This is a genomic window from Roseburia sp. OM02-15 (assembly GCF_003481835.1).
GTDB lineage: Bacteria > Bacillota > Clostridia > Lachnospirales > Lachnospiraceae > Eubacterium_I > Eubacterium_I ramulus_A.
In genome coordinates, this window is the sequence record NZ_QULX01000020.1 from 1 (window position 1) to 44,567 (window position 44,567).

Sequence of the window (44,567 nt, forward strand, 5' to 3'; positions counted from 1 at the left end):
TTTTAAAAGAAAAATGGTGCTGGATATAACACCCAACACCAAGTTTGTCTACAGTCTGACGCTGCTCCCTTAGAAGCAGCGCTTTTCTTCATATGGCTTAACTTTTTCGATTCCCAAATTGTCGAAAGTAACTTCTGGGATTATGCCAACTGTGGTGCAACGGTAAGGATGACTGCACACAGAATGGTTCCAACTAATGTCATAATAACGGTCTGTAAGAACATCGGTAAGTATGCATCTTTGATCTTAACCTGAGCCAGACCAGTTGTGATCAGGATCAGTCCGTTAACCGGCAGTGTCTCAAATGTGGAAACTGCGATAGCAGCACAACGAGCCAGTGCGTTCGGATTCAGAGCCGGGTTAGCAGTCCAGATATAAGCTGCAGCAACCATTGGAAGTGCAATACCTAAAGCTGCTGGCGGTGAAGATGTAAATGCTACAACGATGATCGCAAGTACGATACCAATTACTAACGGAGAAGCTTTCATGCCAAACAGAATACCAACGAAACCGTTGAATGCTGCTGTATGCTGTACAACTGCTGCGAAACCAGCTGCAGCTGTCAGAGTCATGATAGCGCTTGCACCATTTGCTGCACCGATATTTAAAGAGTTGAGAACGTTGCCTGCCCATGCCGGGAAGCCTTTTTTCTCATTGTCTTTGAAGTGCGGAGCCATCAGAATGATTACTGCTGCGATACCGCAAACCAGAGCCAGAGAAGCAATCTGTACGATAGCGAAAAGCAGGAATACAACGATTAACGGGATGATAGCAATTGCGAAATGCGGAAGTTTTTTCGCATCATCTGCCGGGATCGGTTCGCAGTTACCATAATCGAAAGTCTCACCTTTTCTCATCTCTCTTACGATGAATGTAGAGCAGATGAAGTATACACCGATCTCAATTACGATGAAGGAAATGAATCCCGGGATTGGAGCAGCACCCGGACTTGTCTGCAGGATGCTCATACAGATGATGTTATTGATACTTAATACGAATGGAGCAGAGTTTGCACCACAGCTTAATGCCAGCATTGCCGGAACCATACGTCTTGGAATACCGATGCGGCTTGCCATGTACATTGCGATCGGGAATGTAGCGAAGATTGCTACGAATCCGTCTACACCACCGTATGTAAGGATACATTCAATAAGTAACATAATTAAAACGGCACGTTTTGCCTGTTTTTCTTTGTTGTTTACCGGCATAACGAATTTGTTTACCAGTGTGGAAGAAATAGACTGAGCAGCACCACTGTCTGCCAGAACTTTTCCAAATAAACCGCCTAAGAATACGGTTGGGAAAATTGCTGTGATCATTCCGCAGACACCGCCGATTTCCCATGCGCCGGTTGCTGCATTTTGTTCAACGGCACCAACATACAGAGATGTGAAAGCGTCGTTTGCATTCAATCCGTTTGTTACTGCTACGATAACGCCGCAGAGCGGAGCCAGGTAGAGTACGGATACGTTTTTGTAGGCGCCGTACAGGAAAATTGCCAGCGCGACTACGATACCAATAATACCTAAAGCCATAAAAAACCCTCCTAAATATAAAAAATTAAGCAAATATGAAAATTATAAAGAAAATATAAACTTCATATTTGCATTATATATAACTGGTAAGACCATGTCAATAAAAATATGCAAAGTGTACAAAAAAAGAAACAAAGCGCATTTTGTTTTGTGTAAAACACCTGTAACTAACCAAATGGATACTGATAAAAATAGAAAAATAGAAATAAGGAAGACCTGTGAATTACAGATTTATTGACATGATTTACAGGCCGGAATACATAGTGGAATAGGGCAATGCGGTACGCAGTGCCGTTGTGGTGCAAAATATATGGAGGTGTATAAATAGGATAAAGAAATTTGCTAAATACATGAGAAAAGATATGCATAAAAATCTAGGTAATATATACGTAAATAGCGGGCTCAGAGCAAATTTATCCTGGTGAGCGATTGGTAGCTGCCAGGATAAATTTGTCTGAGTCCGCTTTCATAATCTTAAAGTATAGCCATATATCCACCAAACAAGAATTACTGATTCTGATTCAGGAAAAATACCGACGAATCACGGTTGTTCCGGTCAATCAGGGAATTATATACCAGACAATGATACTGGTAGAGTAAATCGTCATATTTACTGCTCTCAGAATGTGTATAGTAGTTATTATCTGAATCTACATATCCTACCGTGTTGATGATCGGCAGTTTCTGATACAGAGAAGCCAGATATTTATTATACTGGGTGAGCGGCAGTTTTGCCGTCTGCAATACCAGTGTGGACAGATAGTTTGCACTGATCTGATTCAAAGTGGTTTCTGGAATATCGTAATTTGCCCAGATGACAAATGGTGTCATATAACGAAGCTGTTGCTGTTCAGTGGTCAGATTATCCAGACTGGTGCCGAATAATTCCTCATAAAATTCATCTTCAATGGATGGCAGATGATCACCAAACATGCAGATGATCGTCGGCTCTGTTACCTGACTGAAATACTCGGTCAGTTCGCGGAAAGCGTCATCAGAGCGTTTTACCAGAGACAGATAACGGTTGGCTTTGGGGTAAACCGTTGACATGTTGGTTACATAAATCTCCTGTGCAAAGTTTGTGTAGGACATTGCGTATCCGCCATGGTTCTGCATGGTGACGTTGAACAGAAAGAACGGTTTGGATGTATCCCGGTTTTCAAACATATTTTCCACCATGGAATAATCATAACTGTCGCTGACAAAACGGCGCAGCAACATGTCGCGGTCCGGATAACGTTCCTTTAACAGTGTCTCATACTGGGTTACATCGTTGTTCTGTTTATAGGTATCCAAAATATCCTGATCAACAAAATCTTCGATGCTGATATAGTTGTCAAAACCAAGCAGCGGATATACGTTGCGTCGGTTCCAGCCATCCCCGTAATACGGATGGAACGCCGTTTTGGAATACCCAAGAGAGCCAAGGGTGGATACCAGGGACGGAATCGAATCTTTGACGTAGGACTGATATACGTTACAGCCTGTTGGCAGGAAGGAGATAGAATCTCCGGACAGGAATTCAAATTCGCTGTTACTTGTTCCTGCGCCGAATACCGGCATAGACAGATAACCTTTGATGGTATTTTCTGTCAGACTGTGAATAAATGGCATATAATCTTCGTTTGTCTCCAGATTACCAAGGGCACCCAGATCCGACAGGGATTCATTCATGATGCAGATAATATTTGGCATCGTGCCGTCGGTAGACGGTGTGTAGTCATTCTGACCGGTCAACAGGTTGGTACTTGTATCGCTGTCCGGATCAACACCTGAATCCTTCAGGGTATCAGCAACATAGGTGCTGACATTATCCGGAGCATAATCGGACGGTTTACGCACGATCAGATACTTTGTGTTCAGACAGAAGTTAAAGAAAGAACCGGTGCGGTGATAACCTCTTGCCTGATCCCAGAAATCCGGTTTATATCCAAGGTTTGCGGCGTGGTCGGTGAAAAATAAGGAGATCGCAACCACAGCGATATAAGCTGCCGGAGCAAGTTTTGCCAGCAGTTTAAATTTTAATTTTTTCGGTTTGATATTGACACTTTTTTTGTTTACCAGATAAATCAGGAAAAACATGATGGAGCCGCAGATAAGCTGCCAGCTCAGTTCGTAAGTGTAGCCGTCGGATACCGTAAGACCGGTTTTGAAGGTCAGTATATCCAGCGGAACAAATGGTGATCCACGAAACAGTTCAATAAAATAGTTTAGCAGCGACCAGACGTAAAGGGAAATATTTACGATCAGTCCCACCATATGATAGCGCCCTGTGATCAGGTAAAAAACCAGATAAAATACAAGGTAGATCATGTAGTTTGCCAGAAACGTAGGTACAGAAAACCACCAGATGAAGTTTTCATTAAATGCCTCTACCATCTGAATGGTCAGGATCGGCATGATAAAAAATAATGCCGTATTGGCAAATGCCTGATATTTCTGATCTACCGATGGCTTAAAAATGATCAGAAATCCGGCAGTCGGACCGGCAAGAAGCGACAGAACAAACAAAAGGGTTCCGCCTTGCAGATTCAGATCCGGATCTAAGTACAGCTTCCAGTTAGCCGATACAAAAATAATCATAAAAATACAGACCGCCAGTGCCAGAAGGCGGACTTTTTTTCCTGCGAATGAAATATGCATTTTTTCTCTCTCATTTCCGTAAGTACAAGTTGATAAGTTACTATATAAAAAGTTATTTTCGGTAAAAAATCACTAACATATATTAAATATCAGACTGCAAAATCTGTCAACATCAAAAAATGTGAAGAAATCGTGAAGATTGCATTAATATGGGAATGTGCGCTGAGAATAAGCGGTGAAAAGGAGTTGCCATTTCCGGATGTGGAGTATAGTATTAATAAAAAAGATGGAAAATAAAATATCAGGAAAGGGAGCGCAGAATTATGACAGGGACAGAACAGTTAAAACAGTGGATCGAAGCATCGGACAATATTGTGTTTTTTGGCGGAGCCGGTGTGTCAACGGAAAGCGGAATTCCGGATTTTCGAAGTGTGGACGGGTTATATCATCAGAAATATGATTATCCGCCGGAGACGATTCTCAGTCACACCTTCTATATGGAAAAGACAGAAGAATTTTATAAATTTTACCGGGATAAAATGCTGGCTTTGGATGCAAAACCGAATGCAGCACATCTGAAACTGGCAGAACTGGAAGCAAAGGGCAAGTTAAAAGCGGTGGTGACACAGAATATTGATGGTCTGCATCAGGCGGCAGGCAGCAAAAATGTACTGGAACTGCACGGAAGCGTACATCGAAACTATTGCAGAAAATGTGGAAGACTGTACGACGCTTCTTATATTAAGGAATCAACGGGAGTTCCAAAATGTGCCTGCGGTGGTCAGATCAAGCCGGATGTTGTGTTGTATGAGGAAGGTCTGGACGATGTTACCATGCAGTCAGCAATCCATTTTATCAGTCAGGCAGAGATCCTGATCATTGGTGGAACAAGTCTTGCGGTCTATCCGGCAGCGGGACTGATCGATTTTTACAAAGGAAACAAGCTGGTTCTGATCAATAAATCAGCGACACCGTTAGACCGTCGGGCGGATCTGGTCATTCAGGCACCGATCGGCGAAGTATTTCAGCAGGTCTGCTAAAAACTATGGGACCTGTGAAGTAGATGCTTCATCTCAGTCTGAGTTGAGACTCCCACTTCTGCAAGTGGTGAGTAGTAACAAGTATTTCTCAGTGGGAGTTCAATCTCCGACTGAGATAAATGCTCCGCGAGGGCGCACATTGTCTGGAAGACAATGGTTTTGCGCCGACCGGAACGGAGTGTAGAGCGCAGTGATTCTGAAAAGAAGATGTCAGCTTGCGCTGACCAGAATCACGCACCAAGTCTCACGTGCGTTCGACTTGAAAAAGGAGCGTGTACTCACGAAATGCATAAATGATGATGAAAGAAAATATAAGCGGGAAAATGAATGAGGTGGATAAATGGCATATCAATATGAAGTGGGAGATATCGTAAAATTAAAAAAGAAGCATCCCTGTGGCAGTTTTGAGTGGGAGATTCTTCGTGTAGGCGCAGATTTTCGGTTAAAATGTACGGGCTGTGGGCATCAAATTATGGTTTCACGAAAGATCGTAGAAAAAAACACAAAAGATTTGAAAAAACACTTGCCCGATGATTAAAAATATGGTAACATAGGCAATCGTGATATACAATATCCTTGCTCTCTACAAGATGAGCAGAGGGCCAAAAGACCACAAGGAGGTAAGAAAGCATGAACAAGTATGAATTAGCATTAATTGTTAGTGCCAAGATCGAAGATGACGCCAGAGCAGCAGTTGTTGAGAAAGCAAAAGAGTACATTACTCGTTTTGGCGGTACAGTAACAGAAGTTGAGGATTGGGGTAAGAAAAAATTAGCTTACGACATCCAGAAAATGAGCGAAGGCTTCTATTACTTCATTCAGTTCGACGCTGCAGCAGAAGTACCTGCTGAGTTAGAGCAGAGTGTTCGTATCATGGACAACGTGCTGAGATTTTTATGCGTTAGAAAAGACGAGGCATAATTTCACAGTAGAAAAGGAGTTATCCTTATGAATAAAGTAATTTTGATGGGACGTTTGACCCGTGATCCTGAGGTTCGTTATTCTCAGGGTGAACAGGCAACCGCAATCGCAAGATATACAGTTGCAGTAGATCGTAGATTCCGTCGTGACGGCGACAGCCAGTCAGCAGATTTTATCGGCTGTGTAGCATTCGGACGTCAGGCAGAGTTCGCAGAGAAATATCTGCGCAAAGGAATTAAGATTGCCCTTACAGGCCGTATCCAGACCGGAAGTTATACAAACCGCGATGGACAGAAGGTTTACACAACAGATGTTGTTGTTGAGGAGCAGGAGTTTGCAGAGAGCAAAGCCGCAAGTGCTGAGCATACAGGAGGTTTTGCGCCGGCAGACAGACCGTCACCAAGCAATGCAGTGAGTGATGGTTTTATGAATATTCCGGACGGAATTGATGAAGAATTACCATTTAACTAAACAGGAGGTAAACTATCATGGCTTATAATAAAGATGAAAAAAGCAATTCTCCGATGAAGAGAAGAGGCGGCCGCAGAAGAAAAAAAGTTTGTGTATTCTGTGGAAAAGACAATGTAATCGATTACAAGGATACAAATAAATTAAAAAGATACATCTCTGAGAGAGGAAAAATCCTTCCGAGAAGAATCACAGGAAACTGTGCAAAACATCAGAGAGCTATCACTGTAGCAATCAAAAGAGCACGTCACGTTGCTTTAATGCCGTACGTACAGGATTAATTTTGACAACAGACTCCCCGGAATTTTTCCGGGGAGCTTTTTGCATTCTTTAGAGCAGATAGAAGTTCGATGAAAAGAGTGAATTATGTCTGCAGGAAAGAATACATTGTGAATTGATCGGGCAAATGAATTAGTTTTGAAAAATAACAGAATACAATAGAATAATCATATGAAGAAAATTATACGTTATCTGCGTTATGCATTTAGATTACTGAAATTGAATATTGGTACACTTTTAGTGTTTGAACTTTTATATAAATTTGTTTCCATGGCAGTATTTAAGCCGCTGCTCAGTGGTCTGATGAAACTGGCATTGAAGGCACAGGGGTTAAGTTACCTGTCTGATGAAACCATGGGAACGTTTTTGAAAGCCCCGCTGACTTGGGTGTTTTTAGTATTGATTGTATTTGGTATGGCATTTTTTACGATGTTTGATATCTGCTGTATCATTTGCTGCATCCATGCGTCTTTCCGAAAGCAGGAAATGCCGTTGCTGGCATTGATCCGGCAGGGATTTAAGACGTCGTTGCGAGTTATCTATCCGCGAAATATCATTATGATGCTGTATTTGCTCATCATCATACCGATGACACATGCACTGGTGATTTCCGGTTATATTACAAAATTTACGGTGCCGCAGTTTATTGTGGATTACATTATGTCCCATACGTGGCTGGCAATTCTGTATGTTGGATTCTGGGTTTTTATCGGACTGCGGTCTTTCCATTGGATTTACAGTCTGCACTATTTCTGCCTGGAAAACTGCAATTTCAAGCAGGCGCGTAAAAGAAGTTTTCATCTGCAGGGAAAACACTACTGGCGGGATATGGCAGTTGTCGTTGGCTGGAGTCTGGCTTGCATTGGAATCTATTACGGAATCATTCTGTTTGGTTCCTGGCTGGTTTCCAAGGTAAATCTGGCATTGCCGACACATGACCTGTTCAGTAGTCTGACACTTTCCGGTATTTCCCTGTTGATGGATGTGTGCGGAGCAATATTTTTCTGCTTTGATCTGCCACTGTTTTTCCTTTGTGTCAGCTTGTTATTTTACTATTATAAAGCTGCATCCGGAGAGAAGATTCCGGGACAGTTTAAAAATCTGGATAATGCCTATCGTCTTACCAAAACCGGTTGGGCGAAAAAACTGTATCTGTATCGGAAACGGATCATTGCCATCAGCATTGTGGTGGCGATTGGAGTAAACTTTGCGTATACTTTTGCGGATAAACGGGGCGTGTTACATATGGGGCTGGATAATCCGGTGGAGGTAACTGCGCACAGAGGCTATTCTACTGAGTATCCGGAAAATACGATTCCGGCATTTAAGGGTGCCATCACAGTTGGTGCAGACTGGGCGGAGCTGGATGTTCAGCAGACAGCAGACGGGGAAGTGATCGTGATGCACGATTCCAGTCTGAAACGTACCACAGGGCTGGATAAAGAGGTATGGCAGGTAACCTGGGATGAAATTAAGAATCTGGACAACGGAAGCTGGTTTAATAAGAAGTTCCAGACGGTCCGCATTCCGACGCTGGAAGAAGTTTTGAAAGTATGCCGTGGAAAAATCCGGTTAAATATTGAGATCAAACCAAGCGGACATGACAAAGATCTGGAAGAACAGGTGGCAAAATTATTGAAAGAATACCATATGCGGGATACCTGCGTGGTGTCTTCCCTGAAATACGAGTCCCTGCAAAAAGTGAAAGAGGCAGATTCGAGTATTGAGACCGTATATATTACGTCCGTTTCCTATGGAAACTTTACGGATCTGGAATATGCGGATGGCTACAGTGTGGAATCCACGATGCTGAGCCAGAGTTTTGTAAACCGTGCCCAGAAAGCAGGAAAACAGATTTATGTATGGACGGTTAATTCTGAGGATCAGCTGGAAAAGGTGGTCGGCATGGGGATCGACAACGTGATCACAGATGATCCGGTTATGGCAAAAGAGCTGATCTATAAGCAGGATCACAGCACATTCTGGGATCGGTATGTCAATCAGCTGCTTTCTATTGAAAACTAGGAAAATAAGCGAATAAACTCAAGTTAGCAACATAAAACAAAAAGCTTCCTAATCGCGTCAAAGTGTGGTATACTTACTAGATAGTATCGGTCTGTATAGAATCTGAGAGGAGTTTTTAGCAAAAGGAGTTATCATGCGACAGGATATTAAGTTGAAGGGAAAATTAAAAGGATATACGCAGACACCGCTGATGTTGACCCTGTTATTTGCGGCAATGGATGTGTGGATGTATGTTCTGAATGTAAAGGCGGGGATCCTTGGAACAATTTTCGTGGCAATTTACTTTTTTGTCATGTTGTTTGTTTACTGGAGAAATCAACCGATTCTGCTCAATGAACTGATTGATTTTGCTACACAGTATGGCACCGTGCAGAAGCGTCTTTTAAATGAATTTGAGGTTCCATATGCTGTTATGGATTCTGCGGGCAAGTTACTGTGGATGAACCACCAGTTTGAGCTGCTTTCCGAAAAAGATAAAGGATATCACAAATCTATCACTACGATTTTTCCGCAGGTTACGCGGGAACTGATGGAGAAAGAGGACGAGCTGGAGCTGATGGTACAGCGGGAAGAAAAAGTGTACCGGGCTTCTGTGCATAAGATCCATTTTGCGGATATTCTGCATGAGAGCAGCAGTATAGAATTGGCAGAGAAGAAGCAGTATCTGCAGGTGATCTATCTGTTTGATGAGACACTGCTGACACAGTACCGCATTGAAAATCAGGAAATGCAGATGGTTTCTGCCCTTGTCTATATCGACAACTATGATGAGGTTCTGGATACGGTCGAGGAAGTAAAACAGTCGCTTCTGGTAGCACTGGTCGACCGTAAAGTGAATAAATTTTTTGCATCCATCGACGGTCTGGTGAAAAAGACCGAGAAGGATAAATATTTTGTCGTATTCCAGCATAAATATCTGGAAAAAATGGAGGCAGAGAAATTCAGTCTCTTAGAAGATGTCAAAAGTATCAAAGTCGGAAATGAGATGTCTGTCACCCTCAGTATGGGTATTGGATATGTGGGAAATGATTACACGAAAAACTATGAACATTCCCGTATGGCCATCGATCTGGCTCTTGGCCGTGGCGGAGATCAGGTCGTTGTAAAGACCAGAGACAAGATTTCTTATTTTGGCGGAAATAACCGTCAGGTGGATAAGACTACCCGTGTCAAAGCGCGTGTAAAGGCGCTGGCGTTGCGTGAGATCATGATCAGCAGGGATAAGTTCTTTATCATGGGACATAAGATCGCAGATATCGATTCTTTTGGCGCAGCCATTGGAATTTACTGTGCTGCCCGTCAGCTTGGCAAAAAGGCGCAGATCGTAATTGATGGAGTCAATACGACATTGCGGCCGCTGAAAGAGTGTTTTACCTCAGAAAACGGTTATCCGGATGATATGTTTATCCCGAGCCAGCTGGCAATCGACGAGCTGGATTCTCATACTGCCCTGATCGTTGTGGATACGAACCGTCCGAGCTACACCGAGTGTCCGACGCTGTTAAACCGTGCAAGAACCATCGTTGTATTTGACCATCATCGTCAGTGTGAGGATGTGATCAAAAATACGGTGTTATCTTATACCGAACCGTATGCTTCTTCGACCTGCGAGATGATCGCGGAAGTATTGCAGTATTTTGATGAGGATATTAAGCTTTCCGCGCAGGAAGCGGATGCGATCTATGCTGGTATCCTGATCGATACCAACAACTTTGTATCCAAGACGGGTGTCCGTACGTTTGAGGCAGCTGCTTATCTGCGCCGCTGTGGTGCGGAAGTTACCAGGGTACGAAAAATGCTCAGAAATGATATGTCTGCATACAAGGCGAGAGCGGAAGCCGTGCGCCATGCAGAAGTTTACAGAAATATGTTTGCAATCAGTGTGTGTCCGGCGGATAATATTGAGAGTCCGACGGTGGCATGTGCACAGGCAGCCAATGAGCTGCTCAATATCATCGGAATCAAAGCTTCATTTGTGCTGACAGAGTATCATGAACAGATCTATGTCAGTGCCCGTTCCATTGATGAGATCAACGTACAGTTGATTATGGAGCGCTTAGGCGGCGGTGGCCATATGAATTCTGCGGGAGCGCAGTTGACCGACTGTACGCTGGATGAGGCAAAACGTACCATCGAAAATACACTGGATGAGATGATAAAGGAAGGAGATATCAAGTAATGAAAGTGATTTTGTTAGAAGATGTAAAAAGCCTTGGAAAAAAAGGAGAGATCGTAACAGTCAGTGATGCTTATGCGAGAAACGTGATCTTTGCAAAAAAACTGGGACTGGAAGCAACCGGTAAGAATCTGAATGATCTGAAGCTTCAGAACAAACATGCAGATAAAGTGGCACAGGAACAGTTAGAAGCAGCAAAAGCGCTTGCAAAGGAACTGGAAGATAAAGTAGTAGAAGTAAAGATGAAAGCAGGAGAAGGCGGACGTACCTTCGGCTCTGTTTCCACAAAAGAGATCTCTGCAGCAGTAAAAGATCAGCTTGGATTAGAGATCGATAAAAAGAAAATGTCACTGAACATTCCGATCAAAGCATTTGGAACCTTTGACGTGGCAGTAAAACTTCATGCAAAAGTAACTGGTTCTCTGCGTGTGAAAGTTACTGAAGCGTAAAAAGCTTTCATAACGCAGAATGAGTCCTGTAATTGAATTGCGGAAAAAACAAATTAAAAGCAACATAAATGGATGACAAAGATCCGTTTGATAAATTTTAGAGCTAAAGGAGCGACAGAGGTATGGAAGAAGCTTTGGTAAAGCGTATCATGCCGCATAGTCTGGAAGCGGAACAATCCGTCATCGGTTCGATGATCATGGACAGAGATGCGATCCTGACGGCATCCGAGCAGCTGGTCAAAGATGATTTTTACCATCAGCAGTATGGGATTTTGTTTGAGACGATCACAGAGCTGTTCAACAGTGGAAGCCCGGTAGATCTGATCACTCTTCAGAACCGGCTCCGTGAAAAAAATGTGCCGCCGGAGATCAGCAGTCTGGAATACGTCGGGGATCTGGTCACTGCCGTTCCGACATCTGCAAATATCAAATACTATGCGGATATTGTAAAGGAAAAAGCAGTTTTACGAAAACTGATCAAGATCAACGAGCAGATTGCAGACACCTGTTATCTGGGTAACGAGAGTCTGGAGACGATTCTGGAGGATACAGAAAAAAGTATTTTCAATTTATTGCAGAGTCGGAGTAACAGCGATTATGTGCCGATCAAACAGGTTGTTTTAAATGCGTTGGATAAAATAGAGCTGGCATCCCGGACGCAGGGAAATGTCACCGGAATCCCGACCGGATTTATCGATCTGGATTACAAGCTTTCCGGTCTTCAGCCTTCCGATATGATTCTGGTTGCAGCACGTCCTTCTATGGGTAAGACAGCATTTGTTTTGAATATTGCACAGTATGCAGCGTTTCATGAAAATATGGCAACGGCGATCTTCAGTCTGGAGATGTCAAAGGAACAGCTGGTGAACCGTCTGTTTTCTCTGGAATCCAGAGTGGATGCCCAGTTACTCAGATCCGGTAACTTATCGGATGCAGACTGGGAAAAACTGATCGAAGGCGCCGGAACCATCGGAAAGTCTCATTTGATCATAGATGATACGCCGGGTATTTCGATTTCAGAGCTGCGAAGCAAGTGCAGAAAATACAAGCTGGAACATGACCTGAAGCTGGTCATCATCGATTACCTGCAATTGATGTCCGGTTCCGGCAGATCAGATTCCAGACAGCAGGAGATATCAGATATTTCACGATCCTTAAAACAGTTAGCCAGAGAGCTGAATGTGCCGGTGATCGCACTGTCACAGCTGAGCCGACAGGTGGAGCAGCGACCGGATCACAGACCGATGCTTTCCGATTTGCGTGAGTCCGGAGCCATCGAGCAGGATGCCGATGTGGTTATGTTTATCTATCGTGATGACTATTATAACAAAGATTCAGAAAACAAAGGTATTGCGGAGATCATCATTGCAAAACAACGTAACGGTCCGATTGGAACCGTGAACCTGGTATGGCTGCCGCAGTATACGAAATTTGCAAACATGGAAAAATAAAGTATGAATAAGGAGGTACAGGGGATGCAAATTCATCAGTCAGCAGAAGATTATTTAGAGTGTATTTTGAAGTTGAGCAAAGAACTTCCGGTGGTTCGTTCCATCGACATTGCAAATGAAATGAATTACTCCAAACCGAGTATCAGTGTTGCAATGAAAAATTTGCGCTTAAATGGCTACATTAAAGTAGACAACAGCGGTTTTATTACTCTGACAGAAAGTGGTATGGAGATCGCTTCTAACATTTATGACAGACATCTGATCCTGCGCAAATGGCTTGAGTTTCTTGGAATTGATCCGGAGATCGCAGAGCAGGATGCATGCAAGATCGAGCACACACTCAGCAAAGAGACTTATACCGCACTGAGAAAACATATCTTAGACGAAATGGGAGAACTGTAAAGAAGAAGCAGAGGTTCCTGGTTTTGATGAAAATCAAGATCAGGGGCTTCTGCTTCGTTGTTTCTCTCAGTCTTATTAAAACAGGCATGATTGTCTGTTTGGTTGGCAAAGGTATGTGCTGGCACACTGTCTTGCAAAAATAAGAAGCTGTTTTGGGGAAAAACAGAGAAAACAAAAAATAATTTTTTGTGCTGGATTACAAAAATATTGTGCTGAGTGACGGAAATGGTTTCAAATTATGCAAGAAACACGTAAAATCACGCTTAAATGTGAAAAATATGACAAAATTTAAAAAAAATATTGCATAATCCTTCATAAGATAATAAAATGATGATGTTGAGATTATTAAAAAAAAGGAGATACGAGATGAGCTACGTAGACGAAGTACTCGAGAGAGTAAAAACAAAAAATGCTGCTGAACCAGAATTCCTTCAGGCAGTAGAAGAAGTATTGGAATCCATCAGACCAGTTGTAGAAGCAAACGAAGAGCTTTACAGAAAAGAGGCAATCTTAGAGCGTATCACAGAGCCGGACAGACAGTTCAAGTTCCGTGTAGCATGGGTTGACGACAATGGTCAGGCACAGGTAAACACAGGATACCGTGTACAGTTTAACAACGCAATTGGACCGTACAAAGGTGGTCTGCGTCTGCATCCATCTGTATATCTTGGAATTATTAAATTCCTTGGTTTCGAGCAGGTATTCAAAAACTCCTTAACAGGTCTTCCAATCGGAGGCGGTAAAGGTGGATCTGATTTCGATCCTAAGGGCAAATCTGATCGTGAGGTTATGGCATTCTGCCAGAGCTTTATGACAGAGCTTTACAAATACATCGGTGCTGATGTCGATGTACCGGCTGGTGATATCGGAACAGGTGCAAGAGAGATCGGTTATCTGTATGGTCAGTACAAGAGAATCACAAGATTGTACGAAGGCGTTCTGACAGGTAAAGGACTTACTTATGGTGGATCTTTAGCACGTACAGAAGCTACAGGTTACGGTCTGTTATACATGACAGAAGAACTTCTGAAATCCCATGGACAGGACATGGCAGGCAAGACTTGCGTTGTATCCGGTGCTGGTAATGTTGCAATCTATGCAATCCAGAAAGCACATCAGTTAGGCGCTAAATGCGTAACATGCTCTGATTCTACAGGATGGATCTATGATCCGGAAGGAATCGATGTTGACTTACTGAAAGAGGTTAAAGAAGTAAAACGTGCACGTCTGACAGAGTACGCAGCAGCTAGACCAAGCGCTGAGTATCATGAGGGACGCGGCGTATGGAGCGTAAAATGCGATGTTGCTCTTCCGTGTGCTACACAGAACGAGTTGCTTATCGATGATGCAAAAGCATTAGTTGCTAATGGCTGTATCGCAGTTTGCGAGGGCGCTAACATGCCTACAACTCTGGATGCTACACAGTATCTGCAGGAGAACGGTGTATACTTCGTTCCTGGTAAAGCTGCAAACGCTGGTGGTGTTGCTACATCCGCACTTGAGATGTCCCAGAACAGTGAGCGTTTAAGCTGGACATTCGAAGAAGTAGATGCAAAACTGAAAGACATCATGGTTAACATCTACCACAACATCGATGACGCTGCAAAACGTTACGGCAAAGAGGGCAACTATGTTGCAGGCGCTAACATCGCAGGTTTCGAGAAAGTTGTAGATGCTATGCTTGCACAGGGTGTTTGCTAATCATTGAAATCTTGAAAAAAGATAAAATTGGCATACATTTTGCTTGATAAAAATGAAGAGACTGTGGGACAGAACAACTGTTCCGCAGTCCTTTTTTTGCGTGAAAAAACGACCAAGAAATGATAAAAAATGCATGACATTTCAGTAAAAGTAACGGTTTTTGAAAAGATGCTTGTCAAACATAGAAATAAGGACTAAACTACAATAGTGTATTAGACGGAGGTTAGGAAAGACGTATGAGTAAGAAAGAAATTGTCATTGCAGATGTCGTAAATAAGTACGATAATCCAATTGCAGAGTTAGTACAGGTAGCCTGCCAGTTTTCCAGCTCACTGTATCTGGTGCGTGGAAATCATCGCATCAATGCAAAAAGTATTATGGGGATCATGGCTTTCAACCCGCACAACGGTGTGGAAGTTGAAATTGAGGCTGAAGGCGCAGATGAAGCAGATGCTTTAAATGCCATGGAAAAATTTTTGCTCTGTATGTAACTTTATAGTATATCAGTTTAGTGAAGAAGCACCGGATATTCCGATGCTTCTTTTTTTAATCCAATTTAAGTACGTCCTTCATTCAATTCTGCAAAAGTAATAAATAAGGAGACTTCCCTATATCAGGAGGAGATGCAAGATTCTTCTGACTCAAAAAAGAGCGCCCGGTCGGACGCTCTTTTCTTATGATCAGATTTGAATATTACTCCTCATCCTCTTTTGGAATTTCCCCTTTGTATTTAGCAACTAGAGTCTGAATTCTCTGATATGGATCAAGCAGATCGCTGATAGATGCATCATGATTTAATGTATCAATGATGTAAGCGATATATTTGCTCATATCACAGCTGATGTAGTAATCTCTGCTTAACAGTTCCGGTGTCTGGTAAGTAAGGTTGGTTGTAACCACTTTGTAGATCAGACCTTCCTCTACGGCTTTATCAAATTTCTCAAGACCGTTTGTGAACAGACCGAAAGTAGCGATTACGAAGATTCTGCCAGCGTTACGTTTCTTTAACTCACGGGCAACATCGATCATACTTCCGCCGGAAGAGATCATATCATCAACAACCCATACATCTTTGCCGTCCAGAGAAGAACCAAGGAACTCATGAGCGACGATCGGGTTTGTACCGTCTACGATGTGGCTGTAATCACGACGTTTGTAGAACATACCCATATCTACGCCAAGTACGCTTGCAAGGAATACAGCACGGCTTGTAGCACCCTCATCCGGGCTGATGATCATCAGATGGTCATTGTCGATCTGGATGTCATCTACGCTGTTCAGAATGCCTTTTACGAACTGGTAAGCCGGCTGAACGGTATCGAATCCGTGAAGCGGGATCGCATTCTGTACACGCGGATCATGTGCATCGAAGGTGATGATGTTGTCAACACCCATGCTGATCAGCTCCTGAAGTGCCAGCGCGCAGTCCATGGACTCACGTGCAGTACGTCTGTGCTGACGGCTCTCATACAGGAACGGCATGATAACAGTGATTCTTCTTGCTTTACCATTTGCTGCAGCGATCATACGTTTCAGATCCTGATAGTGATCATCCGGTGACATATGATTCTCATTTCCGCAGAGTTTGTAAGTAAGAGAGTAGTTGGTAACGTCTGTCATGATGTACAGATCGTATCCACGAATTGTTTCATGGATCATACCTTTTGCCTCACCACTTCCGAAACGTGGGCAGGATGCGTTGATTACATAGGTATCACGCAGATAGCCTTTGAACGCAATGTCATCTTCATGCTCATGTTCACGGACGCATCTCCATTTTACAAGATATTTGTCAACTTTCTCACCGATCTCACGGCAGCTCTCAAGCGGAATGATTCCGAGTGCGCCAGTCGGGATTGTTTCTAAGTTTCTCTGGTCGTTATGCATTTGAAAAGTTCCCTCCATCAAAAAATCTTTTCGTTGGTTTGTAGTTTATGTTACAGCATTTCATGAAATTTAAAAATTAAACTTCTGTATGCTGCCAGCTTCCATCAAAAAAAGCAGGAAGCCCAGTAATACGTTGGCATTATATCACTGAACACCTGCTTATGACAAGGGATTTCTGCAATTCCTTTATTTTTATGCAAAAACGGTTAGTTTTCGTTAAGTTTTTTCTGGATGCGGATATCGTTTCCAAATAAATGCAAAACGGTAAAATTGTTGAAGATTCTGGAAAAAATTCGTTCTGAATAATAAGTGGCAAGTTCTGTCAGTTCCAGGTTAGTGGAGATCAGCGTAGACTTATGATTCAGGATCCGTTCGTTCAGGCAGACGAAAAACTGTGAGGTTGTCATTGTGTTGATGGCTTCCGTTCCGAGGTCATCAATGATCAACAGGTCACAGTCGAAAATATTCCGATAGTCTGCGGCTGAAAACTGAGACGTACGTCCAAACTGTTGATCCGTCAGCAGCTCAAAGAGCTGATGTGCGGAAAAATAAATGACAGAATGACCAGTATCCAACAATTCCTTTGCTACACAGTTGGATAAAAATGTTTTTCCAATGCCGGTATCTCCAAAGATAAGCAGATTCTGGAAATCATCCGGTTTTTCAAAGGAGCGAATAAAATTTCGGCACTGTGCTACGGCATTTTGCGCGGCTTCCAGAGGGGTATACTGTGTCGCCGGATCGATCATATCTTTTGAATCCGAATAGTAATCAAAAGAAAAATTGGAAAAATTTTCTGTCTGCAAAATATTACGGAGATTGGACTGGGTATATACCAGATCAATGGATGCCTGTTTCAGACAGTGACACCGCTGATTGTTGATATAACCGGTATCCTGACAATCCGGGCAGGCATATGCCGGCTGAAGATAGTTCTCCGGATAACCGTACTCGTTTAACAGATCGGTCCGCTGCTGACGAAGATGCTGGATCTTTTTGTGCAGATGTTCCTGCGCGGAAGTATCGCCGCTCAGAAGCTGTTTTGCAGTCGTAACGCTGGATCTGGCAATCCGGCTGTCGATCTTTGTGAATTCCGGATCAAGCCGGGCAAGTTCCTTTTTGCGTTCATCGATGAGCTGCTGGCGGTCTAACTGCCGTTTTTCATAAGTACGCATGATTTCGTCATATTGTGTATTGGTAAGTGGCATAGTTCATCTCCTTTACGTGATAAAAAGGGAAAAGGCGGTAATTACTGCTGTCAGGACTGCGTTTTTTTATTTAACAGTGATTTTTGCAGTAATTGTTTCTGAAGCGCTTCATAATCATTGTCACGCTGCTGAAAATTAATAAAGCGGTTATTGTTCGGAGCAGCAGATTTCTGCGGATTGCTTTTCTGCGACTGCTGATAAATGCTGTCCGATTTTGCAATGTCATCCAGTGTATGCACCCCGTTCTCATGCCATTTCTTCAGAATAGAGTTTGCATAGGCAAAATTGGCTTCGTGGGTGCTTCGGATCGTCCGGCTGCATGCTTCCTCAATGATTTCTGTGGAAAAGCCCATACGGTCTGACCATTGCTTTAGAAAATTCTGCTCTTCGGGAACCAGATTCCGTCCACGAATGCCGAAGGCCTTCAGAACCGCATAATATAAAGAACTGCCTTGATTCATCGCTGTCTTGGCTTCTTTCACCGTTCGGATATTGCGGGCGGCAAAATCCTCTGCAACTTTCTGCATGTAGTGCAGACTGGTTTTTCCTTTTGCCACGCAGTTTTCAATGATCACTTCAATGACCTCTGTGGAAAGCTTCAGTTCATCATACCAGAAAAAGATGGTATTCAGATCGCTTTGTGTCAGCGTGCGTCCAAGATACTGTTCGGTGATAAAAATCAGTTCCCGCACATTTTCCCGGGAGACAAAGGTTCGCATTTCGTCCATTGTATAGGTGCGTCTGCCGTCACTTGCTGCCTGAATAAAACGATCTGTGACGTTGGTTGGTTTTGATTCTTTTCCCACCGGTGTCAAAGTTTCTTTTTTCTGTGTGTCAGCTGCCGGAAAAGCAGATGGCATCGAAGGCGCGATGGCACTTTGCGCACTCAGGACACGGATGCCTGCCAGATTCTGATCTTCATCAAATTCTAGACGGAACAGCCGTAGTTTTTCCCAATATTTTAAAGCACGGAGGATATCGCGCTCCGTGCAGTCAAAATGATCCGCAATAGCAGAAAGGGAAACATTCTGTGCGGACTGGTTCAGGTTCCGGAGGAGGTAAAGATAGATCTTTACATACTCCCCGTTCGCCTGTGTCATATATTCATCAATAAAAATATTCGGCACAAAAGTTGCAGATGCCGGCTGGTCATTATATAACGTAATATTTGCCATGTTACTCTCTCTAGCGTTTTCCTAATAAATGTTCTCCGACCTGATAAATGTCGCCTGCGCCCATGGTGATCACCAGATCGTTGTCGTGACATTCTTCCAAAAGAAAGTTTTCAATGGCATCAAAGGATGGGAAATAATAGCTTTCGGTTCCTTTGTGACGGACATCATCTGCCAGATCTTCACAGTGGATTCCAAGGGTATCGGTCTCACGGGCTGCATATACATCTGCAAGTACCACCACATCTGCCAGTGCAAGGGAATCTGAGAACTGATTCCAGAATGCCTTTGTTCTGGTATAAGTGTGTGGCTGGAAGACACAGATGATACGGTCGTGCGGATAATTGCGTGCTGCAGTCAGTGTGGCAGCGATCTCTGTCGGATGATGCGCATAATCATCGATGATCGTGATGCTGCCAAGTTTTCCTTTGTATTCAAAACGTCTGGCTGTACCGCCAAAAGACTGTAATCCGCGGATGATGGTGTCTGTATCAAATCCGGCTTCTGTTGCAAAGGCGATTGCTGCCAGTGCATTTGCAATGTTGTGTTTGCCCGGAACATTTAAGGAAACATGTCCTGCTGCCTGTCCATGTGCGTTAAAAGTGAAGGAAGCACATGCTTCTTCATTATAAGTAATATCTGTTGCTGTGTAATCGGCATCCTCTGTCAGACCAAAGGTCACGATACGCTCTTTTAAGTCTGCGGTGATTTCCTCCGGATGGTCGATGGCTGCGTTCAGGAACAGAATTCCGTCTGCTGCGGTATTCTGCGCAAATTTGTGGAAGGAGTTGCGGATGTCGTTAATATCTTTGAAGAAATCCATATGGTCTTCTTCAATATTTAAGATAATGCTGTATTTCGGATGAAAATTTAAAAAGCTGTTGGTATATTCGCATGCTTCTGTCAGAAATACATCCGAACCGCCGACACGGATATTTCCACCGATCGCATCTAACATGCCGCCGACAGAGATGGTTGGATCACTGTCAGCTGCCAGCAGGATATGAGAGATCATGGAAGTTGTTGTTGTCTTGCCATGCGTTCCGCTGACTGCGATGGATTTTGCATAATTATCCATTAACTGTCCTAAAAACTGTGCGCGGGTAAGCATCGGGATGCCTGCGTCGCTGGCAGCTTTCCACTCCGCGTTATCCGGATGGATGGCAGCAGTGTAAACCACCAGATCAATGTCATCGGTAATGTTGGAAGCGCGCTGTCCGATATAGACTTTTGCCCCATTCTGCTCCAACTGTTCGGTCAGGGCAGATGCCTTGTTGTCAGATCCGGATACGGTAAAACCTTCCTTTAATAATATCTCTGCAAGACCGCTCATGCTGATGCCGCCGATGCCTATAAAATGAATATGAATTGGTTTTTCAAAATTGATTTTGTACATATTTATCTACCACCTGTATATTTTCTAAATCTCATAAATGTGTTTTTTTCGATTATACTCCATAGGGGAAAAGATGGCAATGTCTGTTTTGCGAATGTCTGCTTTGCATATCATGTGCGTGAACTGGGTTTATGATAGAACTTTATGACTGGTAAAGATGATACGAACAGTGTAATCCAGATATGTGCAAAATTCAGATATGTGTAAATTCAGATATGCGTAAATTTTGACAATACAGGTGCAAATTCAGACGTTGCAACAAAAAAGAAAGTGTGGTAAAATCTACTAACATCATTTGTAAAAAATAATTCCAGTGTTGGTTAGACCAAAAGTTGTGAAAAATGTCGAAAAAGGGCGATAATTTTAGTAAAAATTGTGAAAAATCATGCACACGGACGAGAAAATATGTTATAATTTTCCTATCAATTTAATTTTTTAAATAGCCTGAGAAAAAAGTAATACGCAGGCTATTGGCAAGAGGTGATTTACATGATTCGAAAGGAAATGATCGCAATGCTTCTGGCCGGAGGCCAGGGAAGTCGTCTGGGAGTGTTAACAGCAGACGTTGCGAAGCCGGCAGTGGCTTTCGGAGGGAAATACAGAATTATCGATTTCCCACTCAGTAACTGTATTAATTCCGGAATTGATACCGTAGGTGTGCTGACACAGTATCAGCCGCTGCGACTGAATACGCATATCGGTATTGGTATTCCGTGGGATCTGGATCGTAATAACGGTGGTGTTACGATTCTGCAGCCATATGAGAAAAGCGGCGGAAGTGAATGGTATTCAGGAACTGCCAATGCTATTTACCAGAATATGAAATACATAGACAGCTATGATCCGGAGTATGTCCTGATCCTGTCCGGAGACCATATTTACAAGATGGATTATGAAGTCATGCTTGATTTTCATAAGCAGAACAACGCGGATGTTACCATTGCTGTTATGCCGGTTCCGATGGAGGAGGCAAGCAGATTTGGTATCGTAGTTGCAGATGAGGAAAATCGAATTCAGGAGTTCCAGGAGAAACCGGCAGAACCGAAGAGTAATCTGGCATCCATGGGTATTTATATTTTCAACTGGAAAGCATTAAAGGAAGCACTGATCGCAAATGAGACCGTGGAAAACTGCGATTTCGGTATGCATGTAATTCCATACTGCTTTGACAAGGGTGAGCGTATTTTTGCCTATGAGTACAATGGTTACTGGAAAGATGTAGGAACACTTGGTTCTTACTGGGAAGCGAATATGGAGCTGATCGATCTGATTCCGGAGTTCAACCTGTATGAAGAATACTGGACGATCTATACCAAGAGTGATGTGTTGGCACCACAGTATATCGCTGCTGACGCAAAAGTAGACAAGAGTATCATCGGTGAAGGTACAGAAGTGTATGGCGAAGTACACGGATGTGTCATCGGTGCAAATGTTACCATTGGAAAAGGAAGTATCGTGCGTGATTCCATTCTTATGGAAGGCGTGACCATCGGAGAGAATGTTGTGATCGACAAAGCGATCATTGCAGAGGATACCGTGATCGGTGACGGTGCGGTTCTTGGTATCGGCGAGGAGAAACCGAACAAGCTCAAAGAGAGTGTTTACGCGTTTGGTCTGGTAACCATCGGAGAGAAATCCGTCATTCCGCCAAATGTAAAAATTGGTAAAAATACAGCGATCGCAGGTGTGACCACGCCGGAGGATTATCCGGATGGATTGCTTGACAGCGGGGAATATATTGTTAAGGCAGGTGGCAAACAATGAAAGCATTAGGTATTATTTTAGCAGGTGGTAATAATTACAGAATGAGAGAGCTTTCCGACAAGCGCGCCATTGCTGCAATGCCGGTGGGCGGCGGATACAGAGCCATTGATTTCACATTAAGCAATATGAGCAATTCTCATATTCAGCGAGTGGCAGTACTGACACAGTACAATTCCCGTTCCTTAAACGAACATTTGAATTCCTCAAAATGGTGGGATTTTGGTAGAAAACAGGGTGGTCTGTATATTTTTACACCGACGATCACCGCAGACAACGGTAACTGGTACCGCGGTACGGCAGATGCGCTGGCACAGAATATTGATTTCCTGAAACGAAGCCATGAGCCATATGTCATCGTGGCAGGCGGCGACTGCGTGTACAAACTGGATTACAACAAAGTGCTGGATTACCATATTCAGAAAAAGGCAGACATTACCATCGTGTGTAAAGATGTGCCTGCAACAGAAGATGTCAGCCGTTTTGGTGTGGTACAGATGAATGAAGAATCCAGAATCATTGATTTTGAAGAAAAACCAATGGTGGCTCAGTCTCATACGATTTCTACCGGTATCTATGTGCTGCGCAGAAGACAGCTCATCGAGATGCTGGAGAAGAGCATGGAAGAACATCGGTTTGATTTCGTAACCGATATTCTGATCCGTTACAAAAATCTGAAACAGATTTACGGATACAAATTGGAAAATTACTGGAGTAATATTGCCAGTGTGGAGTCTTATTATCAGACAAATATGGATTTCCTGAAACCGGAGATCCGCAAATATTTCTTCCATCAGGAGCCGTATATCTACTCCAAGGTGGATGATCTTGCTCCGGCAAAATACAATGTGGGAGCAGAAGTCCGCAACAGCCTGATCGCAAGCGGATGTATTATAAACGGAACAGTAGAAAATTCTGTACTGTTCAAACAGGTATTTGTAGGAAAGAACTGCGTAATTAAAAATTCTATTATTTTGAATGATGTTTACATCGGAGATAATACGCATATTGAGAATTGTATTGTGGAGAGCCGTGATACAATTTGCGCAAATACATATTTGTGCGGCGAAGATGAAGTAAAGATTGTGCGTGGACACAATGAACGTTACCTCATGTAGAACGCCGTGTACGGCAGACGGGAGGAGACCGACATTGATGTGACAGCTTGAGAATACGCACCGCCCTGCTGTGGAGAAATACAAAAACACAGGGGAAGAGAAGTATGAATATTACAGATGTGAGAATTCGAAAAGTAGACAAAGAAGGAAAAATGAAGGCTGTCGTATCGATCACAATCGATAATGAATTCGCAGTGCATGACATCAAGATCATTGAAGGTGAAAAAGGTGCATTCATTGCTATGCCAAGCCGGAAAAATGCAGACGGGGAGTACAGAGATGTAGCACACCCGATCAATTCTGAGACGAGACGACAGATTCAGGAACTGATCATGCAAAAATATCGTGAAGAAATTGCGGAAGCATAAATACTTGTGGTATACTGTTATCCGCAACTGCACAGAAAGGAGAATCCTGCATTGCAGGGTTCTTCTTTTTGATTTGTATTTCCAGCAAGTCAAAAAGAATGTGAGGATGCGACCAGATGTAAGGGGAAGATACCTGCTGAAGCAGATTGCATCTGGTGCAAAATCAGAACAAATCCTGATAGATTAGGAAAAATGAACGGTTGCAGAGGATTTTTCTGATTTTAACCGAATCAAGTAAGTCCCCTGCTTCAATTGCGAAAAGCAATAAGCAGTGGGTGGGGACTTGCTTGTATCAGGAGGAGTGCAAGCTCCTTCTGATAAACTGCGGAGCAGTTATTCGGTTATGAGCAAGTAGCGAAGCGGATTGCGAATATCCGCTTGACTGGAATGGTAGATATAGATACAGGAGGATGAAAAAATGTACCTGATCGTAGGACTTGGAAATCCGACCGCAAAGTATGCCAAAACCCGCCACAACGCAGGGTTTGACGTCATTGATGCGATCGCTGATAAATATGGAATTGAACTGAATCTGCGAAAAGGAAATGCTTTTTGCGGAACCGGATATATCGAAGGACAGAAAGTAATGCTGGCAAAGCCGCAGACGTTTATGAACTTAAGCGGCGACAGTGTCAGCGCACTGGTAAATTTTTATAAATTAGATCCGACACAGGAGCTGATCGTTGTGTTTGACGACATCAGTCTGGCGCCGGGCAATTTGCGGATCCGCAAGAAAGGAAGCGCAGGCGGACATAATGGAATTAAGGATATCATTGCAAAGACCGGAACCGATCAGTTTGAACGGGTAAAAGTCGGTGTCGGTGAGAAACCGGCAGGATGGGATCTGGCAGATCATGTCCTTGGGAGATTTTCCCCGGAGGATCGGGAAAAATTTGAGGATGCCGTAAAAGATGCGGTGGATGCTGTCAGCCTGATGGTTCAGGATCGAACCGATGAGGCAATGAATCTGTATAATCGTAAAAAAGAAGCATAACAGAATCGTGATCTTATAAAGAAGCATAATAGAACCATGGTTTTTCAATAGAATAAGAGTGCAGGAAATCATGAAACATATCAACAGATAGAAAAGAAAGGAGTAACACTGGCATGGATGCTTTTGTACGTCCGTTGTATGAATTAAACAGCTTTGAAGAACTGGAGCATTTTGCAGAAAAACCGGGAACTGTGATCTCAGCTTCCGGTTGTATGGATGCGCAAAAACCACATATGATGTATGGACTGAACAATGGCAGGGGAACCCGTGTCATTGTTACTTTTAATGAGCAGAAAGCGAGGGAATTGCTGGAGGCATACCGCTACTTTGAACCGAAGGCAGTGTATTTTCCGGCAAAGGATATTTTGTTCTATCAGTCGGATATCCGTGGCAATGCGCTGACACAGGAGCGGATTCTGGCTTACCGGAGACTCTTTGAAGAAGAAAATGCAACGATCATCACGACTTTTGATGCGCTGATGGATCGTCTGGTGCGCCCGGAGGTTTTACGGGGATTTTTGCTCCGATTGAAGGCAGAAGATACCCTGGATCTGGAAAAACTGCGGCAGCATCTGGTTGGCATGGGCTATGAGAGTGCTTATCAGGTAGATGCGCCGGGACAGTTTGCGGTACGCGGCGGTATCGTGGATATTTTTGCATTGACGGAGGAACTTCCTTACCGTATTGAACTGTGGGGAGATGAGATCGATTCGATCCGGACCTTTGATCCGGACAGCCAGCGTTCGGTAGACACGCTGGACGAGATCGTGGTTTATCCGGCAGCGGAACTGGTGCTGACGAAGGCGCAGCAGGAAGCGGGACTGAAACAGATCACGGCAGAGGGAAAACGTCTGTCGGAACAGTACCGCAAGGAAATGAAAACCGAGGAAGCGCACCGACTGGAACAGGCAGTGGAATTACTGCAGGAGCAGGTGGAAGAATTTGGAAGTGTACGGGCGGCAGAAAGTTATCTGACCTATTTCTACCAGGATACCGTAAGTTTTCTGGAATTTGCGTCCCGCTGTGCTGCCAGACGCGACCAGAAGCTTTTGATTTTTGCGGATGAACCGGCACGGTGTCTGGAAAAAGCGGCAGCAGTAGAAAAAGAATTTTCCGACAGTATGCAGCAGCGTCTGGAAAAAGGATATATTCTGCCGGGACAGATGGATGTGCTGTATTCTCATGAGGCGGTAACAGCAGAAATGCAGCGGCTGGGTTGTGTGCTGGTATCGGCAATGGAACTGCGGGCACCGGGACTGACACCGACGCAGAGCTTTTTCTTCCAGGTGCACTCTGTCAATGCGTACAACAGCAGTTTTGAATTACTGTCAAAGGATCTGAATAATTATAAAAAACGTAAGTACCGGGTGATTCTGCTTTGCAGTTCCAGAACCAGGGCAGAGCGTATGGCAGATGATCTGCGGCAGGAAGGATTAAACGCATTTTTTACGGAAGATACAGAGCGACTGGTGCAGCCGGGAGAAGTCATGGTCATGTATGGCAAATTGAAACGCGGATTTGAATATCCGGATATCAAATTTGTGGTGCTGACGGAGACGGATATTTTCGGTGCGGAGAAGAAAAAGCGCAAAAAGAAGAAAATATACGAAGGCGAGCGGATCCAAAGCTTTTCTGAATTGAAACCGGGGGATTATGTCGTACACGAAAATCACGGTCTTGGAATTTTCCGCGGTATTGAGAAGATCGAGGTCGACAAGACCATGCGGGATTATATGAAGATCGAGTATGACAAAGGCGGCAATCTGTATGTGCTGGCAACGCAGCTGGATCTGATCCAGAAATATGCGGGTTCCGATGCGAAAAAACCGAAACTGAACCGTCTGGGCGGACAGGAATGGACGAAAACCCGTCACCGGGTACAGACAGCAGTGCGACAGATCGCACAGGAACTGGTGGAACTGTATGCGGTGCGCCAGAGCAAGGAAGGTTTTGAGTATGGACCGGATACCGTATGGCAGCGGGAATTTGAGGAAATGTTTCCATATGAGGAGACCGACGATCAGCGCCTTGCCATTGAAGCAACGAAAGCGGATATGGAAAGCAAGAAGATCATGGATCGTCTGATCTGTGGAGATGTCGGCTTTGGCAAGACTGAGGTGGCAATCCGGGCAGCGTTCAAAGCGGTGCAGGAGAATAAACAGGTTATTTATCTGGTACCGACTACGATTCTGGCGCAGCAGCATTACAACACGTTTGCACAGCGTATGAAAGATTTCCCAATTAATGTGGAACTGCTCTGCCGTTTCCGGACACCAAAGCAGCAGAAAGCGGCAATCGAAGGTTTGAAAAAAGGAACGGTGGATATCGTGATCGGAACACATCGTGTCCTTTCCAAAGATGTGGTCTGCAAGGATCTGGGTCTGCTGATCATTGACGAGGAACAGCGGTTTGGTGTCGGTCATAAGGAAAAGATTAAACAGATGAAAAAGGACGTGGACGTGCTGACTCTGACCGCGACGCCGATTCCGCGAACTCTGCATATGAGCCTGATCGGAATCCGGGACATGAGTGTGCTGGAAGAGCCGCCGCATGACCGTATGCCGATCCAGACTTACGTCATGGAGTACGATGAGGAGATGATCCGGGAAGCTATTGAGCGCGAGATGGCGCGGGATGGTCAGGTGTATTATGTATACAACCGTGTCAACCAGATCGCGGAGGTAGCGGCAAAGATTTCCGAGCTGGTACCGGATGCGGAGGTTGCCTACGCCCACGGTCAGATGAGTGAGCGGGAATTGGAGCGTGTCATGTATGGCTTTATCAACGGTGAGGTGGATGTGCTTGTTTCCACAACTATCATTGAGACGGGGCTGGATATCGGAAACGTCAATACAATGATCATTCACGATGCGGATAACTTAGGGCTTTCCCAGTTGTATCAGCTGCGCGGACGAATCGGACGTTCCAACCGGACGGCGTATGCATTTTTGATGTACCGCAGAAACAAGATGCTGAAAGAAGTGGCAGAGAAGCGTCTCTCTGCGATCCGGGAGTTTTCGGATCTGGGAAGCGGCTTCAAGATCGCCATGAAGGATCTGGAGATCCGCGGTGCCGGAAACCTGCTGGGAGAACAGCAGCACGGTCATATGGAAGCGGTTGGTTACGATCTGTATTGCAAAATGCTGAACGAAGCGGTAAAAAGTGCAAAAGGCGAAACGGTGGAGGAATCTTTCGATACTTCCATTGATATCGAACTGGATGCCTATATTCCAAACGGCTATATTGCGAATGAGTATCAGAAACTGGATATTTACAAGCGGATCGCGGCGATCGAAAATGAAGAAGAAAAAGATGAGATGTTAGATGAGCTGATCGATCGTTTCGGAGAACCGCCGCGGTCGGTACAGAATCTGCTGACCGTCGCACAGATCAAAGCAGATGCGCATCGGGTTTATCTGGTGGAGATCAAGGAAAATGCGGCAGGAATCACGTTCCGTATGTTTGAACGGGCAAAATTGAATGTGGCAAACCTGCCATTGTTGTTGGACAAAAATAAACCACTGCTGTCGTTTATCCCGGATAAAAAAGAACCGTGTCTGTATTATCGGAAGCAGAAAAACAGTCCGGATACGCTGACGGTGATCCGAACCGTGTTGACGGATTGTGCGGAACTGTTGCTGGAGAAAAATGAGGCATAGGCAGGATTTGCATTTGTATACATGGGTTGCGCGAGTTTAGGATAGAAAAAATCTTGCAGTGGCGCGGATTCTGGGTTATACTAGGACAGATAATAGATGAAAAAATTTCACTTTACGATATAATGAGCGCAAGAGAGTCAACATACTGGTATGATTGACGAACGGCGAAATTGGATTATGAACTGCTTTTGTTCATGACATATGATAGTTGGAGGAAACCATGAAGTTTAAGAAATTTGCAGCAGTTATTTTAATGAGTGTCATGATCGGATCCATGTCATTAAGTGGCTGTGGAATTAATAAAAATGCAACCGCTGTCACCATGACAGGGGATGCCATTGATACAATTGAAGTGGATATGGGATATGCAAATTTTGCAGCACGTATCCAGCAGGCATCTTATGACGGTATCTTTGCTTCTTATTATGGAGAGGATTACTGGACGAATGAGTCTTATGCAAAGAATGGAAAGAATATGCAGGATTCTATCAAGGACAGTGTTATGGAGAACATTGAGACACAGTGTTTGTTAGAAGCACATATGGATGATTATGGTGTAGAGATCACGGATGATGAGAAAGCAGCAATGAAAGAAGCTGCTGAGAAATTTATGTCCGATAATACAAAGTCCGCACTGAAAGAAGTTGGCGCTACTGAGGAGTATGTAGAGCGTTATCTGTATTTACAGACTGTACAGCAGAAAATGAGCACAGCGATCCGCGCAACAGCAGATACCGAAGTATCTGATGAAGAGGCTGCACAGAGAACGTTCAGTTATGTAAAGATCAGTCTGACGACTTACACCGATGACAGCGGAAATCAGCAGACCTATACAGAAGATCAGGTAACCGTTGTGAAAAAAGATGCTTATGATGCAGCAGAGAAGGCAAAGACAGATTTTGACGGAACTGCTTCTGATTATGGCTATACCGTACAGACTTATTCCTATGGAAGTGATGAAAAGAGTGAGTCCGATGGCGGTTTCTGTGATGCCGTTATCACAGCTGCAAACAGCATGAAAGAAGGCGATGTATCCGATCTGATCGAGGGAACAGATTGCTATTACATCATCCGTCTTGACAGCGAATTTGATTCAGATGCTACGGAGAAGAAGAAACAGAGTATCATTTCTGACCGTCAGGATGAGGCTTACAACAATGCCGTAGAGAGCTATAAAAAAGATATTGATATTAATGTAAATGACAAAGAATGGTCAAAAGTTGTTTTTGACAATCTGTTTACCACACCGTCTGCTTCCGACAGCAGCAGTGCAACAGCAGAGTAGAACGAGGAAAAATACAAAGCGGACAGAACAGTCCGCTTTTGTTTAGCGCATGAGAAAGTATAAGTTGAGAAATGAATAGAGATAATATTGTTTTGATCGGTATGCCGGGTGTTGGAAAAAGTACCATCGGTGTCGTACTGGCAAAAGTTCTTGGATATCAGTTTGTGGATGCAGATCTGCTGATCCAGGAAGCGGAAGGAAAATTGTTAAGTGAGCTTATCGAGGAAAATGGTACCGATGGCTTTATAGAAATAGAGAACAGAGTAAATAGTCAGATTCAGACACATCGCAGTGTCATCGCTACCGGTGGAAGTGTGGTTTATGGAAAAGAAGCGATGGAACACCTGAAATCCATCGGAACAGTAGTATATCTGAAACAGAATCTGCGCGTGTTACAGCGCCGCCTGCGTAACCTCAAGGGACGTGGTGTTGTATTAAAAGAGGGACAGACTCTGGTTGATCTTTATAAAGAAAGAACCGTTCTGTATGAAAAATATGCAGATATCACCGTTGATCAGTATAAACAGAGCATCGAGCAGACACTGAAGGCTGTTCGAAAAGCGCTGGAGGAAAATTAGGAACCGAGACGGCGGTATTTGAATAAAATAAAGCAAAGATTCTTTTATATACCTATCGGGTATGTTATAATAGAATCGCTTTACTAATTAAATATGAATGAAATGAAAAAACTTGACAAATTTTTAGAGATATAGTTATAATAGCGTGTTTAAATTTAGAAACATAGAGGTGCAAGATGGATCAATATGTAATTAAAGGAGGCAGTCCGTTAGTCGGTGAAGTGGCGATCGGTGGTGCGAAGAATGCGGCACTGGCGATTCTTGCGGCAGCAGTCATGACGGATGAGACCGTTACAATAGATAATTTACCAAATGTCCGTGATATCAATGTTATGCTTCAGGCAATCGAGAACATTGGTGCAACTGTGGAGCGTGTTGACATCCACACCGTAAAGATCAACGGATCAACGATTCACGATACCAGCGTGGATAATGAATACATCAGAAAGATTCGTGCGTCCTACTATCTGTTAGGCGCATTACTTGGCAAATACAAAGATGCAGAAGTTGCCCTTCCGGGTGGCTGTGATATCGGAAGCAGACCGATCGACCTGCATTTAAAAGGCTTCCGTGCCATGGGCGCAGAAGTGGATATTCGTCGTGGACTGGTTGCGGCAAAGGCAGAGCACCTTTGCGGTACACATATTTATATGGATAAAGTTTCCGTTGGTGCCACCATCAATATCATGATGGCAGCAGCTATGGCAGAGGGCAAGACCACCATTGAAAATGCAGCAAAAGAGCCGCATGTCGTTGACGTGGCAAACTTCTTAAACCGTATGGGAGCCAATATCCGTGGCGCCGGAACAGACGTCATCCGTATTTCCGGTGTAGAGAAACTGCACAAGACGGAATATTCTATCATTCCGGATCAGATTGAGGCAGGTACATTTATGTTCGCGGCAGCAGCGACACATGGTGATGTCACAGTAAAGAACGTAATTCCGAAGCATCTGGAGGCGACCAGTGCAAAACTGATCGAGGTCGGATGTGAGATTCAGGAATTTGACGATGCAGTCCGTGTCATTGCAAACAAACCGTTACACCATACACAGGTAACCACATTACCGTATCCGGGATTCCCGACAGATATGCAGCCACAGATGGGTGTTGTTCTGGCACTTTCTGAGGGAACAAGTACGATCACCGAGAGTATTTTTGAGAATCGTTTCAAATATGTAGATGAACTTGAAAAAATGGGTGCCAATATTAAGGTGGAAGGCAACATTGCGATCATCAACGGCGTAGAGCGTTATACAGGCGCAAGAGTCAGTGCACCGGATCTTCGTGCAGGTGCGGCACTGGTAATTGCAGGTCTGGCAGCAGATGGCATTACCATTGTGGATGATATCTATTATATTGAGCGTGGATATGAGGCTTTTGATGAGAAATTCAGAGGCATTGGTGGTATGATGCAGAAGGTAAGTTCTGAGAAAGAGATTCAGCAGTTCAGACTGAAACTTTAGAATGTAATGTGTGGTGATTCTGAGAAAATAAGCTGGCTTATGTTGATCAGAGTCATGCAGGAAATCTTGCCGGAGTTCAACTGAAAGGAAGTTTGGAACAGGCATCGATAAAATTTTAACAGGAAGCGGGTAGAAGCAACAAATCTACCCGCATTTTTTCGGTTTTTTGTTATTTGTGCAACATTTTCGGGGAAATCTGTTGGTTGACTTTTCCTATATTGGAATGTATGATACATAAAGTATGACTGCAATAAACGTGAACTGTGGGAGTTCACATGTTTCAAATTAGATTAGAATGAGAGAAAAGAACGGAGGATAATTATGGAAAAATTATTATTTACTTCTGAGTCAGTTACAGAGGGACATCCGGATAAAGTCTGCGATGCCGTATCTGATGCAATTCTGGATGCCTGCATGGCACAGGATCCGATGAGCCGTGTTGCATGCGAGACAGCTGCTTGTACAGGTTTTGTATTAGTAACAGGTGAGATCACTACAAAAGCGCAGCTTGATATCCCGTCTATCGTTCGTCAGACTGTAAACGAGATTGGTTACAATGACGCAAAGACAGGTTTTGATGGAAATACATGTGCAGTTATGGTTGCTCTGGATCAGCAGTCTGCTGATATCGCTATGGGTGTTGATAAAGCACTTGAGGCTAAAGAGGGTGAGCTGACAGATGATCTTGATACAGGTGCTGGTGATCAGGGTATGATGTTTGGTTACGCTACAAACGAGACACCGGAATTAATGCCGTACCCAATCTCCCTTGCTCACAAAATGGCTCTTCAGCTTACAAAAGTTCGTAAAGACGGTACATTAAGCTACTTAAGACCAGACGGAAAAACTCAGGTTTCCGTAGAGTATGATGAGAACGGTGCTCCTAAGAGATTAGAGGCTGTAGTTCTTTCTACACAGCATGATGATGATGTTACTCAGGAGCAGATCCATGAGGATATCAAAAAATACGTATTCGATCCGATCCTTCCGGCAGAGCTGATCGATGATGAGACAAAATTCTTCATCAACCCGACAGGACGTTTTGTAATCGGTGGACCTCACGGTGATGCAGGTCTGACAGGACGTAAGATCATCGTTGATACTTACGGTGGAATGGCTCGTCACGGCGGCGGAGCTTTCTCCGGAAAAGACTGCACAAAAGTAGACCGTTCTGCAGCATATGCAGCACGTTACGTTGCAAAGAACATCGTTGCAGCAGGTCTGGCTGACAAATGCGAGATCCAGCTTTCTTACGCAATCGGTGTAGCACAGCCGACATCTATCATGGTAGATACATTCGGAACAGGCAAACTGTCTGATGAGAAACTGGTTGAGATCGTTCGTGAGAACTTCGACCTTCGTCCGGCTGGAATCATCAAAATGCTTGACTTAAGAAGACCGATCTACAAAGCAACAGCTGCTTACGGACACTTTGGACGTACAGATGTAGATCTTCCTTGGGAAGCAACTGATAAAGTTGACGTATTAAAAAAATATCTGTAATTCTTTGAAGTAAGAAAAACAGTTACATAAAGCGCGTGAAAATCGTCGGATATTTCCATAGAAGTTGTGGTAAGTATCCGACGATTTTTTTGTAAAAGCAGGAGTGATTTTGGCTTCTTTTTAAAATTTAAAGAATGAATAACTGCCAATAAGTCTTTTCTCTGTAATTTATAAAAACTTTACGATTGCAGAATGTAAATTGAACAGCAGACGTGTTATAATGAAAAACAGTATAAGAAAAATGGAGATGCCTATGAAACTAAAGACACGTTTGATTGTCGCATTCTGCATCATCATTATTTTGCCAGTCGGTCTGGCAGGTGCAGCGATTTTTGGTCTGTACCATATTCAGACGAAAGCGATCCAGAAAAATTATGGTCTGGAAGCAGTGGATACACAGGGCGTGCTTTCTAATTCCCTGCAGTTGATGAGCAGATATACGAAGACAGAATATGACGAGATCTGCAAACTGGCAAAGTCAGATCCGGAAAAACTGGAATCAGAAGATTATTTAAAACAGATCAATGAAAAATTACAGGAAAAGAGTTCTTATCTGATCTTCCGAAGAAATGGAGAACTGGTATATAGCGGTTACAACGGAGACTCCGTCATCAGTGATGAACAGTGGCAGGAGGAATTGCCACCATATGGAGAAGGCGAAAAGGAAACGGGTTCCGGATATTATATTGATAACGATGCACAGTCTTTGCTGAAGCAGGTAGATTTTGAGGGAAGCAATAACGATCAGTGCAGTGTCTATATCATTACATCTTCGGAGAGTATTCAACCGGAGATCAAGCGGCTGATGATCGATATTGCGGTATCGGTACTGTTGATCCTGGCGTTGACTGCCGGAGTTATGACGATTTGGATCTATCGTGGAACGATGGTGCCGCTTAAGAAATTGCAGATCGCTACGAAAAATATCAAAGAGGGAAATCTGGATTTTTCCATTGATTATGATGAACAGGATGAGATGGGAGATCTGTGCCGGAACTTTGAGGAGATGCGGAAGCGTCTGAAGGAATCCACCGAAGAGAAGATGGCAGCAGAAAAGGAAAACCGTGCCCTGATCAGCAATATCGCACATGACCTGAAGACACCAATTACAGCGGTAAAAGGCTATTCTGAGGGTATTTTGGACGGTGTTGCGGATACGCCGGAGAAACAGGAACGTTACATCAGGACGATTTATAATAAGGCGAATGAGATGGATCGTCTGCTGAATGAGCTGACGCTGTATTCCAAGATTGATACGAACCGCATTCCATATAACTTTAAGAAGATTAATGTGGCAGATTACTTTAACGACTGCATTGAGGAGATCGGTCTGGATCTGGAGACCAAGGGCATTGGTCTGACATATTTTAACTATGCGGATGAAGATATTGTAATCATCGCAGATCCGGAACAGTTGATGCGCGTGATCAATAATATTGTGACAAATGCCATCAAATATATGGACAAGCAGAAGGGACAGATTAATGTCCGGATCAAGGACGTGGGTGATTTTATCCAGGTTGAGATCGAGGATAACGGAAAAGGAATTTCTGCCCGGGATCTGCCGTATATTTTTGACCGTTTTTACCGCACGGATTCTTCGAGAAATTCTTCCACCGGAGGAAGCGGCATCGGTCTGTCCATCGTAAAGAAGATCATTGAAGATCACGGTGGCAAGATCTGGGCGACAAGTAAAGAAAAGACAGGTACGACCATGTACTTTGTTATTCGAAAATATCAGGAGGTACCAAATGAGTAAGATTTTAATCGTAGAAGATGAAGAAGCAATTGCAGATCTGGAGAAAGATTATCTGGAGCTGAGTGGATTTGATGTGGAGATAGAAAATGATGGAACCAGCGGTCTGGAGCGTGCACTGAGTGAAGAATTTGACATGTACATTCTGGATCTGATGCTGCCGGGAACCGATGGTTTTGAAATCTGTAAAAAGATCCGTGAGAAAAAAAATACACCGATCCTGATGGTGTCCGCGAAAAAGGATGATATTGATAAAATCCGTGGTCTGGGACTTGGTGCGGATGATTATATTACTAAACCATTTTCCCCGAGTGAACTGGTTGCCAGGGTAAAAGCACATCTGGCGCGTTATGAGCGTTTGATCGGAAGCAATGTACAGAAAAATGACATTATTGAGATCCGTGGCATCCGCATTGATAAAACTGCCCGTCGTGTATGGGTAAATGACGAAGAGAAGCAGTTTACGACAAAGGAATTTGATCTGCTGACATTCCTTGCAGAGAACCCGAATCATGTATTTACGAAGGATGAGCTGTTTTCCAAGATCTGGGATATGGAGTCCATCGGTGACATTGCAACGGTAACCGTTCATATCAAGAAGATCCGTGAAAAAATTGAGTTCAATACCGCAAAACCGCAGTACATTGAGACAATCTGGGGCGTGGGCTACAGATTTAAGTTATAAGGATTGGATACATGAGAATAAAGCAACCGGAAATCATATATGAAGATGAGGCAATCATCGTCTGCCGCAAGGAAGCTGGTGTGGCGGTTCAGACTGCCCGTGCCGGTCAGGCAGATGTGGTAAGTCTGTTAAAGAACTATCGTGCAAAAAAGAAGGAAGAACCGTATATCGGGCTGATCCATCGCCTGGATCAACCGGTGGAGGGCGTGATGGTGTTTGCGAAAACGCCGCAGGCGACAGCAAAACTGTCTGCGCAGGTCAGCAGTCGCAGCATGGAAAAAGAATATCTGGCGGTGACAACCGGTGTGCCGGAGCCACAAAAAGGAGAACTTCGGGACTGGCTGCTGCGGGATGGAAAAACAAATACATCCGCCGTTGTTGCCAGGGGAACTTCGCAGGCAAAAGAGGCTGTGCTGGACTATGAGGTAGAACAGGTTTTAGAGGACGGGCAGCAGGCACTGGTTCATATCTGGCTTCACACCGGGCGGCATCACCAGATCCGTGTGCAGTTTGCACATGCGGGATATCCGCTGGTGGGTGACACAAAGTATGGAAAGCCAGAGCAGGGCGGTCGGTATTGTCCGGTGGCGCTGTGTTCCTGCCGGATCGGATTTCTACATCCTGTGACAAAGAAAAAAATGGAATTTGTGATCGAACCGAAGGGGAAAGCATTTTCGGGGGTTGCAAAAGATACCAAAAACGTATAATATAGGAATACATAGTTGCGATATGTTTCAAGTCGAACGCACGTGAGACTTGGTGCGTGATTCTGGTCAGCGCAAGCTGACATCTTCTTTTCAGAATCACTGCACATCCTCGCGGAGCATTTATCTCAGTCGGAGATTGAACTCCCACTGAGAAATACTTGTTACTACTCACCACTTGCAGAAGTGGGAGTCTCAACTCAGACTGAGATAAAGGATTTTTAAAGGGCAGAGTGATCTGCCCTTTACTTGGTATAGTTGGACGAAAAATAAAAAAGAGGGAGATACTTGAATGAATATTAAAAGTATTAAGATTTTGTCCGAAGAAGAACAGGTGGGACTGTTCCTCAGCGGCAGTGCCGCAGAAAGAAATGTACTGTATACCTGTACCGACCTGGATCAGCAGGAAAAAACGGATCGTCAGCGATTTTCTGTATATGATAATCATGAGGATGCGGAAAGCCGGGATATTGAAGAAGGATTTGGATTTCCGCTGCAGCGGTATCTGGATGCAGCAGGAGCAACAGATGTAAATGAGATCCGGCTTGGCAGCGTGGATGGATTTGAATCTGTGGTCACAGAGTTAGGATCCAGACGTTATTTTTTCCCGGGATTATTAGAACGGAGTGCAGAAGGAAAGGAGCCGCGGGAGGCTTTTATTTCTTTTTGCAAAAATGGTATACCAGTAAAATACTATCCGCACCCGACCATTATGTTCGGGCAGCAGGGAATTGATGACAAGAACAAAGATTATTTTGCCAAAGGAATCCGGATGCTGGTGGCAGGAAGTGCCGAGCAGGGATTCTGGGTTCGTGGAACCGGACTGCGCTGTAACCGGTATTTTTCGCTGAGCCGCTTTTTTGAGTGGGACAGCAAGCATGCAGGGATCATGCACTGGGCAGAAGTGCAGATGGAGGACGAGAGCATACGCCGTGTACCTGCAGTCAGACTGCATCGGGAGTTTTGGTCAGAGCAGGCAGAGTGTACACCGGAGGCAATAGATCAGTTACTGGCTGTGGATGCGAAGGGACAGGAAATCAGCAAGATTACCGGAGACATCTGGCTGTTTCTGGCAGATGAGGCGTTTAAACAGGTCGGATATTTTGACGGTCAGAATATTTGTACAGAGTTTTCCGGAGTCATTGCAGGTGAGTTAAAGGAACGGAAAGTTGAAAAACAGATTCGTGTTCCGGGCACACGCGCGGACGAGAGTGAATTTTATATTCAGGTCGTAAAACAGGGACAGACTGTGGCTTGCCATGACTATTCTTTGCGGGAACTGTTACATGATTTTGGTGACCTGGAAAGCTGTGAAACCTATGAGTATTACAACCATAACATGAACCACGGACAGGGCGGTCAGCGCCGTGTCACTGCAAAAGGCTGGAGTCTATTGACTTTGCTGGAACTTTTGCCGGAGATTCCACAGCGGGAAGAATTGGAAAATGGTTCTGTGAAGTTTCAGATTTTTACCAATGACAATTACAAGGAAAAGATCGTGCTGGAGGCAAATGAGCTGTCAGCATATCGCTTCCTGTTGGCATATGAGCAGGATCAGCGTTCACAGGATGGTCTGGAAAAGGGTGATACCAGCAGCTGGGCAGATGAAGATCTGCATTTTGCACCGATCAAGGGAACCACACCATTTCGCGTTTACTGTGGAAAAGAAAGTGCCAATCCGTCCGTGTATAAAAATGCGGCGGGTATGGTCGTAACTATATTATTTTAAACAGGAGAATATTTTGATTACAGATCGTTATAACAGAGAAATTGATTATATCAGAATATCAATCACCGACCGCTGTAACCTGCGATGCAAATATTGTATGCCGGAGGATGTGCCGTTTATTCCGCATGAGCGGATCCTGCGTTACGAGGAGATCCTGCGGATCGTGAAAATTCTGGCAAAACTGGGGATCCGAAAAGTAAAGCTGACCGGTGGAGAACCGCTGGTGCGCCGTGGCTGCGACAGTCTGATCCGTGAGATTAAGCAGATTGAGGGCATTGATATGGTGACACTGACGACAAACGGTGTCCTGTTGGAAGAAATGCTGCCACAGCTGCAGGAAGCAGGCGTGGATGCCATCAATGTGAGTCTGGATACGCGAAACAGAGCGCGTTATCTGGAAGTGACCGGGAAAGATATGTATGAGCAGGTAGAGCGCGGTATTGAAGCGGTATATAAAAGCGGGATTCCGTTAAAAATAAACTGTGTACCGGTACAGGGCGTAAATATTGATGAGATTCCGGATTTTTTTACATGGGCTAAGGAAAAACAGATTGCCGTGCGATTTATCGAAATGATGCCCATCGGATACGGAGATCAGTATGAGGCATTTTCCGCGGAACAGATCAAGGAAATGTTTTTTGCACGCTATCCGGAGGCATATCAAGTAAAGGAAATCCTTGGAAACGGTCCGGCAGTCTATTACCGGGCACCGGGATTTGCAGGGGAGATCGGTATTATCGGTGCGGTGCATGAAAAATTCTGCAGCACCTGTAACCGGATCAGACTGACTTCGGAAGGATTTTTTAAATTATGCCTGTATTCCGGAGCAGGGATTGATCTGCGTCAGATGTTACGTGACGGAAGTACGGATGAGGAGATCGCAGATGCAATTGCGGATGCGATTCAACGAAAACCGAAGGAACATCATTTTGGTGAAGTACAGGCGGAGTCATCTGTTGATGCGTCAGCTTCCGGGGAAGCGGATACAAGAAAAATGTCCCAGATCGGAGGATAAACTGGGGTTGCATATTTTGAGCAAACGTATTATACTACGCTTAGTAAAAATAAGGAGGTACAGCAAAATGGCACAGATTACCAAAGACACCATGATCGGTGAATTATTACGTGATCAGGAGCATATCGACAGCATTGCAGAAGTATTATTCGGCATTGGTATGCACTGCCTCGGATGCCCGTCTTCTCAGATGGAGACCATCGAGCAGGCTGCTATGGTGCATGGCATTGAGCCGCAGGAATTAGTAGACCGCCTCAATGATGTTGTAGCATAAGGCACAGGCTTGGCACTGTAAACGATATAATTTCAAATAAAAACTGCTATGCAGAGAGGTTCTTTGCATAGCAGTTTTTTCATTTGATAGGACATTACGATAAATTTCCTATCAAGTAAAAGCACTTCGTGTGGACGATAGCGCACTTTCTTGTTGCTTTTCTTTTGACTTTTTGATTTCAGATTCGGAAATCAGGCAATTTCGCCTAATTGCTGTAATGCATTTCCAATGATGATCTTCTGGAAATGTTCTTCGTAATAAGCCTGAGTACCGGTCACATATTTCTTCGACTGCAGGTAGGAGTTGATCAGATGGATCACCTGATTGAATTCAGCGATGGTATGCTGACTCTGGTGAAGGATCAGATAATAATCTCCCTCCTGAGGATCTTTATACAGTGTATTTTTTCCCTGATAAAATCCCTGCAAGGTGTTAGCTGCAAGAATAGCTGCATCCAGTTCACGGAACGTAAACAGTCGGACAAGATCAGAAGGAATGGAAGAAGTCTCTTTCTTCCCTGTGGAAGATTCCTCTTTTTTGTGTGCCTGCTTTAACTGCTGGAGCAGATCAAGTAACTGCATGGACGTGTCATCCGGTTCCTGATCGGAATTGTCGCCAAAGGTATCAGAACCAAAGGAGAGGATGTCGTCATCTTCATTTTCATTGTCGGTGTCCGCCTGAGTGAAGTTGGAAAATCTGGTATCCAGCTCATCCGGTGATTCCACTTTGGAAATAATAAGAACAATCTTCTCCGAGGAGAGTGGAATTGCTTCTATCATGATTGGTATATCTTCCGCTTCAAATCCAAAATCCATAGCTGCCTGCTGCATCATATCGCGGAACAGAGCTTTTGCTTTCTCTGAACCATAGGCGAGCTCACTGAGTTTGATATTGCGCGTAGCCAGGTCTTCACTGGTTAAGGTACAGCGAATCTGATGGTCATTTAATTTTTCAATTTTCATGTCATCACTTCCTTACTTGTTAGAAAAGTATATATAATCTTGTGTTTTTCGTCAAGCATTCATTCATAAAGAATGTATGAAATTAATGACAATTTCCTGTTTTTTATTCTTTTTAAAGAAAAATTAAAAATTAAGTTGATTTTTCAAATTGATTGTGGTATATTATGGCTCAAGAAGTTTTCCGTACATACGGATAGATCAAATTCATATCAGTTTGTTAATAATTCTTTTGTAATGTTGTTTCAGCAGAAGGATTTTTACAGACTGGGGACTGCAGCAGATTTCATGCATCGTACAATTCTGTACATTTTACAGATGCTTTTGCTGCAAGGGGAGAGATCCCACAGATCTAGGTAGGTCAACTGACCATCTTTATATTTTCCGTTTTATGTATCCAGGAGAGAAATCTGGTATTTATTCAGACGCGTCACAGATTTTGCCCGAATACTTGGCTTTTTTGGGGTGAAAAGTAAAGTAAGGTGCAGACCTGATGTATTATTTTTATCAGGACGAGCTGTCGGTATGGGGGAAAGTTCTTAAGAATACTTTTTTGTTAGTATATGTGCATTTACCGAAACTGACAAAGAACTGGGGGTGGATAAGAGAAATCCGGCAGAAATCTGTGACAGTCAGAAAAGATAAAACTGTAAGAATATAGATACGGAGGTAAAAAGAAAGATAAAGACGAAGACAACGTTGTCATACCTTTTTGCCGGAGCATAACAGTGACGAAACATAGAATCATATCCAAAGTTTTATAAGATTACGGAAGTGTGTGGGAGCAGATATCATGCATTGCAGGACACACATTTTGCAGCAGGAATAGGAAAGATATTCTTGAAATAAAGTTATTGGCGGATTGTATATCACGAACTTACTTCCGCTATGGTCAGAGATGAGGTATTTTTATGAAGCAGACATTTGCTGGTTCCGGACAACCACTCCTGATCGAACTTCAAAATTATGAAAAACAGGGGATTTCTATCTGGCTGGAAGGTTTTCCGAGTAATTCGGATGAAGTGTCAGAAACCATGTTTGTCCGGGAAAATGTAGATTATATGCGCGATTATGTGTTCGATGAGGGCGCATTATCGGAGCTTAGATTTGATGTAGTAAAAACAGAAGAATAACAAAAACGGCAGAAGGTTTCCTCAAATACCAACGGTACGGCAGGGGCAAAAACAGAGCCGGCAGGTTCACACGAATACTTATCCATGCCCTTATGCTGTACCGATTGCCGTTTGAAAAATGTTTTATAAAACCTTCATTAAGGTTTGATCGGAATGGTTGCATCGCATTTTTTTTTCATGTATACTGAACATAACAGTAGCATTCAGACATGTCTGAAAATCTGTGGAAAATGTTACATACTATCTATCGTATATAAGAGAGATCCGCAGGGGATGATATACAGGTGAGAAAAGGAGGGAGCGATGGCTTCACGAAGACAGCAAACAAAAAGGGGAAAGCAAAAATTAATTCTGGCAGTCGGGGTGACGGCGCTGATCATATTGATCGTTTTGATCGTCGGACTTACGACTTTTTTGAAAAAATATTCTCCGTCAAAGGAGGTAACTGATTACAAGGAATATTACAGTTTATCGGAAGATGATGAGCTGTTTGTGGTCTATGATAATGAGCAGGTACAAAATCATGCAATCCTGCAGGATGATGAGGTGTATGTTAATTATCAGACCGTGCATAAATATTTGAATAAGCGATTTTACTGGGATGCGACAGAGCAGGTTTTGCGTTATGTGACACCGGATGGACTGATCAATGTGACACCGGACAGCACACAGTATCTGCTTGGAAAATCATCTGAGACAGCGGATCATGTGATCGCCCTGGTGCGGGATGGAGAAATGTATCTGTCCATGTCTTTTGTGCAGAAATACACGGATATTCACTATGAAGTATATACAGATCCGGGACGCATCGTGATTTCTGATCAGTGGGATGATGTGACTTATCAGACGGTGAAAAAGAATACACAGATCCGGCAGAAAGGCGGCGTCAAGAGCCCGATCCTTTCCGAAATCAAAAAAGGTGATCTGGTGACTGTTCTGGATACCGTCGGATCCTGGAGTAAAGTGTGCAGTCAGGATGGATTTATCGGATATATGAAAACGAAAGCTGTTGGCAGTGAGCAGGATGTTCTGTACGATCATAATTATACAGAGCCGAAATTTTCTCATATTACCAGAGATAAGACGATCAATATGGCATGGCATCAGGTGACCAATCAGACTGCAAATGGAAATGTGGCAGATGTACTGGGACGTACCAAAGGGGTAAATGTAATTTCACCGACATGGTTTTACCTGAATGACAACAGTGGAAATATTGCTTCCCTGTGCAGTTCAGATTATGTGACTTACTGTCATCAGCAGGGAATTGAAGTCTGGGGACTGGTGAGTAATCTGGAGAACAGTGACGTAGATTCTACTTCTGTATTGAATCTCACGTCCAGCAGAGATAATCTGGTGAATAATCTGGTGGCAGAAGCGATTAAATATGATTTGGATGGCATCAATGTGGATTTTGAATCCTTAAGTGCAGAAGCGGCAGACGGATATCTGGAATTTATCCGGGAGCTTTCTATCAAATGTGAAAATAATGACATTGTATTGTCCGTGGATAATTATGTTCCGGCATCTTATAACTCTTTCTATGACTGTGGAGAGCAGGCTGTATTTGCGGATTACATTGTGATCATGGCATACGATGAGCATTACAATGGATCAGATGAAGGTTCTGTGGCATCCATCGGCTTCGTTCGTCAGGGAATTGAAGATACGTTAAAGGATGTTCCGGCAGAGCAGGTGATCCTTGGAGTTCCGTTCTACACAAGAGTGTGGGAGCTGACACCGGTGACTGCTTCAGATGATCAGTCAGATCAGGCATCGGATGAGGCACAGAGCGGTTATACTGTATCCAGTGAAGTGGTCAGCATGAGTGAAGTAGATACCCGTGTGGCAACAAATGCGGTAACGCTTCAGTGGCTGGATGACTGCGGACAGTATTATGCAGAATATGAGCATGACGGCAAGACGTACAAAATCTGGGTGGAAGATCAGAAATCCATCGGAGAAAAGCTGGATGTGATGAAAAATAATCATCTGGCAGGTGCATCTTTCTGGAAGCTTGGATATGAGAAAAATACGATCTGGGATACCATTGCAGAGTATATGAATTAGTAATAGTGTAGTAAATACCCGAATACATTGTAAGTGAGATTACATATGTTCGGGTATTTTTGCGTGAAAAAAAGAATCGGTGTTACAGCGTTATTAGTTTGCCTTGTAGTTGCTGCCATACGAGTGCCACGGGTAGTGCAGTATGATGTCATGAATCGCAGTGTACAGAAAGCGCGGTACTGCATTTGTATAGACAGTGGACACGGCGGAAACGATCCGGGCAAGATCGGAGTTGCTGGGACAAAAGAGAAAGAAGTGAATCTGGCGATCGCTTTAAAACTCAAAAAGAGTTTGGAAAAACAAAATATCCGGGTGGTTATGACGCGAACCGATGACAGAAATCTGGCAGATGCGAATGCAACAAACGAAAAAACGTCGGATATGAAAAATCGTGTGGCGAAGATGGATTCCGAGCAGCCGGATGCGGTGATCAGCATCCATCAGAACAGTTATACTGACAGTTCCGCAAAAGGCGCGCAGGTATTTTATTATTCAGAATCAAAAGAAGGAAAAGTGCTTGCAGAAATATTACAAAAGAGCCTGATCGAGCATGCAGATCCGGAGAATCATCGGATGGCGAAAGCCAATACCAGTTATTATATTCTGAAAAACACGGCGGCGCCGACGGTGATCGTGGAATGTGGATTTTTATCAAATCCGGAAGAAGAGACGTTGTTGAATACTGCACAATATCAGGATAAATTGGTAGATGCGCTACAGAAAGGAATTTGTGAGTATTTGGAAAATTGATATATTCTTGTTTGTCGCGTTTTTGACTGAAAATTTATATAATAAGAAAACGAAGAATCCTGTCAGG

At 43.7% G+C, this 44,567-nt stretch carries 37 protein-coding genes; 30 read left to right on the forward strand and 7 right to left on the reverse strand.

Translation table 11 applies throughout. The features are described 5' to 3' along the window. Positions 1 to 140 precede the first annotated feature (140 nt). Positions 141 to 1,535: a GntP family permease gene (locus DXB15_RS14040; protein WP_109214980.1), complete on the reverse strand. Its 1,395-nt coding sequence runs from the start codon at positions 1,533 to 1,535 to the stop codon at positions 141 to 143. 507 nt (positions 1,536 to 2,042) lie between these two features. Then, positions 2,043 to 4,178 (reverse strand): LTA synthase family protein, encoded by a 2,136-nt coding sequence (locus DXB15_RS14045; RefSeq protein WP_118703304.1) that lies wholly within the window; start codon positions 4,176 to 4,178, stop codon positions 2,043 to 2,045. Between the two features lie 263 nt (positions 4,179 to 4,441). On the opposite strand from DXB15_RS14045, the gene DXB15_RS14050 reads away from it, so the two are divergent. The 12 genes from DXB15_RS14050 to DXB15_RS14105 all read left to right on the forward strand — a co-directional run bounded on the left by DXB15_RS14050 (position 4,442) and on the right by DXB15_RS14105 (position 15,521). Then, positions 4,442 to 5,158, forward strand: a complete 717-nt coding sequence (locus DXB15_RS14050; RefSeq protein ID WP_109214978.1) for an NAD-dependent protein deacylase — start codon at positions 4,442 to 4,444, stop codon at positions 5,156 to 5,158. A 340-nt stretch (positions 5,159 to 5,498) separates the two neighbouring features. Beyond that, a complete protein-coding gene (locus DXB15_RS14055) occupies positions 5,499 to 5,696 on the forward strand; it encodes a DUF951 domain-containing protein (RefSeq protein WP_118703305.1) in 198 nt (65 codons plus the stop codon). A gap of 92 nt (positions 5,697 to 5,788) precedes the next feature. Next, the gene (rpsF, locus tag DXB15_RS14060; RefSeq protein WP_021738499.1) at positions 5,789 to 6,079 is read left to right on the forward strand and encodes a 30S ribosomal protein S6; all 291 of its coding nucleotides are present in this window, start codon (positions 5,789 to 5,791) and stop codon (positions 6,077 to 6,079) included. Between the two features lie 27 nt (positions 6,080 to 6,106). After that, positions 6,107 to 6,550, forward strand: a complete 444-nt coding sequence (locus DXB15_RS14065; protein WP_109214976.1) for a single-stranded DNA-binding protein — start codon at positions 6,107 to 6,109, stop codon at positions 6,548 to 6,550. A gap of 17 nt (positions 6,551 to 6,567) precedes the next feature. Next, complete coding sequence (gene rpsR / locus DXB15_RS14070) at positions 6,568 to 6,828, forward strand: 30S ribosomal protein S18 (RefSeq protein WP_109214975.1); 261 nt, start codon at positions 6,568 to 6,570, stop codon at positions 6,826 to 6,828. A gap of 169 nt (positions 6,829 to 6,997) precedes the next feature. Then, positions 6,998 to 8,851, forward strand: coding sequence for a glycerophosphodiester phosphodiesterase family protein (locus DXB15_RS14075; protein ID WP_118703306.1), 1,854 nt, complete (start codon positions 6,998 to 7,000; stop codon positions 8,849 to 8,851). A 133-nt stretch (positions 8,852 to 8,984) separates the two neighbouring features. Then, positions 8,985 to 11,030 (forward strand): DHH family phosphoesterase, encoded by a 2,046-nt coding sequence (locus tag DXB15_RS14080; protein ID WP_109214973.1) that lies wholly within the window; start codon positions 8,985 to 8,987, stop codon positions 11,028 to 11,030. After that, positions 11,030 to 11,476, forward strand: coding sequence for a 50S ribosomal protein L9 (rplI, locus tag DXB15_RS14085; RefSeq protein ID WP_118703307.1), 447 nt, complete (start codon positions 11,030 to 11,032; stop codon positions 11,474 to 11,476). Before DXB15_RS14080 ends, rplI begins: the two co-directional genes overlap by 1 nt. Before the next feature lie 122 nt (positions 11,477 to 11,598). Next, entirely contained in the window at positions 11,599 to 12,927 is a 1,329-nt protein-coding gene (dnaB, locus tag DXB15_RS14090) for a replicative DNA helicase (protein ID WP_109214971.1), read from the forward strand. Between the two features lie 24 nt (positions 12,928 to 12,951). Further along, on the forward strand, positions 12,952 to 13,329 hold the full coding sequence (locus DXB15_RS14095; protein WP_118703308.1) for a metal-dependent transcriptional regulator: 378 nt from the start codon (positions 12,952 to 12,954) through the stop codon (positions 13,327 to 13,329). 366 nt (positions 13,330 to 13,695) lie between these two features. Then, positions 13,696 to 15,030: an NADP-specific glutamate dehydrogenase gene (gdhA, locus tag DXB15_RS14100; RefSeq protein ID WP_109214968.1), complete on the forward strand. Its 1,335-nt coding sequence runs from the start codon at positions 13,696 to 13,698 to the stop codon at positions 15,028 to 15,030. A gap of 236 nt (positions 15,031 to 15,266) precedes the next feature. Continuing rightward, on the forward strand, positions 15,267 to 15,521 hold the full coding sequence (locus DXB15_RS14105; RefSeq protein WP_109214967.1) for an HPr family phosphocarrier protein: 255 nt from the start codon (positions 15,267 to 15,269) through the stop codon (positions 15,519 to 15,521). Positions 15,522 to 15,723: 202 nt separating this feature from the next. Here the strand turns inward: DXB15_RS14105 and DXB15_RS14110 are convergent, their stop codons facing one another. The 4 genes from DXB15_RS14110 to murC form a co-directional block, all read right to left on the reverse strand. Continuing rightward, positions 15,724 to 16,917, reverse strand: coding sequence for a ribose-phosphate pyrophosphokinase (locus DXB15_RS14110; RefSeq protein WP_118703309.1), 1,194 nt, complete (start codon positions 16,915 to 16,917; stop codon positions 15,724 to 15,726). A 206-nt stretch (positions 16,918 to 17,123) separates the two neighbouring features. After that, entirely contained in the window at positions 17,124 to 18,125 is a 1,002-nt protein-coding gene (locus tag DXB15_RS14115; RefSeq protein WP_109214966.1) for an ATP-binding protein, read from the reverse strand. A gap of 50 nt (positions 18,126 to 18,175) precedes the next feature. Beyond that, on the reverse strand, positions 18,176 to 19,300 hold the full coding sequence (locus DXB15_RS14120) for a DnaD domain protein (protein WP_118703310.1): 1,125 nt from the start codon (positions 19,298 to 19,300) through the stop codon (positions 18,176 to 18,178). A 10-nt stretch (positions 19,301 to 19,310) separates the two neighbouring features. Next, positions 19,311 to 20,693 carry a UDP-N-acetylmuramate--L-alanine ligase gene (gene murC / locus DXB15_RS14125; RefSeq protein ID WP_109214964.1) on the reverse strand — a complete coding sequence of 461 codons (1,383 nt, stop codon included), beginning with the start codon at positions 20,691 to 20,693 and terminating at the stop codon, positions 19,311 to 19,313. 489 nt (positions 20,694 to 21,182) lie between these two features. On the opposite strand from murC, the gene DXB15_RS14130 reads away from it, so the two are divergent. The 15 genes from DXB15_RS14130 (at position 21,183) to DXB15_RS14200 (ending at position 39,588) form a co-directional block, all read left to right on the forward strand. Further along, positions 21,183 to 22,457, forward strand: a complete 1,275-nt coding sequence (locus DXB15_RS14130) for a glucose-1-phosphate adenylyltransferase (RefSeq protein WP_109214963.1) — start codon at positions 21,183 to 21,185, stop codon at positions 22,455 to 22,457. Beyond that, positions 22,454 to 23,572, forward strand: a complete 1,119-nt coding sequence (glgD, locus tag DXB15_RS14135; RefSeq protein WP_118703311.1) for a glucose-1-phosphate adenylyltransferase subunit GlgD — start codon at positions 22,454 to 22,456, stop codon at positions 23,570 to 23,572. The genes DXB15_RS14130 and glgD overlap by 4 nt, the downstream gene beginning before the upstream one ends. A gap of 104 nt (positions 23,573 to 23,676) precedes the next feature. Continuing rightward, on the forward strand, positions 23,677 to 23,940 hold the full coding sequence (spoVG, locus tag DXB15_RS14140; RefSeq protein WP_109214961.1) for a septation regulator SpoVG: 264 nt from the start codon (positions 23,677 to 23,679) through the stop codon (positions 23,938 to 23,940). A 418-nt stretch (positions 23,941 to 24,358) separates the two neighbouring features. Further along, positions 24,359 to 24,934 (forward strand): aminoacyl-tRNA hydrolase, encoded by a 576-nt coding sequence (pth, locus tag DXB15_RS14145; RefSeq protein ID WP_118703312.1) that lies wholly within the window; start codon positions 24,359 to 24,361, stop codon positions 24,932 to 24,934. A gap of 113 nt (positions 24,935 to 25,047) precedes the next feature. After that, entirely contained in the window at positions 25,048 to 28,593 is a 3,546-nt protein-coding gene (gene mfd / locus DXB15_RS14150; protein WP_118703313.1) for a transcription-repair coupling factor, read from the forward strand. A 220-nt stretch (positions 28,594 to 28,813) separates the two neighbouring features. After that, positions 28,814 to 29,878: a peptidyl-prolyl cis-trans isomerase gene (locus DXB15_RS14155; protein WP_109214958.1), complete on the forward strand. Its 1,065-nt coding sequence runs from the start codon at positions 28,814 to 28,816 to the stop codon at positions 29,876 to 29,878. A gap of 71 nt (positions 29,879 to 29,949) precedes the next feature. Then, entirely contained in the window at positions 29,950 to 30,456 is a 507-nt protein-coding gene (locus tag DXB15_RS14160; protein WP_109214957.1) for a shikimate kinase, read from the forward strand. 176 nt (positions 30,457 to 30,632) lie between these two features. Further along, the gene (locus DXB15_RS14165; protein WP_109214956.1) at positions 30,633 to 31,922 is read left to right on the forward strand and encodes a UDP-N-acetylglucosamine 1-carboxyvinyltransferase; all 1,290 of its coding nucleotides are present in this window, start codon (positions 30,633 to 30,635) and stop codon (positions 31,920 to 31,922) included. A 321-nt stretch (positions 31,923 to 32,243) separates the two neighbouring features. After that, positions 32,244 to 33,425, forward strand: a complete 1,182-nt coding sequence (gene metK / locus DXB15_RS14170; RefSeq protein WP_109214955.1) for a methionine adenosyltransferase — start codon at positions 32,244 to 32,246, stop codon at positions 33,423 to 33,425. 253 nt (positions 33,426 to 33,678) lie between these two features. Further along, the gene (locus tag DXB15_RS14175; RefSeq protein WP_118703317.1) at positions 33,679 to 35,184 is read left to right on the forward strand and encodes a sensor histidine kinase; all 1,506 of its coding nucleotides are present in this window, start codon (positions 33,679 to 33,681) and stop codon (positions 35,182 to 35,184) included. Further along, entirely contained in the window at positions 35,177 to 35,866 is a 690-nt protein-coding gene (locus DXB15_RS14180) for a response regulator transcription factor (RefSeq protein WP_118703314.1), read from the forward strand. Before DXB15_RS14175 ends, DXB15_RS14180 begins: the two co-directional genes overlap by 8 nt. Positions 35,867 to 35,877: 11 nt before the next feature. Beyond that, entirely contained in the window at positions 35,878 to 36,573 is a 696-nt protein-coding gene (locus tag DXB15_RS14185) for an RluA family pseudouridine synthase (RefSeq protein WP_109214953.1), read from the forward strand. Between the two features lie 289 nt (positions 36,574 to 36,862). Continuing rightward, complete coding sequence (locus DXB15_RS14190; protein WP_118703315.1) at positions 36,863 to 38,299, forward strand: hypothetical protein; 1,437 nt, start codon at positions 36,863 to 36,865, stop codon at positions 38,297 to 38,299. 13 nt (positions 38,300 to 38,312) lie between these two features. Further along, the gene (moaA, locus tag DXB15_RS14195; RefSeq protein ID WP_243115657.1) at positions 38,313 to 39,314 is read left to right on the forward strand and encodes a GTP 3',8-cyclase MoaA; all 1,002 of its coding nucleotides are present in this window, start codon (positions 38,313 to 38,315) and stop codon (positions 39,312 to 39,314) included. A 67-nt stretch (positions 39,315 to 39,381) separates the two neighbouring features. Next, positions 39,382 to 39,588, forward strand: coding sequence for a DUF1858 domain-containing protein (locus tag DXB15_RS14200; RefSeq protein WP_021738537.1), 207 nt, complete (start codon positions 39,382 to 39,384; stop codon positions 39,586 to 39,588). Between the two features lie 191 nt (positions 39,589 to 39,779). Here DXB15_RS14200 and DXB15_RS14205 read toward each other — a convergent pair whose 3' ends face one another. Continuing rightward, positions 39,780 to 40,550, reverse strand: coding sequence for an adaptor protein MecA (locus DXB15_RS14205; RefSeq protein ID WP_109216154.1), 771 nt, complete (start codon positions 40,548 to 40,550; stop codon positions 39,780 to 39,782). A 908-nt stretch (positions 40,551 to 41,458) separates the two neighbouring features. Between DXB15_RS14205 and DXB15_RS14210 the strand changes: the two genes are divergently transcribed. The 3 genes from DXB15_RS14210 (at position 41,459) to DXB15_RS14220 (ending at position 44,500) form a co-directional block, all read left to right on the forward strand. Further along, a complete protein-coding gene (locus DXB15_RS14210) occupies positions 41,459 to 41,680 on the forward strand; it encodes a hypothetical protein (protein ID WP_109216153.1) in 222 nt (73 codons plus the stop codon). Between the two features lie 303 nt (positions 41,681 to 41,983). Continuing rightward, positions 41,984 to 43,750 (forward strand): glycosyl hydrolase family 18 protein, encoded by a 1,767-nt coding sequence (locus DXB15_RS14215; protein WP_118703316.1) that lies wholly within the window; start codon positions 41,984 to 41,986, stop codon positions 43,748 to 43,750. Positions 43,751 to 43,795: 45 nt separating this feature from the next. Beyond that, positions 43,796 to 44,500 carry an N-acetylmuramoyl-L-alanine amidase gene (locus DXB15_RS14220; protein ID WP_242979887.1) on the forward strand — a complete coding sequence of 235 codons (705 nt, stop codon included), beginning with the start codon at positions 43,796 to 43,798 and terminating at the stop codon, positions 44,498 to 44,500. Positions 44,501 to 44,567 lie beyond the last annotated feature (67 nt).

Bases quoted from the DNA above. Each gene is read 5' to 3' on its own strand.
- DXB15_RS14115 (WP_109214966.1), bottom strand. From the start codon at position 18,125: ATGCCACTTACCAATACACAATATGACGAAATCATGCGTACTTATGAA.
- DXB15_RS14180 (WP_118703314.1), top strand. From the start codon at position 35,177: ATGAGTAAGATTTTAATCGTAGAAGATGAAGAAGCAATTGCAGATCTG.
- DXB15_RS14185 (WP_109214953.1), top strand. From the start codon at position 35,878: ATGAGAATAAAGCAACCGGAAATCATATATGAAGATGAGGCAATCATC.
- DXB15_RS14210 (WP_109216153.1), top strand. From the start codon at position 41,459: ATGAAGCAGACATTTGCTGGTTCCGGACAACCACTCCTGATCGAACTT.
- DXB15_RS14040 (WP_109214980.1), bottom strand. From the start codon at position 1,535: ATGGCTTTAGGTATTATTGGTATCGTAGTCGCGCTGGCAATTTTCCTG.
- DXB15_RS14050 (WP_109214978.1), top strand. From the start codon at position 4,442: ATGACAGGGACAGAACAGTTAAAACAGTGGATCGAAGCATCGGACAAT.
- DXB15_RS14190 (WP_118703315.1), top strand. From the start codon at position 36,863: ATGAATATTAAAAGTATTAAGATTTTGTCCGAAGAAGAACAGGTGGGA.
- pth (WP_118703312.1), top strand. From the start codon at position 24,359: ATGTACCTGATCGTAGGACTTGGAAATCCGACCGCAAAGTATGCCAAA.
- DXB15_RS14220 (WP_242979887.1), top strand. From the start codon at position 43,796: ATGTTCGGGTATTTTTGCGTGAAAAAAAGAATCGGTGTTACAGCGTTA.
- DXB15_RS14045 (WP_118703304.1), bottom strand. From the start codon at position 4,178: ATGCATATTTCATTCGCAGGAAAAAAAGTCCGCCTTCTGGCACTGGCG.
- DXB15_RS14160 (WP_109214957.1), top strand. From the start codon at position 29,950: ATGAATAGAGATAATATTGTTTTGATCGGTATGCCGGGTGTTGGAAAA.
- DXB15_RS14200 (WP_021738537.1), top strand. From the start codon at position 39,382: ATGGCACAGATTACCAAAGACACCATGATCGGTGAATTATTACGTGAT.
- DXB15_RS14175 (WP_118703317.1), top strand. From the start codon at position 33,679: ATGAAACTAAAGACACGTTTGATTGTCGCATTCTGCATCATCATTATT.
- DXB15_RS14130 (WP_109214963.1), top strand. From the start codon at position 21,183: ATGATTCGAAAGGAAATGATCGCAATGCTTCTGGCCGGAGGCCAGGGA.
- spoVG (WP_109214961.1), top strand. From the start codon at position 23,677: ATGAATATTACAGATGTGAGAATTCGAAAAGTAGACAAAGAAGGAAAA.
- dnaB (WP_109214971.1), top strand. From the start codon at position 11,599: ATGGAAGAAGCTTTGGTAAAGCGTATCATGCCGCATAGTCTGGAAGCG.
- DXB15_RS14155 (WP_109214958.1), top strand. From the start codon at position 28,814: ATGAAGTTTAAGAAATTTGCAGCAGTTATTTTAATGAGTGTCATGATC.
- rpsF (WP_021738499.1), top strand. From the start codon at position 5,789: ATGAACAAGTATGAATTAGCATTAATTGTTAGTGCCAAGATCGAAGAT.
- DXB15_RS14065 (WP_109214976.1), top strand. From the start codon at position 6,107: ATGAATAAAGTAATTTTGATGGGACGTTTGACCCGTGATCCTGAGGTT.
- murC (WP_109214964.1), bottom strand. From the start codon at position 20,693: ATGTACAAAATCAATTTTGAAAAACCAATTCATATTCATTTTATAGGC.
- DXB15_RS14110 (WP_118703309.1), bottom strand. From the start codon at position 16,917: ATGCATAACGACCAGAGAAACTTAGAAACAATCCCGACTGGCGCACTC.
- DXB15_RS14095 (WP_118703308.1), top strand. From the start codon at position 12,952: ATGCAAATTCATCAGTCAGCAGAAGATTATTTAGAGTGTATTTTGAAG.
- gdhA (WP_109214968.1), top strand. From the start codon at position 13,696: ATGAGCTACGTAGACGAAGTACTCGAGAGAGTAAAAACAAAAAATGCT.
- rpsR (WP_109214975.1), top strand. From the start codon at position 6,568: ATGGCTTATAATAAAGATGAAAAAAGCAATTCTCCGATGAAGAGAAGA.
- DXB15_RS14165 (WP_109214956.1), top strand. From the start codon at position 30,633: ATGGATCAATATGTAATTAAAGGAGGCAGTCCGTTAGTCGGTGAAGTG.
- DXB15_RS14120 (WP_118703310.1), bottom strand. From the start codon at position 19,300: ATGGCAAATATTACGTTATATAATGACCAGCCGGCATCTGCAACTTTT.
- DXB15_RS14080 (WP_109214973.1), top strand. From the start codon at position 8,985: ATGCGACAGGATATTAAGTTGAAGGGAAAATTAAAAGGATATACGCAG.
- DXB15_RS14105 (WP_109214967.1), top strand. From the start codon at position 15,267: ATGAGTAAGAAAGAAATTGTCATTGCAGATGTCGTAAATAAGTACGAT.
- metK (WP_109214955.1), top strand. From the start codon at position 32,244: ATGGAAAAATTATTATTTACTTCTGAGTCAGTTACAGAGGGACATCCG.
- rplI (WP_118703307.1), top strand. From the start codon at position 11,030: ATGAAAGTGATTTTGTTAGAAGATGTAAAAAGCCTTGGAAAAAAAGGA.
- mfd (WP_118703313.1), top strand. From the start codon at position 25,048: ATGGATGCTTTTGTACGTCCGTTGTATGAATTAAACAGCTTTGAAGAA.
- DXB15_RS14075 (WP_118703306.1), top strand. From the start codon at position 6,998: ATGAAGAAAATTATACGTTATCTGCGTTATGCATTTAGATTACTGAAA.
- DXB15_RS14215 (WP_118703316.1), top strand. From the start codon at position 41,984: ATGGCTTCACGAAGACAGCAAACAAAAAGGGGAAAGCAAAAATTAATT.
- glgD (WP_118703311.1), top strand. From the start codon at position 22,454: ATGAAAGCATTAGGTATTATTTTAGCAGGTGGTAATAATTACAGAATG.
- DXB15_RS14205 (WP_109216154.1), bottom strand. From the start codon at position 40,550: ATGAAAATTGAAAAATTAAATGACCATCAGATTCGCTGTACCTTAACC.
- DXB15_RS14055 (WP_118703305.1), top strand. From the start codon at position 5,499: ATGGCATATCAATATGAAGTGGGAGATATCGTAAAATTAAAAAAGAAG.